The sequence below is a fragment of the Streptomyces sp. NPDC004435 genome, assembly GCF_042873895.1.
In the GTDB taxonomy this organism is placed as follows: Bacteria; Actinomycetota; Actinomycetes; order Streptomycetales; family Streptomycetaceae; genus Streptomyces.
Window position 1 is genome coordinate 222,908 of record NZ_JBIAMB010000012.1, and the last position, 49,355, is coordinate 272,262.

At 73.0% G+C, this 49,355-nt stretch carries 39 protein-coding genes and 1 tRNA gene (1 of these 40 cut by a window edge); 22 read left to right on the forward strand and 18 right to left on the reverse strand.

What is annotated here, in order from left to right; all coding sequences use genetic code 11:
• The 7 genes from ACFYT9_RS23015 to ACFYT9_RS23045 all read left to right on the forward strand — a co-directional run.
• Positions 1-562, forward strand: the final stretch of a protein-coding gene (locus tag ACFYT9_RS23015) for a PQQ-binding-like beta-propeller repeat protein (protein WP_389166676.1). It extends 1,313 nt beyond the left edge of the window; the window shows 562 of its 1,875 coding nt (coding positions 1,314-1,875); its start codon lies beyond the left edge, outside the window; its stop codon occupies positions 560-562.
• Positions 563-575: 13 nt separating this feature from the next.
• Positions 576-2,432, forward strand: a complete 1,857-nt coding sequence (locus ACFYT9_RS23020) for a PQQ-binding-like beta-propeller repeat protein (protein ID WP_389166679.1) — start codon at positions 576-578, stop codon at positions 2,430-2,432.
• A 173-nt stretch (positions 2,433-2,605) separates the two neighbouring features.
• Positions 2,606-3,289: a LuxR C-terminal-related transcriptional regulator gene (locus ACFYT9_RS23025; RefSeq protein WP_387271438.1), complete on the forward strand. Its 684-nt coding sequence runs from the start codon at positions 2,606-2,608 to the stop codon at positions 3,287-3,289.
• Positions 3,290-3,387: 98 nt separating this feature from the next.
• Entirely contained in the window at positions 3,388-4,431 is a 1,044-nt protein-coding gene (gene galT, locus ACFYT9_RS23030) for a galactose-1-phosphate uridylyltransferase (RefSeq protein WP_387271440.1), read from the forward strand.
• A complete protein-coding gene (gene galE, locus ACFYT9_RS23035; RefSeq protein ID WP_389166681.1) occupies positions 4,428-5,420 on the forward strand; it encodes a UDP-glucose 4-epimerase GalE in 993 nt (330 codons plus the stop codon). The genes galT and galE overlap by 4 nt, the downstream gene beginning before the upstream one ends.
• Complete coding sequence (gene galK, locus ACFYT9_RS23040) at positions 5,417-6,556, forward strand: galactokinase (protein ID WP_389166684.1); 1,140 nt, start codon at positions 5,417-5,419, stop codon at positions 6,554-6,556. Before galE ends, galK begins: the two co-directional genes overlap by 4 nt.
• 241 nt (positions 6,557-6,797) lie before the next feature.
• On the forward strand, positions 6,798-7,568 hold the full coding sequence (locus ACFYT9_RS23045; RefSeq protein WP_389166686.1) for a LuxR C-terminal-related transcriptional regulator: 771 nt from the start codon (positions 6,798-6,800) through the stop codon (positions 7,566-7,568).
• On the opposite strand, the gene ACFYT9_RS23050 is transcribed toward ACFYT9_RS23045, so the two are convergent.
• The gene (locus ACFYT9_RS23050) at positions 7,527-8,024 is read right to left on the reverse strand and encodes a MarR family winged helix-turn-helix transcriptional regulator (RefSeq protein ID WP_030494707.1); all 498 of its coding nucleotides are present in this window, start codon (positions 8,022-8,024) and stop codon (positions 7,527-7,529) included. The genes ACFYT9_RS23045 and ACFYT9_RS23050 overlap by 42 nt on opposite strands.
• Positions 8,025-8,186: 162 nt before the next feature.
• Here ACFYT9_RS23050 and ACFYT9_RS23055 point away from each other — a divergent pair, with 162 nt between their 5' ends.
• Positions 8,187-9,023, forward strand: coding sequence for a trans-aconitate 2-methyltransferase (locus ACFYT9_RS23055; protein ID WP_387271448.1), 837 nt, complete (start codon positions 8,187-8,189; stop codon positions 9,021-9,023).
• Positions 9,024-9,096: 73 nt separating this feature from the next.
• Here ACFYT9_RS23055 and ACFYT9_RS23060 read toward each other — a convergent pair whose 3' ends face one another.
• The 4 genes from ACFYT9_RS23060 to ACFYT9_RS23075 form a co-directional block, all read right to left on the reverse strand.
• Positions 9,097-10,782, reverse strand: coding sequence for an FG-GAP repeat domain-containing protein (locus ACFYT9_RS23060; protein WP_389166688.1), 1,686 nt, complete (start codon positions 10,780-10,782; stop codon positions 9,097-9,099).
• A gap of 214 nt (positions 10,783-10,996) precedes the next feature.
• Complete coding sequence (locus ACFYT9_RS23065; protein WP_389166691.1) at positions 10,997-12,694, reverse strand: FG-GAP repeat domain-containing protein; 1,698 nt, start codon at positions 12,692-12,694, stop codon at positions 10,997-10,999.
• A 221-nt stretch (positions 12,695-12,915) separates the two neighbouring features.
• Positions 12,916-13,605 (reverse strand): TetR/AcrR family transcriptional regulator, encoded by a 690-nt coding sequence (locus ACFYT9_RS23070; RefSeq protein ID WP_376604561.1) that lies wholly within the window; start codon positions 13,603-13,605, stop codon positions 12,916-12,918.
• Positions 13,605-14,588, reverse strand: coding sequence for an acyl-CoA desaturase (locus ACFYT9_RS23075; protein ID WP_376604559.1), 984 nt, complete (start codon positions 14,586-14,588; stop codon positions 13,605-13,607). Before ACFYT9_RS23075 ends, ACFYT9_RS23070 begins: the two co-directional genes overlap by 1 nt.
• A 238-nt stretch (positions 14,589-14,826) precedes the next feature.
• Here ACFYT9_RS23075 and ppc point away from each other — a divergent pair, with 238 nt between their 5' ends.
• Positions 14,827-17,556: a phosphoenolpyruvate carboxylase gene (gene ppc, locus ACFYT9_RS23080; protein WP_387271455.1), complete on the forward strand. Its 2,730-nt coding sequence runs from the start codon at positions 14,827-14,829 to the stop codon at positions 17,554-17,556.
• Positions 17,557-17,630: 74 nt separating this feature from the next.
• On the opposite strand, the gene ACFYT9_RS23085 is transcribed toward ppc, so the two are convergent.
• The 8 genes from ACFYT9_RS23085 to ACFYT9_RS23120 all read right to left on the reverse strand — a co-directional run bounded on the left by ACFYT9_RS23085 (position 17,631) and on the right by ACFYT9_RS23120 (position 24,440).
• Complete coding sequence (locus ACFYT9_RS23085) at positions 17,631-18,506, reverse strand: LPXTG cell wall anchor domain-containing protein (RefSeq protein WP_389166694.1); 876 nt, start codon at positions 18,504-18,506, stop codon at positions 17,631-17,633.
• Between the two features lie 185 nt (positions 18,507-18,691).
• A complete protein-coding gene (locus ACFYT9_RS23090; protein WP_389166697.1) occupies positions 18,692-19,135 on the reverse strand; it encodes a hypothetical protein in 444 nt (147 codons plus the stop codon).
• Positions 19,136-19,196: 61 nt separating this feature from the next.
• Complete coding sequence (pth, locus tag ACFYT9_RS23095; RefSeq protein ID WP_376605798.1) at positions 19,197-19,793, reverse strand: aminoacyl-tRNA hydrolase; 597 nt, start codon at positions 19,791-19,793, stop codon at positions 19,197-19,199.
• A 141-nt stretch (positions 19,794-19,934) separates the two neighbouring features.
• On the reverse strand, positions 19,935-20,531 hold the full coding sequence (locus ACFYT9_RS23100; protein ID WP_387271457.1) for a 50S ribosomal protein L25/general stress protein Ctc: 597 nt from the start codon (positions 20,529-20,531) through the stop codon (positions 19,935-19,937).
• Between the two features lie 255 nt (positions 20,532-20,786).
• Positions 20,787-21,761: a ribose-phosphate diphosphokinase gene (locus ACFYT9_RS23105; protein WP_030494695.1), complete on the reverse strand. Its 975-nt coding sequence runs from the start codon at positions 21,759-21,761 to the stop codon at positions 20,787-20,789.
• Between the two features lie 121 nt (positions 21,762-21,882).
• On the reverse strand, positions 21,883-23,370 hold the full coding sequence (gene glmU / locus ACFYT9_RS23110; RefSeq protein WP_376599637.1) for a bifunctional UDP-N-acetylglucosamine diphosphorylase/glucosamine-1-phosphate N-acetyltransferase GlmU: 1,488 nt from the start codon (positions 23,368-23,370) through the stop codon (positions 21,883-21,885).
• A gap of 111 nt (positions 23,371-23,481) precedes the next feature.
• Positions 23,482-23,553, reverse strand: a tRNA-Gln gene (locus tag ACFYT9_RS23115).
• A gap of 29 nt (positions 23,554-23,582) precedes the next feature.
• Positions 23,583-24,440, reverse strand: coding sequence for a hypothetical protein (locus ACFYT9_RS23120; protein WP_389166701.1), 858 nt, complete (start codon positions 24,438-24,440; stop codon positions 23,583-23,585).
• A gap of 128 nt (positions 24,441-24,568) precedes the next feature.
• On the opposite strand from ACFYT9_RS23120, the gene ACFYT9_RS23125 reads away from it, so the two are divergent.
• Positions 24,569-25,879, forward strand: coding sequence for a sensor histidine kinase (locus ACFYT9_RS23125; RefSeq protein WP_387271464.1), 1,311 nt, complete (start codon positions 24,569-24,571; stop codon positions 25,877-25,879).
• Positions 25,880-25,915: 36 nt separating this feature from the next.
• On the opposite strand, the gene ACFYT9_RS23130 is transcribed toward ACFYT9_RS23125, so the two are convergent.
• A complete protein-coding gene (locus tag ACFYT9_RS23130) occupies positions 25,916-26,398 on the reverse strand; it encodes an SUKH-3 domain-containing protein (RefSeq protein ID WP_387271466.1) in 483 nt (160 codons plus the stop codon).
• Positions 26,399-26,407: 9 nt separating this feature from the next.
• The gene (locus ACFYT9_RS23135; protein ID WP_376599631.1) at positions 26,408-26,926 is read right to left on the reverse strand and encodes a YwqJ-related putative deaminase; all 519 of its coding nucleotides are present in this window, start codon (positions 26,924-26,926) and stop codon (positions 26,408-26,410) included.
• A 328-nt stretch (positions 26,927-27,254) separates the two neighbouring features.
• Here ACFYT9_RS23135 and ACFYT9_RS23140 point away from each other — a divergent pair, with 328 nt between their 5' ends.
• The 3 genes from ACFYT9_RS23140 (at position 27,255) to ACFYT9_RS23150 (ending at position 31,900) form a co-directional block, all read left to right on the forward strand.
• The gene (locus tag ACFYT9_RS23140; RefSeq protein ID WP_389166706.1) at positions 27,255-28,253 is read left to right on the forward strand and encodes an SMI1/KNR4 family protein; all 999 of its coding nucleotides are present in this window, start codon (positions 27,255-27,257) and stop codon (positions 28,251-28,253) included.
• A gap of 7 nt (positions 28,254-28,260) precedes the next feature.
• Positions 28,261-30,762, forward strand: a complete 2,502-nt coding sequence (locus ACFYT9_RS23145) for an SUKH-4 family immunity protein (RefSeq protein ID WP_389166709.1) — start codon at positions 28,261-28,263, stop codon at positions 30,760-30,762.
• A gap of 184 nt (positions 30,763-30,946) precedes the next feature.
• Positions 30,947-31,900, forward strand: coding sequence for a cellulose-binding protein (locus tag ACFYT9_RS23150; protein WP_389166712.1), 954 nt, complete (start codon positions 30,947-30,949; stop codon positions 31,898-31,900).
• A gap of 152 nt (positions 31,901-32,052) precedes the next feature.
• On the opposite strand, the gene ACFYT9_RS23155 is transcribed toward ACFYT9_RS23150, so the two are convergent.
• Complete coding sequence (locus ACFYT9_RS23155) at positions 32,053-33,558, reverse strand: MFS transporter (RefSeq protein WP_389166714.1); 1,506 nt, start codon at positions 33,556-33,558, stop codon at positions 32,053-32,055.
• A 229-nt stretch (positions 33,559-33,787) separates the two neighbouring features.
• On the opposite strand from ACFYT9_RS23155, the gene ACFYT9_RS23160 reads away from it, so the two are divergent.
• The 3 genes from ACFYT9_RS23160 (at position 33,788) to mfd (ending at position 40,954) form a co-directional block, all read left to right on the forward strand.
• Positions 33,788-34,576 (forward strand): ABC transporter ATP-binding protein, encoded by a 789-nt coding sequence (locus ACFYT9_RS23160; RefSeq protein WP_376596631.1) that lies wholly within the window; start codon positions 33,788-33,790, stop codon positions 34,574-34,576.
• The gene (locus tag ACFYT9_RS23165; RefSeq protein WP_389166717.1) at positions 34,573-37,146 is read left to right on the forward strand and encodes an ABC transporter permease; all 2,574 of its coding nucleotides are present in this window, start codon (positions 34,573-34,575) and stop codon (positions 37,144-37,146) included. The genes ACFYT9_RS23160 and ACFYT9_RS23165 overlap by 4 nt, the downstream gene beginning before the upstream one ends.
• Before the next feature lie 280 nt (positions 37,147-37,426).
• Positions 37,427-40,954 (forward strand): transcription-repair coupling factor, encoded by a 3,528-nt coding sequence (mfd, locus tag ACFYT9_RS23170; RefSeq protein ID WP_387271482.1) that lies wholly within the window; start codon positions 37,427-37,429, stop codon positions 40,952-40,954.
• 39 nt (positions 40,955-40,993) lie between these two features.
• Here the strand turns inward: mfd and ACFYT9_RS23175 are convergent, their stop codons facing one another.
• Positions 40,994-41,563: a TetR/AcrR family transcriptional regulator gene (locus tag ACFYT9_RS23175; RefSeq protein ID WP_389166721.1), complete on the reverse strand. Its 570-nt coding sequence runs from the start codon at positions 41,561-41,563 to the stop codon at positions 40,994-40,996.
• A gap of 100 nt (positions 41,564-41,663) precedes the next feature.
• Here ACFYT9_RS23175 and ACFYT9_RS23180 point away from each other — a divergent pair, with 100 nt between their 5' ends.
• Together ACFYT9_RS23180 and ACFYT9_RS23185 are read left to right on the forward strand one after the other, a co-directional pair.
• Positions 41,664-42,512, forward strand: coding sequence for a hypothetical protein (locus tag ACFYT9_RS23180; RefSeq protein ID WP_389166724.1), 849 nt, complete (start codon positions 41,664-41,666; stop codon positions 42,510-42,512).
• 42 nt (positions 42,513-42,554) lie between these two features.
• Entirely contained in the window at positions 42,555-43,319 is a 765-nt protein-coding gene (locus ACFYT9_RS23185; RefSeq protein WP_389166727.1) for an HNH endonuclease family protein, read from the forward strand.
• Between the two features lie 35 nt (positions 43,320-43,354).
• Here ACFYT9_RS23185 and ACFYT9_RS23190 read toward each other — a convergent pair whose 3' ends face one another.
• Positions 43,355-44,071 (reverse strand): hypothetical protein, encoded by a 717-nt coding sequence (locus tag ACFYT9_RS23190; protein ID WP_389166730.1) that lies wholly within the window; start codon positions 44,069-44,071, stop codon positions 43,355-43,357.
• A gap of 213 nt (positions 44,072-44,284) precedes the next feature.
• Here ACFYT9_RS23190 and ACFYT9_RS23195 point away from each other — a divergent pair, with 213 nt between their 5' ends.
• The 4 genes from ACFYT9_RS23195 to ACFYT9_RS23210 are packed head-to-tail and all read left to right on the forward strand — an operon-like array spanning position 44,285 to position 49,054.
• Positions 44,285-46,354 carry an N-6 DNA methylase gene (locus ACFYT9_RS23195; protein WP_389166732.1) on the forward strand — a complete coding sequence of 690 codons (2,070 nt, stop codon included), beginning with the start codon at positions 44,285-44,287 and terminating at the stop codon, positions 46,352-46,354.
• Positions 46,355-46,392: 38 nt separating this feature from the next.
• Entirely contained in the window at positions 46,393-47,037 is a 645-nt protein-coding gene (locus ACFYT9_RS23200) for a hypothetical protein (protein ID WP_389166735.1), read from the forward strand.
• A complete protein-coding gene (locus tag ACFYT9_RS23205) occupies positions 47,034-48,605 on the forward strand; it encodes a protein kinase (RefSeq protein ID WP_389166738.1) in 1,572 nt (523 codons plus the stop codon). Before ACFYT9_RS23200 ends, ACFYT9_RS23205 begins: the two co-directional genes overlap by 4 nt.
• 56 nt (positions 48,606-48,661) lie before the next feature.
• Entirely contained in the window at positions 48,662-49,054 is a 393-nt protein-coding gene (locus tag ACFYT9_RS23210; protein WP_389166741.1) for a VOC family protein, read from the forward strand.
• The last annotated feature ends 301 nt before the right edge of the window (positions 49,055-49,355 follow it).

A 49,355-nucleotide genomic window follows, 5' to 3' on the forward strand; every position in this document is an offset into this window, starting at 1 on the left:
CGTCTCCGCCTTCCAGCGCGAGCAGAAGAAATGGTCGGTCGTCGCGCTCAACCCGAACGGCTCCGTGCGCTCCCAGATCCAGGGCGGCAAGGACAAGTTCGCACCGAGCTGCGGCGGCGGCTTCGTCATCTTCGGCCGCAACCTCCAGGGCTGCACGGGTGTCGCCGCCGCCGGTGACACCTTCTACATGGCGACCGACGCCGCCTACGGCACCTCCAACGAGGTCGTCGCCTTCGACCTCAAGAACGGCAAGCCCAAGTGGCGTTCGAAGGCGCCCGAGGAGCAGCAGATGACGCCGCTGCGCATGGAGGGCGGCGAGGTCCTGGTCTACGTCGCGCCCAAGTACGACAAGGGCGGCGCGGTCGCGACGATCGCCCCGGCCGGCGGCGCGCCGAAGATCCTCCTCAAGCACCCGGTGTCGGTCTCGCAGATCGAGAGCGGCTTCTTCAGCGCCGGCTACGCCTACGGCGGCGGCACGTTCGTGGTGGCGGCGGGGCGCGTCTCGGCGTCCAGCGACGCCGAGGAGAAGGAGATCAAGACGATGATGGGCTTCAGCAAGTGAGGTACGCGGACCGATGACCCAGCCACCCCCTCCGCCGCCGAACCAGCCGCCCGGCGGGTTCCCGCCGCCGAACCAGCCCCCGAACCAGCCGCCCGGCGGTTACCCGCCGCCGCCGGCGGGCGGCTTCGGCGCCCCGCAGGACCCGGCCCAGGGCCACGGCCAGGGCCAGGCCCACGGCGGCTTCGGCGCGCCGACGCCCCCGCCGCAGGGGCAGCCGGGCTACGGCTACCCCCAGGCCCCGCAGGCCGCCCCGCAGCCCGGCTACGGCTACCCGGAGCAGCAGCACCAGCAGCCGGTGCCGCCGCCGTACGGCTACCCGACCCAGCCCCAGCAGCCGTACGGCTACCCGACCGCGCCCCAGCAGCACCTGCCGGCCCCGCCGCCGGGCGGCCGGAAGAAGCTGTCGGCGCAGGCGATCATCATCGTCGCGGCGGTCGTGGCCGTCGCGCTGATCGTCGGCGGCGGCATCTGGTACTCCCAGTCCGGCGCGGACGAGCCGACGGACGCCAAGCCCGTGGGCGGCACCAGCCAGAACCCGAACGGCGGTGGCGGCGAGGCCACCACCGGCGGCAGCGGGCTCGGCGGCAACGGCAAGGAGAAGCCGGGCGCGGACACCGGCGCGAGCCTGGCCTTCCGCATCGACGTGCCGACGGTGCCCGACACCACGCCCGTCGACGGCTCCTGGCTCACCGACAAGACGTACGTGAAGACGGGCGTCAACTCGGTGGTCGGCTACGACATCGCCAAGGGCACCGTCGCCTGGACGATCCCGCTGGCCGGCCAGGTCTGCGGCGCGTCCCGGCACATGACCGCCGACCACAAGGTGCCGATCCTCTTCGAGGAGTCCAAGCGCGTCGCGCCCCGCTACTACCAGAGCTGCAACCAGGTCGGCATGCTCGACCTGAACACCGGCAAGCTGCTCTGGTCCGCCTCGGTCAGCGGCGGCGGCGACCAGAAGGCCCGCTTCAGCGAGGTGACGCTCAGCGGCGGCACCGTCGCGGCCGGCGGCACCGACGGCGGCGCGGCCTTCGACGCCGCCACCGGCAAGGTCCGCTGGAAGCCGCAGTCCGACGACCAGAACTGCTTCGACATGGGCTACGGCGGCGGCGCCGGGCTCGTCGCGGTCCGCAAGTGCGGCAGGTACGGCGCCCAGACCATCCTCGTGCAGAACCTGGACCCGGTCTCGGGCAAGCCGCTCTCGCAGTACAAGATGCCGTCCGGTGTGCAGTACGCGTCGATCGTCTCGACCAAGCCGCTGGTCGTCGCGGCCAACGTCGGCGACGCCGCCGACGACGGCAGCAGCATCTCGGACTTCTTCTCCATCGACGAGAAGACCGGGAAGCTCCGCACCAAGATCACGGCCAACGCCGACCGCTACGCGGCCGAGTGCGGCGCCACCTCGGTGGAGGAGTGCCGGCAGGTCCTCGTCGGCGACGACCGGCTCTACCTGCCGACCGAGGAGCACGACGGCTCGACCGGCGAGTACAGCGACGAGACCAACGAGATCATCGCGTTCGACCTCGCCACCGGCCGGACCGCGCCCGAGAAGGCCGACGCGGGCGACGGGTACACGCTGATGCCGCTGCGCATGGACGGCGGCGACATCATCGCGTACAAGGTGGGCCCGTACGACAAGGGCGGGCAGATCGTCTCCGTCAACGCGGGCACGATGAAGGAGACCCTGCTCCTGGAGACCCCGTCGGACAAGGGGAACCGGGACATCGTGACCAGCTTCTCCATCACCGGCGCCGAACTCCTCTACGCCGACGGCCGGTTCTTCATCTCGGCCACCTACGCCAACAAGGCGCGGGAGTCCGAGAGCTCCTTCGGGAAGAAGTACCACGCGGTGTCGTTCAGCACGAAGAACTGAACGCCGCGACCACTCGCGCGAAGGGCCTCCCCGCTTGTCCCGGGGAGGCCCTTCGTCCGTCCGTCCCCCGTTCGTGTGCCGGTGGTTGACGGGCCGTGGGGCGGGGGAGCGTGTAGCTTGCCGGGTCAGGGGTGCCGGGGGACGGCGCGCCCGGGGGGATGGGGGATGACGGGATGGGCGTACGGCTCGTGGTCGTGGACGACCACCGCCTGCTCGCGGAGGCGCTCGCCTCGGCACTGAAGCTGCGCGGGCACCGGGTGCTCGCGGCGGCCGCGCCGACGGTGGGGGCGGCGGAGGTCGTGGTGGGCCGGGCGCCGGAGGTCTGCCTCTTCGGCACGGCCGCGCCGGCCGCGCCCGGCGCCTTCGAACCGGTCGCGCGGATCAAGCGGGAGCGCCCGCAGGTGGCCGTGGTGGTGCTGGGGCCCGTCCCGTCGCCGCGCGGGATCGCGGCGGCCTTCGCGGCCGGGGCGTGCGGGTACGTCCGGCACGACGAGCGGATCGAGGGCGTCGAGCGGGCGCTGATGAAGGCCCGGGCGGGGGAGGCGGCGGTGGCGCCGCAGCTCCTCGCGGGGGCCTTCGCCGAGCTGCTGAACCCGGTGGCGCAGCCGGACGACGAGGCGCAGCGGCTGCTGCGGCTGCTGACCCACCGGGAGGTGGAGGTGCTGGTGCGGGTCGCGGAGGGCGAGGACACCCGGCTGATCGCGGCGGGCATGGGGATCGCGCCGAGCACCGCGCGGACGCACGTGCAGCGGGTGCTGATGAAGCTGGGGGTCGGTTCCCGTCTCGAGGCGGCGGCGCTGGCGGCCCGGACGGGGCTGCTGGAGCGGGCGGTGCCGGGGCAGCGCAGGCCGTACTGAGGTCCCGTCCGGGCGGGCGGGGGCCGCACCATTGACTCCGATGTTTGGTTATGGTTCTTTGTGCGTGGTTCTGTTTGTTCGTGCCCGGAGGGCCACCCGTGAAGAAGACCGTCACCACGCTCGCCGACGGGCGTGAGCTCATCTACTACGACACGCGCGACGACGCCGTGCGCACCGCCGTCGACCCGCGCCCGCTCACCCCTGTCAGCTCCCGCTCGGAGATCCGGTACGACGAGCTGACCGGCGACCACGTCGCCGTCGCCTCCCACCGGCAGAGCCGCACCTACCTCCCGCCGGCCGACGCCTGCCCGCTCTGCCCCGCCCGCGCCGGGCGCGAGAGCGAGATCCCCGAGGAGGACTACGAGGTCGTGGTCTTCGAGAACCGCTTCCCCTCCCTCTCGGGCGGCGTCGGGCGCTGCGAGGTCGTCTGCTTCACCGACGACCACACCGCCTCCTTCGCCGACCTCACCGAGGAGCGGGCCCGTCTCGTCCTCGACGCCTGGACCGACCGCACCGCCGAACTCTCCGCCCTCCCCGGCGTCGAGCAGGTCTACTGCTTCGAGAACCGGGGGCGGGAGATCGGCGTGACGCTGCCCCACGCGCACGGCCAGATCTACGCCTTCCCGTACGTCACGCCCCGCACCGCCCTGACGCGCCGCCGCGTCGACGAGCACCGCCGGGCCACCGGCCGCAACCTCTTCGACGACCTCGTCGCCCGCGAACGCGCCGACGCCGAACGGGTGGTCCTGGAGACCGAGCACTGGATCGCCTTCGTCCCCTACGCCGCCCACTGGCCGTACGAGATCCACCTACACCCCACCCGGCGGGTGCCCGACCTGCTCGCCCTCGACGAGGCCGCGCGGACAGAGTTCCCACAGGTCTATCTGGAACTCTTGAGGCGCTTCGACCGGATCTTCGGCCCGGCGGAGCCGCCCACGCCCTACATCGCCGCCTGGCACCAGGCGCCGTTCACGGACGAGCGGCGGGAGGACTTCGGACTGCACCTGGAGCTGTTCACCGTCCGGCGCGCCTCCGGGAAGCTGAAGTTCCTCGCCGGAACCGAGTCCGGCATGGGCGCGTTCATGAACGACATCCGGCCGGAGGACGCGGCCCGGCGCATCCGAGAGGTGGCAAGCGCATGACGACTTCCAGGAAGTACCTGGTCACGGGCGGGGCGGGCTACGTGGGCAGCGTGGTCGCCGCCCACCTCCTGGAGCGGGGCCACCGGGTCACCGTCCTCGACGACCTCTCCACCGGCTTCCGGGAGGGCGTCCCCGAGGGCGCCGAGTTCATCGAGGGCCGGATCCAGGACGCCGCCCGATGGCTCGACGGCTCCTACGACGGCGTCCTGCACTTCGCCGCGTTCTCGCAGGTCGGCGAGTCCGTCGCGAAGCCGGAGAAGTACTGGGAGAACAACGTCGGCGGCACCCTCGCCCTCCTCGCCGCCATGCGCGCGGCCGGCGTCCGCAAGCTGGTCTTCTCCTCCACCGCCGCCACCTACGGCGAACCGGAGACCGTGCCGATCACCGAGTCCGCGCCGACCGCCCCCACCAGCCCCTACGGGGCGAGCAAGCTGGCCGTCGACCACATGATCACCGGCGAGTGCGCCGCCCACGGCCTCGCCGCCGCCTCCCTGCGCTACTTCAACGTCGCCGGGGCGTACGGAGAGCTCGGCGAGCGCCACGAGCCCGAGTCGCACCTCGTCCCGCTCGTCCTCCAGGTCGCCCTCGGCCGCCGCGAGGCCATCTCCGTCTACGGCGACGACTACCCCACCGCCGACGGCACCTGCGTCCGCGACTACATCCACGTCGCCGACCTCGCCGAGGCCCACCTCCTCGCCCTGGACGCCATGACGGAGGGCACCGTGCCCGCCGGCGAGCACCTGATCTGCAACCTCGGCAACGGCAACGGCTTCTCCGTCCGCGAGGTCGTCGAGACCGTCCGCAAGGTCACCGGCCACGCCGTCCCGGAGCTCGCCGCCGGCCGCCGCCCCGGCGACCCCGCCGTCCTCGTCGCCTCCGCCGACACCGCCCGCGAGCGGCTCGGCTGGATCCCGTCCCGCCCCGACCTGGCGGACGTCGTCGCCGACGCCTGGGCCTTCGCCCGGCAGAGGGAAGGAGCCCGCCCGTGAACGTCGCCGCCGACTTCGAGGCGCTGTACGGCACCGCGCCCGACGGTGTCTGGGCCGCCCCCGGGCGGGTCAACCTCATCGGGGAGTACACCGACTTCAACGACGGCTTCGTGCTGCCGCTCGCCCTGCCGCACACCACCGTCGCCGCCGTCTCCCGCCGCGACGACGGCGTCCTGCGCCTGCACTCCGGCGACGTCGACGGCGGGATCGTCCAGCTCGACACCGCCGCCCTCGAACCGCTCTCCGGCGGCGGCTGGGCCGCCTACCCGGCCGGTGTGGTCTGGGCGCTGCGCGCGGCCGGGCATCCGGTGACCGGCGCCGACGTCCACCTCACCTCCACCGTGCCGACCGGCGCCGGGCTCTCCTCCTCGGCCGCCCTGGAGGTCGTCACCGCCCTCGCCCTGAACGACCTCTTCGCCCTCGGTCTGACCCGCCCCGAACTGGCCAGGACCGCACAGCTCGCCGAGAACGCCTTCGTCGGCGTGCCCTGCGGGGTGATGGACCAGATGGCCTCCGCCTGCGCCGAGGAGGGCCACGCCCTCCACCTGGACACCCGGGACCTGGCGTACCGGCAGGTGCCCTTCGACCTCGCCGCAGAGGGGCTGGCGCTGCTGGTCGTCGACACCCGCGTGAAGCACGCGCTCGGCGACGGCGCGTACGCCGAGCGGCGCGCCGGTTGTGAAGCGGGCGCGCGGGCGCTCGGGGTGCGCACCCTGCGCGAGGTGGACGCCGCGCACCTGCCCGCCGCGCTCGACCGTCTGAGCGACGGGACCGTACGGCGGTACGTCCGGCACGTGGTCTCGGACAACGACCGGGTGGTCCGGGTGATCGGCCTGCTCGACGCCGGCGAGACCCGCGCGATCGGTCCGGTCCTCACCGAGGGCCACGCCTCGCTCCGGGACGACCTGCGGGTCTCCTGCCCGGAGCTGGATCTGGTGGTCGAGGCGGCGAACGCGGCCGGCGCGCTCGGCGCCCGGATGACCGGCGGCGGTTTCGGCGGCTCCGCGGTGGTCCTGGTCGAGGCGGACCGGGTGGAGGAGACCGGCGCGGCGGTCCGGAAGGCGTTCGCCGGCGCCGGGTACGCGGAGCCGGGGATCTTCCCCGCGGTCCCCTCGGCGGGCGCCCGCCGACTCTGACCCCGTTCGGCCACACGTACGGACGACTTCGGACACTTCCGCCAATCGGCCCCCACCGTGCCGCCCCGCCCCTACTCTGTGGGCAGCGCCGGTGGGGGCCGGTGCCGCTCAGGGGGCGAGACCCGTCGGGTACGGCGCCGGGAGCGGGGTACCGATCAGGGCACGGCGGCGGCCGTACGCCCGACGGACCCGCCCCCGGCGCCGAACCGCGCCGGTCTCTCCTCGACACTTGGGGGTGTCCGTGGCACGAATCCGGGTCCTGGTGGTGGACGACCACCGCGTCTTCGCCGAGTCGCTGGCGGCCGCGCTCGCGGCGGAGCCGGACGTCGACGTCGCCGCCGCCGGCAGCGGTCCCGCGGCTCTGCGCTGCCTGGACCGGGGCGTCGCGGAGGGGCGCCGCTTCGACGTGCTGCTCGTCGACGCCGACCTGGGTGTGGCGCCCGCGGCCCCGGTGAGCGCCTCGACCGGGCCGGAGGACGAGCCCGTCGTGGACGGGATCTCGCTGGTCGCGGGGGTGCGCAAGGCGCAGCCCGCGGTGCGCGCGGTGGTGCTGGCCGAGCGGGACGACGCCCGCAGGGCCGCTCTCGCGCTCCAGGCGGGGGCGTCCGGCTGGGTGGCGAAGGACTGCTCGCTCCAGCGGCTGCTCGCCGTGGTCCGCGGGGTGCTGCGGGACGAGACGCATCTGCCGCCGGCGCTGCTGACGGGAGTGCTGCGGGAGCTGACGGCCGCCCGGAAGCACCGGACGGAGAGCGAGCGCCTGGTGGAGTCGCTGACCCCGCGCGAGCGGGAGGTGCTGCGCTGCATGGTGGCGGGCCTGGGCCGGAAGGCGGTGGCGGAGCGGCTCTTCCTCTCCCCGCACACGGTCCGCACGCACATGCAGAACGTGCTGGGGAAGCTGGGCGTCCACTCGACCCTGGCCGCGGTGGCCCTGGCCCGCCGCGCGGGCGTGGGCCCCGCGCCGCTGCCTGAACTAGCCGGGAACGTTGTCGAACGGGGCGGTCAGCCGGCGTAGCAGGGCGGCGAGTTCGGCGCGCTGCGGGCGGGAGAGCTGGGCGAGGATGGCCCGCTCCTGGGCGAGCAGTCCGGCCAGCGCCTCGTCGGCGCGGTCGCGCCCCTCGGGGGTGAGCCGGACCAGGACTCCGCGCCGGTCGCTGGGGTCGGGCAGCCGCTCGACCAGGCCCTTCTTGGTGAGCCGGTCGATGCGGTTGGTCATGGTGCCCGAGGTGACCAGGGTCTGGGTGAGGAGCTGGCCGGGGGAGAGCTGGTACGGGGCTCCGGCGCGGCGCAGCGAGGTGAGGACGTCGAACTCCCAGGGCTCCAGCTGGTGCTCCGAGAAGGCGAGCCGGCGGGCGCGGTCGAGGTGCCGGGCCAGCCGGGAGACGCGGCTGAGGACCTCCAACGGTTCCACGTCGAGGTCCGGGCGCTCGCGGCGCCATGCAGCGACCAGACGGTCGACCTCGTCCTCCATGTCGATCAGTGTAGTGGGTCTGTTGACATAAAGTCTCTTGTCTTCAAGTTTCTTGGTATCGTGTATCTCGACATCAAGATATATTCCGCCGGGCAACGGGGAAGGGACCCGGCCGGAACCGGTTCCGTTTGGCCGACTCTCGCCTGCAAGGGAGCTTCGAACATGCATTCCGTGGACTCCGTCGCCGCACCGGTATGGGACCCGGCGCAGTACCTCCGCCACGCCGCCCACCGCGCCCGCCCCTTCCTCGACCTCCTCCAGCGAATACCCCGTCTCCCCGACCACGGCCGCCCCGCCCGCATCGCCGACCTCGGCTGCGGCCCCGGCAACGTCACGGCCCTCCTCGCCGACCGCTGGCCCGACGCCCACATCACCGGCTTCGACCTCTCGCCCGAGATGCTCGAACAGGCCGAGAAGGACTGGGCCGGCACCACCTCCGGAGGCGGCTGGCTCGACTTCCGCCCCGCCGACGCCGCCCACTGGACCCCCGGCGAGCCCTACGACCTGATCGTCTCCAACGCCGCCCTCCAGTGGGTCCCCAACCACCCCGAGTCCTTCGCCCGCTGGATCGGCGGCCTCCGCCCCGGCGGCACCCTCGCCTTCCAGGTCCCCGGCAACTTCACCTCCCCCAGCCACGCCCTCCTCGGTGAGCTCTGCGCCCTCCCCGAGTGGCGCGCCCGCCTCGCCGACCAGGGCCGCCGCTTCGTCCACATCCTCGAACCCGCCGACTACCTCGCCCGCCTCACCGCCCTCGGCTGCGAGACGGACGTCTGGGAGACCGTCTACTGCCAGCTCCTCCAGGGCGAGGACGCCGTCCTCGACTGGGTCAAGGGCACGGCCCTGCGTCCGGTCCTGACGGCCCTCGGAGACGACCGGGAAGCCGTCGACGCCTTCCTCGCCCAGTACCGCGACCTGCTGCGCGAGGCGTACCCCGCAGGCCCGCACGGCACCGTCTTCCCCTTCCGCCGCGTCTTCGCGGTCGCCCGCAGGCCGGGCTGACGCCCCGCCGGAAACACGCCCGCCCCGCACCGGAAGGGTCCGGTGCGGGGCGGGCGCCGAGCGCCGTGGGGCGTCAGGAGAAGGTGTTGTAGATCTGGTAGCCGGGGCCGACCCGCGTCGCCGTGGAGAACGTGTTCGGCTTGGTGCCGAGGTAGCGGAACAGGTCGCCGTTGCCGGCGATGGCCAGCAGGTCGCCCTTGCCGTCGGCGTTCAGGTCGCCGGGCGCCGCCAGGCGCTTGTACGTGTTCCAGCCGCCCCCGATCCTGTACCGGGCCTTGAACGGGGACGCGGCGTTGCCGGTGCCCGGGTACAGGTACAGGTCGCCGCCGGTCGTGCGGGCGAGCAGGTCGTTGCGCCCGTCGCCGGTGTAGTCGCCCGCGCCGAGGATCGTGTTGTACACACCCCACCCGGAGCCGACCCGGATGCGCGAGGAGAGCTTCGTGCCCGTGCCGTCGCCCTTGTACAGGTACAGGACGCCGGAGCGGTCCCGGGCCAGCAGGTCGCCCTTGCCGTCGCCGCTCAGGTCACCGGGGCCGACGATGCTGTTGTAGACCTGCCAGCCGCGGCCGATGTCCTCGCCCTCGATCGACAGGACGCCGTCGTACACCACGGAGACGTCCGAGAGGCCGTCCGGGGTCATCGAGGAGAGGTGGGCGTAGTTGATGCCCTTGAACAGGCCCGGGGCCCCGAACAGGTCCTGGCGCGGGTACAGGCCGCCCTTGGTGTTGTTGCCGTACCACCACAGCGTGCCGGCCGAGTCGCGCCCGATGACGCCTTCCTTGCCGGTGGACGGGTTGTTGCCGGCGTTGGCGAACTGGGCGATGCCCGCGAAGGCGCCCGCGGGCCCGAACTGCTGGCGGCCGGCCAGGGTGCCGTTGCCCCTGGGCGCGTAGTAGTACATCGTGTCGGTCTTGCTGTCCCGGGCGAACAGCGAGCCGTCGTCGCCGGGCATGATCTGGTTGTAGACCCCCCAGCCACCGCCGATCACCTTGCGGGCGGCGAACGGCCTGGCACTGACGCCCGTACCGGCGTACCACCACAGGGTGCCGGAGGTGTCACGGGCGTACAGGTCCGCCCGGCCGTCGCCGTTGCCGTCGCCGAGGCCGACCAGCTGGTCGTACACGTGCCAGCCGGGGCCGACGGAGATGCGGCCGCCGAGCGGCCTGGCCAGGTTGCCGGTGGCCAGGTACAGGTACAGATGCCCGTCCATGGTGCGGGCGAGCACGTCGGCGCGGCCGTCGGCGTTCACGTCACCGGGCGAGGTGATCTTGTTGTAGACCTGCCAGCCGCCGCCCACGCGGTACTCGTACGGCGTGCCGGTCGGGTCGGCGTCCTGGTACAGCGTGAGCGTGCCGTCCTCGGAGACGACGAGAACCTCGGGCTCGGTGCCGCCGCCCTGGTCGCCGATCGCGATGACGTCCTTCGCGATGCCCTTCTCGGCGCGGTACAGCTCGAACGGCTCGTCGGAGACGTCCGTGTACAGCTCGCCGTCGATCGCACGGAAGAGGAAGTCGCCGATGCTGTCCCCGTTCAGGTCCGACAGCGGCGGGGACACGGAGTCGGCCGCGGCGGCACCCGCCCGGGCACCCTCCTGGCCGGGGCGCGGCAGCTGCTTCGGAGGCGTGAAGGACGGGGCGTGCTTCTCGGCGGACGGACGCGGCGACGGCTCGCCGGCCGAGGCCGGGGTCGCCAGCAGCATGCCGGCGGAGAGGGCGAGAGCGGTGCACGCGGCGACGCGGCGGCCACGCCCGGAGAACACGGAACGCAAGAGATCCCCCCCTGGGGAACGAAGAGAAAGGTACACGGGCAGGTTCGCGACGCCTGCGCACACGACATCGCGTGCGCGGGGCGAACATCCACCCGGATATGAGCGTGAGTGTAACGCGCCCCACCGACATCGAGGCGAACGGATTTCGAACGGCGCCCCGCACCGTGATTCCGGTGCGGGGCGCCGCTGTTCGGGACCGCGAGGGTCAGGAGAAGGTGTCGTAGACGCCGAATCCCGTGGCGAGCTGCGCGCGCGGCGCGAACGTGCCCGGCACGGTGTTCAGGTAGCGGTACAGCGTGCCGCCGGACGTGACGGCCAGCAGGTCCGCCTTGCCGTCGGCGTTCAGGTCGCCGGGGGCGGCGATCTGCCGGTAGACACCCCAGCCGCCGCCGACCCGCTTCCGGGCGGTGAACGGCGCGCTCGCCCTGCCCGTACCCGCGTACAGGTACAGGTCGCCGGAGGCGGTGCGGGCCAGCAGGTCCGCCCGGCCGTCACCGGTGTGGTCGCCGGCGCCGACCAGCTTGTCGTACGCGCCCCACCCGCCGCCGACCCGGACCCGGGACGCGAACGCCGTGCCGTAGCCGTTGCCCCGGTACAGGTACAGGACACCGGAGCGGTCCCGGGCGAGCAGGTCGCCCCTGCCGTCGCCGCTCAGGTCGCCGGGGCCGACCAGCGCGTCGTAGACGCCCCAGCCCGAACCGATGGTGCTGCGGCCGAAGTAGAGGACGCCGTCGTGGACCAGCCCGAGGCTGGAGAAGCCGTCCGGCGTCAGCGAGGACGAGTGCAGCAGGTGCAGACCGGCCCACGAGCCGTCGTCCGTCAGCTGGTCCCGGGCGGTCAGGACACCCCGGGTGGTGGCGCCGTACCAGTACAGGTTCCCGGCGCGGGTACGCGCGACGACGCCGCCCTTGCCCGTGTGCGGGATGCTGCCGGAGTTCGCGAACTGCGCGACGCCCGCCCAGCCGCCCGTCTCGCTCGCCTTGCGGCGCGGCGACAGGGTGCCGTCGCCCCGGGGGTCGTACAGGTACACCGTGCCGGTGTTGTCGCGGGCGACGACGGCGCCGCTGCCCGCCCACGCGATCTGGTTGTACGTGTTCCAGCCCCGGCCGATCGCCCGCCGGGTGGCGAACGGACGGCTCGGGTCGCCGGTGGCGGCGTAGAACCAGAGACGGCCCGCGGTGTCGCGGGCGTACAGGTCGCCCCTGCCGTCGCCGTCGGCGTCGCCGACGCCGACCAGCTGGTCGTAGACGCCCCAGCCGCCGCCGACCCGCTTCCGGGTGGAGAGCGGGCCGGACATCCGGCCGGTGCCCAGGTAGGCGTACAGCTCACCGGCGTGGGTGCGGGCGAGGACGTCGGCGCGGCCGTCGCCGTCGAAGTCACCCGGGGAGAAGACCTTGTTGTAGATCTGCCAGCCGCCGCCCACCCGCCGCTCCGCGCCGTAGCCGCCGGGATGGGCGTCCTGGTACATCGTCAGGACACCCGTACCGGAGAGCACGAGCACCTCCGGCCTGACGCCGCCGCCACCCTGGTCACCGACCGGCACGACGTCCTTCGCGACCTCGGTACGGGCCGGCAGGAACGCCGCGCCCCCGCCGTCGGACAGCGACGAGTACAGCTTGCCGTCCATGGCGCGGAAGACGACGTCCTCCCAGCCGTCGCCGTTCAGGTCCGCGAGCGGCAGGGTGTCACCCCTGACCCCGGCCGCGGACGCGCGGCCGGTGCCCCGCGGCACCGTGTAGGACCGGTCGGGCAGCTCGGCGGAGCCGGCGGCCGGCTGCCCGGCCGAAGGCAGCGGCACGGGCGCACCGGCCGAAGCGGGGGTCGCCAGCAGCATGCCGGCGGCGAGAACGAGCGCGGTGCACACGGAGACGCGGCGGGCGCGCCCGGAGGAAGCGGTACGCAAGGAGATCCCCCTGGGGAACGTGAGAACAGGTTCCAGGGCAGGCGCCGCACCACCTCCGCACAGCACACGAGGGCCACGTGCGGAGGGCGAAACTCCCCCCGGATGAAGGGGATCGTAGCGTCGGCGACGAGACGGAAACGAGGCTTTCCGTGATCCGTCACCCGATGTCCGGACGAAAACCGGCCGGGTCCGGCGGACATCCGCCGGACCCGGCCGCACGCTCAGTTCTTCCGGTGCCCTATCAACCGCGGCTTCTGCTCCAGGCCGTCCAGGCCGTGCCACGCCAGGTTCACCAGATGCGCCGCCACCTCGGCCTTCTTCGGCTTGCGCACGTCAAGCCACCACTGGCCCGTCAGCGCCACACTGCCGACCAGCGCCTGCGCGTACAGCGGCGCAAGCTTCGGGTCGAAGCCGCGCGCCTTGAACTCCAGGCCCAGGATGTCCTCGACCTGCGTCGCGATGTCGCTGATCAGCGAGGCGAACGTACCCGTCGACTGCGCCACCGGCGAGTCCCGGACCAGAATCCGGAAACCGTCCGTGTAGTTCTCGATGTAGTCGAGGAGCGCGAAGGCCGCCTGTTCGAGCAGCTCCCGCGGATGGCCGGCGGTCAGCGCCCCCGTCACCCCGTCCAGCAGCTGCCGCATCTCCCGGTCGACCACGACCGCGTACAGCCCCTCCTTGCCGCCGAAGTGCTCGTACACCACCGGCTTCGACACCCCGGCCTTCGCCGCGATCTCCTCCACCGACGTGCCCTCGAAACCCTTCTCGGCGAAGAGCGTGCGTCCGATGTCCAGCAGCTGCTCCCGGCGCTCCGCGCCGGTCATCCTCACCCGCCGGCTCCGCCGGGGCTTCGCTCCGGTACCCGTACCGCTGGTGCTGCTGGAACTGCCGTCGATCGCCACGTCCTCCATCATGCCGCGTTCGCGGCCTTGTCCTGGCGCCGGGCGTCGATACGGGACTGCGCCGGCCACCGCACGTCGTACGCCCAGCCCGCCTGCTCGAACCAGCGGATCAGCCGCGCGCTGGAGTCGACCTGCCCCTTCAGCACACCGTGCCGCGCCGACGTCGGATCCGCGTGGTGCAGGTTGTGCCAGGACTCGCCGCACGACAGCACCGCCAGCCACCACACGTTCCCCGACCGGTCACGCGACTTGAACGGACGCTTGCCCACCGCGTGACAGATCGAGTTGATCGACCACGTCACGTGGTGCAGCAGCGCCACCCGCACCAGGGAGCCCCAGAAGAACGCGGTGAACGCGCCCCACCACGACCACGTCACCAGACCGCCGATCACCGGCGGGATCGCCAGCGAGACGATCGTCCACGGGATGAAGTTGCGCGAGATCCGCCGGATCGCCGGGTCCTTGATCAGATCCGGCGCGTACTTGTGCTGCGGCGTCCGCTCCTCGTCGAACATCCAGCCGATGTGCGCCCACCACAGGCCCTTCATCAGCGCCGGGACCGTCTCCCCGAACCGCCACGGCGAATGCGGGTCGCCCTCCGCGTCCGAGAACTTGTGGTGCTTGCGGTGGTCCGCCACCCAGCGCACCAACGGCCCCTCGACCGCCAGCGACCCCATGATCGCCAGCGCGATCCGCAGCGGACGCTTCGCCTTGAACGAACCGTGCGTGAAGTAGCGGTGGAAGCCGATCGTGATGCCGTGGCAGCCGATGTAGTACATCGCCGTCATCAGCCCCAGATCCAGCCAGCTCACCCCCCATCCCCAGGCCAGCGGCACCGCCGCCACCAGGGCCACGAAGGGCACCACGATGAACAGCGCCAGCGCGAGCTGCTCGACGGAACCCTTGCTGTCGCCGCCCAGCGTGGCGGACGGCAGGGTCTGGACCGGATCGGTCGCCTCGGACGCCGAGGTGACCTCGGGGCTGATGGTCATGCGTGTCCCCTGGGGGGTGAGGGTGAGGGTATGTACGGTGCGGAACAGGCCGAGGCTACGGCTGCGTAACCTACGGCGACGTAAGTATGTCAGCGTGACGGCACCCGGCAAGAGGGCACAAGCGGGGGGCTGCCCGACGTCCAGGGAATGGACACCTATCCTGGGTGCGTCGGACAGCGCGGTCCGCAAGCCTCCAGAACCCTCCAGACGTGCTTGAACACTGCAAGGAGCCGCACCTGTGAGCAGTGCCGACCAGACTCCCACCACCAACGCCGAGCTGCGCGCCGACATCCGCCGACTGGGCGATCTCCTCGGCGAGACCCTCGTGCGCCAGGAGGGCCACGACCTCCTCGACCTCGTCGAGCGAGTCCGCAGCCTGACCCGAGAGGACGGCGACGCCGCCGCCGAGCTGCTGCGCGGCGTCGAGCTGGAGACGGCCGCCAAGCTCGTCCGCGCCTTCTCCACCTACTTCCACCTCGCCAACGTCACCGAGCAGGTCCACCGCGGCCGCGAGCTCCGGGAGAAGCGCGCCGCCGAGGGCGGCCTCCTGGCCCGCACCGCCGACATGCTCAAGGACGGCGACCCCGCCCACGTCCGCGAGACGGTCAAGAACCTCAACGTGCGCCCCGTCTTCACCGCGCACCCCACCGAGGCCGCCCGCCGCTCCGTCCTCAACAAGCTCCGCCGCATCGGCGCCCTCCTGGAGACGCCGGTCATCGAGGCCGACCGCCGCCGCCACGACCTCCGGCTCGCCGAGAACATCGACCTCATCTGGCAGACCGACGAACTCCGCGTCGTCCGCCCGGAGCCCGCCGACGAGGCCCGCAACGCCATCTACTACCTCGACGAGCTCCACGCCGACGCCGTCGGCGACGTCCTGGAGGACCTCGCCGCCGAACTCGAGCGCGTCGGCTACGAGCTCCCCTCAGGCACCCGCCCGCTCACCTTCGGCACCTGGATCGGCGGCGACCGCGACGGCAACCCCAACGTCACGCCCCAGGTCACCTGGGACGTCCTGATCCTCCAGCACGAGCACGGCATCACCGACGCCCTGGAGCTCATCGACTTCCTCCGCGGCCTGCTCTCCAACTCCATCCGCTACACCGGAGCCACCCAGGAACTCCTGGACTCCCTCCAGCGCGACCTGGACCTCCTCCCGGAGATCAGCCCCCGCTACAAGCGGCTCAACGCCGAGGAGCCCTACCGCCTCAAGGCCACCTGCATCCGCCAGAAGCTCCTCAACACCCGCGAACGCCTCGCCCAGGGCACCCCCCACCAGGAAGGCCGCGACTACCTCGGCACCGCCGAGCTGCTCCACGACCTCACCCTCGTCCAGACCTCCCTGCGCGAGCACCGCGGCGGCCTCTTCGCCGACGGGCGCATGGCACGCACCATCCGCACCCTCGCCGCCTTCGGCCTCCAGCTCGCCACCATGGACGTCCGCGAACACGCCGACGCCCACCACCACGCCCTCGGCCAGCTCTTCGACCGCCTCGGCGAGGAGTCCTGGCGCTACGCCGACATGCCCCGCGACTACCGGCAGCGGCTCCTCGCCAAGGAGCTGCGCTCCCGCCGCCCCCTCGCCCCCACCCCGGCACCGCTCGACGCCGCCGGCGAGAAGACCCTCGGCGTCTTCCACACCGTCAAGGAGGCCTTCGAGCGCTTCGGCCCCGAGGTCATCGAGTCCTACATCATCTCGATGTGCCAGGGCGCCGACGACGTCTTCGCCGCCACCGTCCTCGCCCGTGAGGCCGGCCTCGTCGACCTCCACGCCGGCTGGGCCAAGATCGGCATCGTCCCGCTCCTGGAGACCACCGACGAGCTCCGCGCCGCCGACGTCATCCTCAACGACATGCTCGCCGACCCCTCCTACCGACGCCTCGTCGCGCTCCGCGGCGACGTCCAGGAGGTCATGCTCGGCTACTCGGACTCCTCCAAGTTCGGCGGCATCACCACCTCCCAGTGGGAGATCCACCGCGCCCAGCGCCGCCTGCGCGACGTCGCCCACCGCTACGGCGTCCGCCTCCGCCTCTTCCACGGCCGCGGCGGCACCGTCGGCCGCGGCGGCGGCCCCTCGCACGACGCGATCCTCGCCCAGCCCTGGGGCACCCTGGAGGGCGAGATCAAGGTCACCGAGCAGGGCGAGGTCATCTCCGACAAGTACCTCATCCCGTCGCTGGCCCGCGAGAACCTGGAACTGACCGTCGCGGCCACCCTCCAGGCCTCCGCCCTGCACACCGCGCCCCGCCAGTCCGACGAGGCCCTGGCCCGCTGGGACGCCGCGATGGACGTCGTCTCCGAAGCCGCCCACGCCGCCTACCGCGCCTTCGTCGAGGACCCCGACCTCCCGACGTACTTCCTCGCCTCCACGCCCGTCGACCAGCTCGCCGACCTGCACCTGGGCTCGCGGCCCGCCCGCCGCCCCGGCTCCGGCGTCTCGCTCGACGGCCTGCGCGCCATCCCGTGGGTCTTCGGCTGGACCCAGTCCCGCCAGATCGTCCCCGGCTGGTTCGGCGTCGGCTCCGGCCTCAAGGCGCTGCGCGAGGCCGGCCTCGACGCGGTCCTCGGCGAGATGCACGAGCGGTGGCACTTCTTCCGCAACTTCCTCTCCAACGTCGAGATGACGCTCGCGAAGACGGACCTGCGGATCGCCCGCCACTACGTCGACACCCTCGTCCCGGACGAGCTCAAGCACGTCTTCGACACCATCGAGGCCGAGCACGCGCTCACCGTGGAGGAGGTCCTCAAGGTCACCGGCGGCGAGAAGCTGCTCGACTCCCACCCGGCCCTCCAGCAGACCTTCGCCATCCGCGACGCCTACCTGGACCCGATCTCCTACCTCCAGGTCGCCCTCCTCGCCCGCCAGCGCGCCGCCGCCGAGGCCGGCGAGAACCCGGACCCGCTGCTCGCCCGGGCCCTGCTGCTCACGGTCAACGGCGTCGCCGCGGGCCTGCGCAACACCGGCTGACCCCCCCCCGCGACACCGAAGTGCCCCCACGGGACTCCCGTGGGGGCACTTCGCGTCCTGAACCCAGGGGTACGTCAGCCCTGCGCGGCCTTGCGGCGGCGCAGCACCAGGAACGCACCGGCCGCGGCGAGCGCGGCGGCGACACCGGCCAGCGCGCCGACCGGCGCGCTCGAACCGGTCTCCGCGAGGTTGCCCTCCTCGGAACCGCCCTTCGTGTCGGTCTCGCTGCCCGCGGCGGTCTCGCCGGTGGCGGCGTCGCCGCCGGTGGCGGTGGCGGTGGCCGTGCCTTCGCCGGTGGTCTCACCGGTCGTGGTGGTCCCGCCGGTGGTCGTCTCGCCGGTGGTGGTCTCACCCGTGGTGGTTTCGCCGGTGGTCGTCTCGCCGGTGGTGGTCTCGCCGGTGGTGGTCTCACCCGTGGTGGTTTCGCCGGTGGTGGTCTCACCCGTGGTGGTCTCGCCGGTGGTCGTCTCACCGGTGGTCGTTTCACCCGTGGTGGTCTCGCCGGTCGTCTCGCCGGTGGTGGTCTCGCCAGTGGTCTCACCGGTCGTCGTCTCGCCGGTCGTCTCGCCGGTCGTGCCGCCGGTCTCCTCCGCCGCGCACGTGTGCGACAGGTTGAAGAAGCCCTGCTTCACCTTGCCGTCGACGATCGCGACGGCGGAGGTCAGCTCGGCGCCGGCCGCGGACGCCACGTACGCGTGGTCGTCCTTCGGCGGGCCGAAGGAGGTGACCTCGATCGGGGCGCCGTTGTCGAACGTGACCGTCAGCTTCACGAAGTCGACGCCGCCGCCGGGGATCACGAAGTGCCACCCGTCCTGGTCGGCCGGGATCGTCTCGGGGCACTCGCCCTGCTGGAAGTCGGCCGCCTTGATCGGCGTCGACTGGTGCAGGGGAAGCTCGTACTCGCCGCCGGTCGCGAAGGCCGTCGGGGCCAGAGCAAGAGAACCCGCCATGGCCGCGACAAGCGTGGCAGCGGAAATCAGGGAGCGTCGCATGTGCAGTCGTCCATCTGTGGATGAGGGATGCCGTGGGGGGTGGCAGCGGATGGAGCCTATCCGTCGCTTTAAGCCACGCTTAACCCAGAGGTCCATAACAATCCCGCCAGGAACTGGTGGAATCCGGCCAGTCCCGGGTCACCTCACAGCGTCAGGAACGCCGCCACCCACAGCGCCGCACCCGCACCCGCCAGCGACCACGCCGTCCGCCGCAGCCGCAGACCCCCCGCCAGCAGCGGCGCGGCCAGCACCAGCGCACCGCCCAGCGGCAGCCACGCGTGCAGCCCGCCGCCCCAGCCGGTCCGCACCCCCTCGTCCGTACCCGGCTTCACCACCACCGGGATCACCGCCCCCGGCCCCGCCGCCACCGACCGCTCGATCGACAGCGTCCGGCGCGGAGCCCCGGCGTCGTCCGGCGCGTACGCACCGCTGCACCGCTCCTCCGTGCACCCCGCCACCGTCAGCGTCCCGTGCTCACGCCCCTTCGCCAGCAGGACGTGCTGCGCCGAACCCCACGACGCCCACACCCCCGCCACGACGAGCAGGACGGCGACGAGGGCCATGGCGGCGTTCCGGACGTGCGTCATGACCCGCGATCGTACAGTCGTACGGCCGAAACCCGACGGCCAGGAGCCGCCGGGAGCGACCTCAGGAGTTGTACGCCGACTGCGCCCGCTCCAGGCCCTCGGTCACCAGGCACTCCACCGCGTCCGCCGACCGGTCCACGAACCAGTCGAGCTCCTTGCGCTCCGTCGAGGAGAAGTCCTTCAGCACGAAGTCCGCCACCTGCATCCGGCCCGGCGGACGCCCGATCCCGCACCGCACCCGGTGGTAGTCGGGACCCATCGACTTCGTCATCGACTTCAGACCGTTGTGCCCGTTGTCCCCGCCGCCCAGCTTCAGCCGCAGCGTCGCGTAGTCGATGTCCAGCTCGTCGTGGATCGCCAGCACGTGCGCCGTCGGCACCTTGTAGAAGTCCCGCAGCGACGTCACCGGACCGCCGGACAGGTTCATGTACGACATCGGCTTCGCCAGCACCACCCGACGGTTCGCCGGACCCACCGGCCCCAGCCGGCCCTCGACGACCTGCGCCTGCGCCTTCTGCGCCCGCTTGAACTTCCCGCCGATCCGCTCCGCCAGCAGATCCACCACCATGAAGCCGATGTTGTGGCGGTTGCCCGCGTACTCCGGCCCCGGATTGCCCAGGCCGACGATCAGCCAGGGCGCGTTCGCGTCGTCGGTCATCGCCAACTCCTTGATCACAGGAAAGAGAAACACCGGAAAAGAGAGCCCCGGAAAGAGCCCCGGAAAGAACTCCGGAAAAGAGAAACGGGGTGACGGGCCGTACGGCCCGTCACCCCGTCACGTCGGACAAGAGCCTACGGCTCAGGCCTCGGCGGCAGCCTCGTCGCCCTCGGCGGACTCCGCGGCCGGCTCCTCGGCCTGGGCGGCCAGGACCTGGAGGACGACGGCGTCGGCGTCGGTCACCAGGGTGACGCCCTTCGGCAGCTCGATGGCGCCGGCGAGCACGGACGAACCGGCCTCCAGGCCCTCGACGGAGACCGTCACGGACTCGGGGAGGTGGGTGGCCTCGGCCTCGACGGAGAGGGTGTTGAGGACGTGCTCCAGCAGGTTGCCACCGGCGGCGAGCTCGCCCTCGGCGACGACCGGAACCTCGACGGTGACCTTCTCGCCGCGCTTCACGAGGAGGAGGTCGACGTGCTCCAGGCTGCCCTTCAGCGGGTCGCGCTGGGCGGCCTTCGGGATGGCCAGCTCGGAGCCCTTGCCCTCGATGTCCAGGGACAGCAGGACGTTCGGGGTGCGCAGCGCCAGCGTGGTCTCGTGGGCCGGCAGCGTCAGGTGGACCGGGTCCGTGCCGTGACCGTAGAGAACGGCCGGAACGGCGGCGGCGCGGCGGATCTTGCGGGCGGCGCCCTTGCCGAACTCGGTGCGGACGGCGGCGGCGAGCTTCACCTCGGACATGTGCACTCCTCGTAGTGGTGGTGACGGTTGTGACTGTCACCCGGCCGCCGACTGGCGATGGCCTGCTACGAAGAGCGCGTCGATAACGGAGCGCCGACCCTGAACGGGCACAGCCTCCCTCGCCGAGCAACCTCAGCAGTCTACCCGGCCGCCCCCGGCCCCCCAAATGGATCACCCCGGGAGAGGAACGGGGGAAACGCCCGAGGGTCGCCTCCCCCGAACGGGGAAGACGGCCCTCGGAACGAACCCTGCGGCTCAGTGCTCCTCGAAGAGGCTCGTCACCGAACCGTCCTCGAACACCTCGCGCACCGCGCGCGCGATCGTCGGCGCGATCGACAGCACCGTGATCTTGTCCAGCTCCAGCGAACCCGGCACCGGCAGCGTGTCCGTGAACACGAACTCGCTCACCTTGGAGTTCTTCAGACGGTCGGCCGCCGGACCCGACAGGATGCCGTGCGTCGCCGTCACGATGACGTCCTCGGCACCGTGCGCGAAGAGCGCCTCGGCCGCCGCGCAGATCGTGCCGCCCGTGTCGACCATGTCGTCCACCAGGACACAGACGCGGCCCTTCACGTCACCGACGACCTCGTGGACGGTCACCTGGTTGGCGACGTCCTTGTCACGGCGCTTGTGCACGATCGCGAGCGGCGCGTCCAGACGGTCGCACCAGCGGTCGGCGACCCGCACGCGGCCCGCGTCCGGGGAGACGATCGTCAGCTTCGAACGGTCGACCTTGCCGCCCACGTAGTCCGCCAGCACCGGCAGCGCCGACAGGTGGTCCACCGGACCGTCGAAGAAGCCCTGGATCTGGTCCGTGTGCAGGTCCACGGTCAGGATCCGGTCCGCACCGGCCGTCTTCATCAGGTCCGCCACCAGACGGGCCGAGATCGGCTCGCGGCCGCGGTGCTTCTTGTCCTGACGGGCGTAGCCGTACGACGGCACGATCACGGTGATGCTCCGGGCCGAGGCCCGCTTCAGAGCATCGATCATGATCAGCTGCTCCATGATCCACTTGTTGATCGGAGCCGTGTGGCTCTGGATCAGGAAGCAGTCCGCGCCGCGCGCCGACTCCTGGAAGCGGACGTAGATCTCACCGTTGGCGAAGTCGAACGCCTTGGTCGGAACGAGACCGACACCCAGCTGGTGCGCGACCTCCTCGGCCAGCTCGGGGTGGGCGCGGCCGGAGAAGAGCATCAGCTTCTTCTCGCCGGTCGTCTTGATCCCGGTCACAGCACTGTCTCCTCAGACGTGTTCTCTGGCCGCAAGACCCGCGCTCCCGAGCGCGTGTGCGAACCAGCCGAATTTGTGTGCACGTATCACGGTACGCCTCGTTCGACGTACCTGTTTCCGGTCAGCTTTCGCCGGCGGACCCTTCCGAAGCCGCCTCGGCGGCCTGCGCCGCGGCGCTGCCGGGCCGCTTCCGGGCGACCCAACCCTCGATATTCCGCTGCTGGCCCCGCGCCACGGCCAGCGCGCCCGCCGGCACGTCCTTCGTGATCACGGACCCGGCGGCCGTGTAGACGCCGTCCCCGATGGTGATGGGCGCCACAAACATGTTGTCCGACCCGGTCCGGCAGTGCGACCCGATCGTGGTGTGGTGCTTCGCCTCGCCGTCGTAGTTCACGAAGACGCTCGCCGCGCCGATGTTCGTGTACTCGCCGATCGTCGCGTCACCCACGTAGGACAGGTGGGGGACCTTCGTCCCCTCGCCGAGCGTCGCGTTCTTCATCTCGACGTACGTGCCGGCCTTCGCCTTCGCGCCCAGCCTCGTCCCCGGACGCAGGTACGCGAACGGACCCACCGAGGCCCCGTCGCCGATCACGGCCGACACCGCCACCGCGTTGTCCACCCGCGCGCCCCGGCCCACCGTGGTGTCCGTCAGCCGCGTGTTCGGACCCACCTCGGCGTCCTCGCCGACGTGCGTCGCGCCCAGCAGCTGCGTACCCGGGTGGATCACGGCGTCCCGCTCGAACGTCACGGTCACGTCCACCAGCACGGACGACGGGTCGACCACGGTCACACCCGCCGTCATCGCCGCTTCGAGCAGCCGCCGGTTCAGCAGCGTGCGGGCCTCGGCCAGCTGCACCCGGTTGTTGATCCCGAGGATCTCGCGGTGGTCGGCCGCCACGGACGCGCCGACCCGGTGCCCCGCCTCGCGCAGGATCGACAGCACGTCGGTGAGGTACTCCTCGCCCTGGCTGTTGTCCGTCCGCAGCTGCTTGATCGCCTCCGCGAGCAGCGCCCCGTCGAACGCGAACACCCCGGAGTTGATCTCCTTGATGTCCAGCTGCCCCGGCGAGGCGTCCTTGTGCTCGACGATCGCGGTCACGGCCCCGGTCGCCAGGTCCCGCACGATCCGCCCGTACCCGGTCGAGTCCGGCACCTCGGCGGTCAGCACGGTCACCGCGTTCCCGTCACCGGCGTGCGTCTCCGCCAGCGAGCTCAGCGTCGCGCCGGACAGCAGCGGGGTGTCACCGCACACCACGACCACGGTCCCCTCGGGCACCGCGCCCAGCTCCTCCAGAGCCATCCGCACCGCGTGCCCGGTGCCGTTCTGCTCCTCCTGCACGGCGGTACGGGTCCCCGGGTACACCTCCTCCAGGTGTCCCCGCACCTGCTCCCGCGCGTGCCCCACGACCACGACGAGGTGCTCGGGCTCCAGCTCGCGCGCGGCGGACACGACGTGCCCGACGAGCGAACGCCCGGCGATCTCGTGCAGCACCTTGGGGGTCTTGGACTTCATGCGGGTGCCCTCACCCGCGGCGAGGACGACGACGGCTGCCAAGGGGGTCCCCCCTGTTGGAGCGGAGCCGACAACTTGGGGGCGGTTGGCGCTCACGGATATGCCCTTCGGCTTTAGGTGGTGGACGCACGAAGGATACCGGGGGGTCGGGGGGCGGACATGAGGAAGGGCCCTGACCTGTGCGGTCAAGGCCCATTGGGCAAGAAGCTCCCCTGCCAGGACTCGAACCTGGAACATATCATCCAAAGTGACATGTGTTGCCGATTACACCACAGGGGATGGCATTGCCGGTCAAAACGGACAAATTGCTAGCCCGCTGACGCGACGGCCCCCACTATGCCGTACCAGGACCCCTCGATGCGACGGTACAAGTCGGAGGCTGTCGAGACGCGAACGACGAGGCATCCCCGGTAGTTCGCGCCGGTGTTCTTGCGCACCGTCTTGGGGTTGTGCTTTTTGAGCGTGGTCTTCTGCAGGTCGGAGGGCGGGATCCCCGCCAGGTCCGCCCAATACCGCTCCGCGCCGCCGACGTCGGCGGACTCGTGGATCATGACGCGGAAGCGGAGGCGGCTCCGGGCGATGCCCAGGAGGTCCAGCCAGGCAAGGTAGACCCTGATGACGTCCGGGTCGCTGTTGATGAAGGTGACACTCTCGTCTCGCCGGTGGGGCTTGCTCTTGGAGCCTTCGGCCCAGTACAGGGCCACCCCCGCGATGAACAGTTCCCTCGCGCTCAGCTCGCCCACCGCCGTCGTGGCTTCCCGGACCGCTGCGGTGCGGGCCGCCTCGCGCAGGGGGCGCTCGTGTGCCCAGCGTTTGCGGGCAGCCTCCCTCCCCTGTTCGGTGGGGGTTCGGCGGTCGACCTTGGGCAGGTCTCGTACCCACAGGCTGATCGAGCTCTTCGAGCAGCCCAGCTCGACCTGGATCTGGTCGTAGGTCATGCCTTGGAGGCGGAGCTCGCGGGCGCGGTCGCGGAGGTCGTCCTTGGCGCGGGGGCGCTTGGTCCAGGCCGGCGGGGGTTCGCCCTTGACCAGGCGCTGGAGGAGGTCGTTGTTGAAGATCTTCAGGCGGTCGCGGATCTGGCGGAGGCTGAGGCCCTCGCGGCGGAGCGACACCGCTTGCTCGCGCAGGCTCTCGAAGTCCGCGTAGCGGTTCAATTCCGAGGTCATGGGACGAGCGTCGTCCGGAATGCGGACTCTCGTGTCGAAAATCCAACCGATTCAACAGTTCGAGGGACTGGCGTGCGGGGCGTTGACGCTCCTCGGATTTCGTCGGGGGGCGACCGTAGGGTGGGGGCATGACCACAACGGGGGCAGATCGGGACGCGCCGGGCGCGGGGGTTTGGTGGTGGGGGCGGCGGCGGAGTGCCGTGCTCGATGTCGGGCTGGCGCTGGTGTCGGCGGTGGAGTGTGCCGTGGAGGGCACGCAGTTCGCGGGGAGGGCGGGCTCTCCGGAGGCGCTGGGGGCGTTGTTCGGCCTGCTGGTGGGGTCGGTGCTGCTGGTCCGGCGGCGGTGGCCGATCGCCGTGGTGCTGGTGTCGGTCGCGGTGGCGCCGGCCGAGATGGGCTACCTGATGGGGGTCGTCGGGCTGTACACGCTCGCCGCCTCGGAGGTGCCGCGGCGGTTCACCGCGGTGCTGGCGGGCATGGCGACGGTGGCCGTGTTCGTGGTGACGGCCGTGGAGCTGCGGCGGGACATCGCGGCGCAGGCGGACGACTTCGATCCGAGTGCCTGGTACGTGCCGCTCATGGCGCTGCTGATCACGCTGGGGCTGAACGCGCCTCCGGTGCTGTTCGGGCTCTATATAGGGGCGCGGCGCCGGCTGATGGAGAGCCTGCGGGAGCGGGCGGATTCGCTGGAGCAGGAGTTGTCGCTGCTCGCGGACCGGGCGGAGCAGCGGGCGCAGTGGGCGCGGCAGGAGGAGCGGCGGCGGATCGCGCGGGAGATGCACGACGTGGTGGCGCACCGGGTGTCGTTGATGGTGGTGCACGCGGCGGCGTTGCAGGCGGTGGCGCTGAAGGATCCGCAGAAGGCGGTGAGGAACGCCGCGCTGGTGGGTGACATGGGGCGGCAGGCGTTGACGGAGCTGCGGGAGATGCTGGGGGTGCTGCGGGAGGAGGCCGTTCCGGTGGGGGCCGAGGCGGTGCCGCTGGCGGCGGTGGGGCGGGCCGCGGCGGCGGCCGCGGAGGCGGCGGGGTCGGAGGAGGGTCCGGGTCTGGGCGCGGTGGAGGACCTGTGTCAGCAGTCGCGGCTGGCGGGGGCGGTGGTGGAGCTGGTGGAGCTGGGGGAGTCGGGGGCGTATCCGCCGGAGGTGGAGCGGACGGCGTACCGGGTGGTGCAGGAGGCGTTGACGAACGTGCACAAGCACGCGCCGGGCGCGGAGGTGGTGGTGCGGGTGGCGCACCGGGGTGCCGAGGTGGCGATGCAGGTGGAGAACGGTCCGTCGGACGAGGGGGCGGCGGACGCGGGTCTGCCGAGCGGGGGGAACGGGCTGGTGGGGATGAGGGAGCGGGTCGTGCGGTTGGGCGGGGCGTTCGTGTCGGGGCCGACGGAGGCGGGTGGTTTCAAGGTGTCGGCGGTGATCCCGGTGCCGGGGCGGGTGTCCTAGGGCCTGTCGTCGAACTCCCGTCTGCCCCGCGACGCCCTAGCCGGCGGTGAGGCGGGTGGGCTGGGTGCCGGTGACGAGGGTGGAGAGGGCGGTGTCGATGTCGCGGCCGAGGTACCAGTCGCCGGCGTGGTCGAGGCTGTAGACGCGGCCTTCGGTGTCCATGGCGAGGACGGCCTGGTGGTCGCCTTCCTCGCCGAGGGGGGCGAGTTCGGTGCCGAGGGCGCGGCCGAGGTCGGCGAGGGTGCGGGCGAGGTGGAGTCCGGCGAGCGGGTCGAAGCGGAGGGTGGCGGGCGCTATCTGGCGGCCGTGGCCGGGGGCGGTGAGGTGGAGGCCGCCGAATTCGGCCCAGGCTTCGACGACGGCGGGGAAGACGCTGTGGCGGTGGCCGGCGGGGGAGACGTGGGCGCGGAGGGTGTCGGCCCATTCCTCGGCGAGTTTGATGTCCCAGCGTCCGGGCTGCCAGCCGGCGTCGCGGAGGGCGGCGTCGACATTGACGGGGAAGCGGGTGGTGTCGGACATGGGGTGGGGTCAGCCGTTCCGGTCGGGCGTGGGGGGTGTGGGGTCGACGGTGCGGACGCCGAAGTGGTCGAGGAGCGCGGCGCAGGAGCGGCAGGGCGCGGCGTAGCTGCCGTGCAGGGGGTCGCCGTCCTCGCGGATGCGGCGGGCGGTGATCTTGGCGTGTTTGAGGCTGCGGCGGGCCTCGCCGGGGGTGAGGGGTTTGCGCTGGGCGCGCCGGGAGCGGTTGGTCTCGGTGGCGGTGAGGTGCCGGGAGAGCAGGATGGCTTCGGGACATCGTCCGGTGAAGCGTTCCCGCTGGCCGCTGGTGAGCGTGTCGAGGAAGTCCTGCACGAGGGCGTGGAGGACGGGCGGGACGTCTCCGCGTCCGGCGGTGCAGGTGAGGGTCTCGCCGCGGACGGAGAGGGCGGCGCCGACGGCGGGAAGGATGCCGTCGCGACGGTGCAGCAGTAAGGGGGCGCGACCGTTGTCGGTGTCGCTGCTCCAGTTGAGGCGTGGGTCACCCTGCGTGGGCGTGGTGCTGGCGTACATGGTGCTGGTCTTCCCCTCCTGCAATCCCCCGAGTTGCGGTGCACAGCCTGCCAAATAGGGAGCCATATGGGGAAGCTGGGTGCGGGTTTCGGCGTGGTGGTGTGTCGGAGCCGTGGTCGGCCTGTCATGAGTTCGTGACGGTTGGTGACGGTGCGTGTGTGGGGTGGCCGGGTGGGGGCGCGGGCCGGTTCGTCGTCTTGTGGCAGCGCATAGGCTGTGCGGGATCGGTCGGGCGTGGCTGCGTGCGGTGGCGTCCGGCGGCAGGATCAGGCAGTGCAAGCAGTAGTAAGCAGTAGCAGCCAGTGACGCCATGCAGGGGGCAACCGCCATGACGACAGGTCGGCTCGGGCAGTCCACCGCGCCTCCGAACGCGGCCTATGCCGGGCAGGTCGTGCGTTTCCCGGATCCGGTGCGCGCTTCGCGGCATCCGCGCGGGCTGCGGGTGGACGAGCGTGGGTTCCCGGATTTCTCGCCGTACGCGCGTGCGGCGGCGGAGATCGCGGAGCCTCCTGAGGGTTTCGGTGTCGATGAGCTGCGGTTGACGGACTACGTGTCGGCGAACGCGGCGATGGCGGCGACCGGTCATGAGCTGTGGGACACGATTCCGTCGGTGGCGACGCCGCACGGGTGGACGTGGCATCACGTGATGGGTTCGCGTCGGCTGGAGCTGGTGCCGGTCGAGGTGAAGGCGCTGCTGCGGCATCACGGTGGTGTGGCGACGGCGGCGGTGGACCACGCGAAGCGGGGTACGCGGCCGTTGCAGGAGACGCGGCCGGTGCACTTCGGGTTGCCGAAGGGCCGGGTGGCGGTGTCGGAGCAGCAGCTCCAGGGGGTCGAGGAGGATCTCGGCTACCGGCTGCCGGGGGCGTACCGCTCGTTCCTGAAGGCGGCGGGCGGTTGCGCTCCGGTGGGTGCGGCGCTCGACGCGGAGCTGGGTCTGCTGGTGGACCAGCCGTTCTTCACGGTGCGCGAGGAGGCGGGGATCAATGACCTCGTCTACGTGAACAAGTGTCTGCGGGACCATCTGACGAAGGACTACCTGGGGGTGGCGTTCGTGCAGGGTGGTCTGGTGGCGGTGAAGGTGCGGGGTGCCGGGGTCGGTTCGGTGTGGTTCTGTGCGTACGACGACGTGCGGGACTCCGGTGAGGAGGCCGCGGGGTGGTCGGTGAACGAGCGGGCGGAGCGGTTGCTGCTGCCCTGTGGTGTGGATTTCGACGCGTTTCTGCTGCGTCTCGCGGGTAACCCGCCGGAGTTGGAGACGGTCGCGAACCTGATGGTGGACGGCGGCTTCGCGCGCGCCGTTCCCGTGGCCCCGGTGGGAGGGTGAGCCGGCTGTGGTGACGTTCGCGCAGGCGCAGGAGCGCGCCGAGGAGTGGATCAACGGTGATCTGCCTCCGTATCAGCACCAGGAGGTGCGGGTGCGGGAGTTCGGTCTCGGTTTCGTGGTGTGGGCGGAGGACCGCGAGGGCGGTCCGACGGCCGACACGGGCCGGCAGCGGTTGGTGATCGCCCGGGATTCGGGCGAGGCCACGTTGTGGCCGGGGTTGCCGGTGGGTGAGGTGATCCGGCGGTACGAGGAGGAGTACGGGGCCGTCGAGGAGGCGGTCGTGCCGGCTCCGGCCGCGCCGCCGGCGCGGATCGATCTGAACCAGACGTCGTTCCTGCTGAGTCCGCCGGAGTGGTTGCAGGACGCGGCGGACAAGGTCGGTCTGCCGCAGCGGCCGAACGCGTCGCAGGAGGAGCGGGGCGAGGCGGACGCGGGGGCCGACGTCGGCGGGGACGCGTCGCAGGGTTCGGGTGTCGGCGGGGTGCCGGGGCCGGGGGCTTCGGTGTCGTCGGCGGAGTCCGGTGCGTCGGAGGGGCGGTCGGTGTCGTCCGCGGGGTCGCGGACCCCGGCGGCGGCGACTCCGCTGTCCGATGTCCCTTCGTCGTCCTCCTCCTCGTCCTCGTCTTCCGCTTCGGGTCCTTCGCCGGCGTCCGAGGAGTCGGACGCGGAGTACGAGCCGACGGCGATGGACGGTGTTCCGGCGTCGTCGTCGACGAGCAGTCCGTGGGCGGACGCCAACGCGAGCTCCGGTGGGGTGGAGGGCGTGCCGCTGCCGGCGACGGTGTTCGCGCCGCCGCTGTCGGGGGCCGATGACGAGGACACGCCGGAGCCGGTGGTGGGCGCGGACGCGCCGACGGCGCTGATGCACGGCGGGAGCGCGCTGCCGAAGACGGCTGTGGCGCCGCGTCTGGACCCGGCCGCGTCCCCGCCGCCGGGTGCGACGCCTCCGCCCGTCGTCCCGGGTGCGACGCCGCCGCCTCCGGTGGCTCCGCCGACCGTGGCGGGGGCCGGGGACATCGCGGACGCGGCGACGAGCAAGGCGACGCTGCCGCCGAAGAAGACGGCCCGCGGGCCGGTGGCACCGCCGCCTCCGCCGGGTGTGCCCGGTGCGACGTCCGGTGGTCCGGCGCCCGCGCCCGCGTACGTACCGACGCAGCTGGTGGCGCAGACGCCGCCGCCGGTGCCGGGGCAGCCGGGGACGCCTCCGCCGCCCGCGCCGCCGGGTCCGGTGACGCCTCCGCGGCCGGTGCACCACGCGGCGACGATGCTGGCGCACCCGGGGCCGGCCGGTCCCGGTGGCGGGCCCGCCGCGCCGCCGCCTCCGCCTCCGCCGCCGAGTGCTCCCGGTGGTCCGGGTGCTCCGGGGACGCCGGCGCACGGGATCGAGCACGCGCCGACGATGCTGGCCCAGCCGGGTCCGTCGGGTCCGGGCGCGCCGCCGCCTCCGCCGGGCCCCGCGCCCGCTCCCGCCTCGGTGCCGGCTCCGGTTCCCGCTCCGGCGCCCGCGTACGGGTATCCGCAGCAGCCGCCGGCCGGGGTGCCGACGGTCGGTCCGGGGTACCAGGCGGTGCTGCGGTACCGGGCTCCGGACGGTTCGGAGCAGCAGATCATCCGGCGTTCGGCGCCGGGCACCCCGCACCCGGAGTGGCAGATCCTGCACGAGCTGCGCGGGCTCGGTGTGCCGCCGCAGCACGTGCTGGAGCTCCACACGGAGCTGGGTTCCTGTGAGCTGCCCGGTGGTTACTGCGCGCGGATGATCCGTGAGACGTGGCCGCAGGCGCGGATCACCAGCATCGCCCCGTACGGCGGGGACCACGCGGCCCGTCAGCAGGGGATGCGTCAGCTCCTCACGCACCAGGGTGAGTTGCACCAGGTGGCGGACGGTCCGGCGCGTCCGGCGCCGGTGCGGGCGCCGCTGCCGCAGGTGCAGCCGGCGCCGCCGGTTCCGCCGGAGGGCGTGGCGCAGGAGCTGGCGGGTGCGTTCGGGCCGGGGATCCTGCGGTTCGACCAGCGGGCGGTGTCCCGTCAGGGGGTGCCGGAGCTGGTGGCGGTGACGCTCATGTGGGCGGGGCTGCCGGCGGACTTCGGGCCGTTCTTCTGGGCGCAGCCGGCGATGCCGGTGGTGCCGACGCTGGCGGAGCTGGCACAGCAGCGGCAGGTGCAGGCGGCCGCGGACGCGAGTTCGTACCTGGTGCTGGGGTCGGACTTCGGGCGGGCGATCTGTGTCCAGTACGGGACCGCGCACATCGTGGCGGTGCCGGTGGAGGCCGGTCCTGGCGGGGCTTCGGTGCCGCCGCAGTTCGTGAACACGGGGCTGCCGGAGTTCACCCGGTCGATGGCGCTGCTCGGCCGGATGTGGCGGCTGCGGTTCGGGCTGACGCCGGAGCAGGCGGGCCGGTGGACGGTCGACTTCCAGGCGCAGCTGGCGATGCTGGATCCGGCGGCTCTGTCGGCGCCGGAGAACTGGTGGTCGGTGGTGCTGGAGCAGATGTGGGACGGGCTGCTCTGAGGCGGCCCCGGGGTGTCCTCCGGGGTGCCCGGTGGGGTGCCTGACGGGGTGCCTGACGGGGTGTTTTCTGACGCCCGCTTAGGCGGAATGTGACGAAGGGCGCTCGGTGTGTGATCACACCGGGCGCCTTTTGTCCGTTCTTATGGCGCATCCTGGAGGGGACCGTAGGAGAGGGGCGCCAGGGATGAGTTTTGCCGTCGGACGGGGTCGGGGGTACCGCCCGGAGCAGGTCGACCACCACCTCGCGGTGCTGTCGGGGGAGCGCGACGAGGCGTGGGAGCGGGCCGCGCGGCTCACCGCCCTCGCCGAGGAGACGGAGGCGGAGCTGGCCTCGCTGAGGGAGACCGTCGCGGCGCTGAAGCCGCAGCGGTACGAGTCGCTGAGCGAGGACGCCCGGCAGATCCTGAAGCTGGCGGAGCGGGAGGACGAGCGGCTGGTGCGGGCGGCGGAGGCCGAGGCCCAGGCGCTCGCGGAGGCCGCCGAGGCGGCCGGCCGGGAGGCGCGGGAGGCGGCCGGCGCCTACGCGGAGGGGGTACGGTCCGCGGCCGAGGCGCAGTCCCGCACGACCCTGGAGGCCGCCCGTGAGCGGGCCGCCGAGCTCGGCACGGTCGCCCGCCGCGACGCCGAGGGGGCCAGGGCGGCGGCGACGGAGGCGTACGAGGAGACCCAGCACCGCGCGGCCGAACTCCGCTCCCGCCAGGCCGAGGAGCACCGCACCGGCCGCGCCGAGGCGGACCGCGCCGCGGAGACGGCTGCCGCAGCGCTCGACGCCCGCCACGACGAGCAGATCACGGCGGCCGAGGCCCGCCTGGAGGAGGCCCGCCGCGCCCGCGCCCGTACGGAGGAGGCGGCGCGGCACGGCCAGGAGGACGCCGACGCGAAGGCCGGGGAGCTTCTGGCCCAGGCCCGGATGAGGGCCGAGCGCGTCGAGCGGGAGACGGAGCGGCTGCTGCGCGAGCACGACGAGGCGCGCGACGAGATCCACTCCCACATGGAGCACATCCGCAACTCCCTGGCGGCTCTGACGGGCCGCCCGGTGGCATCGGCCCAGGAACCTGACAAGGACAAGGACAAGGACGAGGACGAGGCGGCCGGGCCGGGGAAGAATCCCGAGTCCGGGAAGAGCCCCGGCGCCTAGCCTCGGGCCCGTGGTGCGGGCAACTGGAAGGCGCCCCTCAAGCCCGGCGCGAAGACCGACATCACCGGGTCCACCCGGTTCGACACCGCGTTCTGACGGCACGACGGGCCGGCCGCCCCGCACACCCGGGGCGGCCGGCCCTCCCGCGCGCCCTACTCCTCCCTCAGCTCCTTCAGCACCGGGAACCGGCGGGGCGCCAGCGTGAGGAGGGCCAGCAGCGCGAGGGCTGCCGCGCCCGCCGCGCCCAGGTAGACCCAGTCGACGGCCGCGTCCACCGCGCGGCGGATCTCGTCGGAGGCGCCCAGCGAGCCGGCCAGGGAGTCGAGGTCGGTGTCGCCGCCGAGGCGGGCGGCGAGGACGCCGTTGGCGACCGCGCCGAAGGCCGCCGCGCCGACGCTCTGGCCGACCTGGCGGCAGAAGAGGACGGACGCCGTGGTGGTGCCGCGCTCCTCGTACGGGACGGTGGACTGGACGCCGACCATCAGCGGGAGCTGGAAGAAGCCGAGGCAGCCGCCGAGCAGCAGCATGACGAGGGCGGGCTGCCAGGGTTCTCCCGGATAGGGGAGGAACGGGAAGGCGAGGAGGCAGGCGAGGGCGCCGGAGATGCCGAGGACGGCGGTGAGACGGAAGCCGATGCGGGTGTAGACGCGGCTGGAGAACGCGGCCGTGATCGGCCAGCTCAGCGTCCACGCCGAGAGGACGAAGCCCGCCGCGATGGGGCCGAGGCCGAGGACCGACTGGGCGTACGTCGGCAGGAAGACGGTCGGGGCGACCATGACGAGACCGAGGGCGCCCAGGGCCAGGTTCACGGCCGCGATCGTGCGCCGGCGCCACACCCAGCCGGGGAGCATCGGCTCCGCCGCCCGGCGCTCGACGGCCACGGTGAAGGCCGCGAGGAGCGCCGCCCCGCCCAGCAGGCCCAGCGACGGGGCCGACAGCCAGGGCCAGGCGACGCCGCCCTGCACGAGGGCGGTGAGGAGCAGCGCGCCGGTCGCGAAGACGCCGAGCGCGCCCGGCCAGTCGATGCGGACCGGGGTCGTACGGGGGGTCCGTGCGGGTTCCCTGAGGTGGCGGAGGATCAGCCAGAGGGCGAGGCCGCCGAGCGGCAGGTTGACGAGGAAGATCCAGCGCCAGTCCGCGTACCCGGCGAGGAGGCCGCCGACCGCCGGGCCGGCGACGGCGGAGGTGGCCCAGACCGAGGAGAGCTTCGCCTGGATCCTGGGGCGTTCCTTGAGCGGGTACAGGTCGGCGGCGATCGTCTGGACGGTGCCCTGGAGGGCGCCGCCGCCGAGGCCCTGGACGACGCGGAAGGCGATGAGGGCGGCCATGTTCCAGGCGGCGGCGCAGAGCAGCGAGCCGACGAGGAAGAGGATCGTGCCGGCGACCAGGACGGGCTTGCGGCCGAAGGTGTCGCTGAGCTTGCCGTAGACCGGGAGGGTGACGGTGACGGCGAGGAGGTAGCCGGAGAAGAGCCAGGAGAAGACGGAGAGTCCGCCGAGGTCGCCGACGATCTGGGGGACGGCGGTGGCGATGATCGTGCCGTCGAGGGCGGCCAGCGCCATGCAGAGCATGAGGGCGGCGACGACGGCACCGCGGCGGCGGTCCGGGGACGCGGCTTCGGTGGTGGCTCCCGCGGGGGCCGTTCTGCCGTCCGTCACCCTGCTGTCCCGCCCTTCTCTTTCTTCGTACACCTAAATGTGTGGGGTCAGACTCTCACTCCGACCGGGGGTGGAGGAACCCCTAGGGGGAGCTCCCCCATGCGAGCCAGGGGACGGTCGTCCCGGCGGAGGACGAGAAGGGGCGTGGCTGGTTCTTAGCTTGTTCTTATACGGCGGTCCTCGTTCACGGGTGCCGCCCCCCTGTCCTCACCATCCCTAGGAGAAGACCGTGACCACGGCTGTGACCATCCCCAGGCACGGGGGTACTGGAGGGCGTACGGCCGTCGCCGCGCGGGCGCGACAGGTCGTCAAGGCGTACGGCTCGGGGGAGACCCGGGTCGTCGCGCTGGACCACGTCGACGTGGACATCGCCCGCGGGCGGTTCACCGCGATCATGGGCCCCTCGGGGTCCGGCAAGTCGACCCTGATGCACTGCCTCGCCGGTCTCGACACCGTCAGCGGCGGGCAGATCTACCTCGACGAGACCGAGATCACCGGGCTCAAGGACAAGAAGCTCACCCAGCTGCGCCGGGACCGGATCGGCTTCATCTTCCAGGCGTTCAACCTGCTGCCGACGCTGAGCGCCCTGGAGAACATCACGCTGCCGATGGACATCGCCGGCCGCAAGCCCGACCGGGCGTGGCTGGACCGGGTGGTGGACACCGTCGGGCTCGCCGGGCGGCTGAAGCACCGCCCGACCGAGCTGTCCGGCGGCCAGCAGCAGCGGGTCGCCGTCGCGCGGGCGCTCGCCGCCCGGCCGGAGATCATCTTCGGGGACGAGCCGACCGGAAACCTCGACTCGCGGGCCGGCGCCGAAGTCCTCGGCTTCCTGCGGCAGTCGGTGGACGAGCTGGGGCAGACGATCGTCATGGTCACCCACGACCCGGTCGCCGCCTCGTACGCGGACCGGGTGCTGTACCTGGCGGACGGGCGGATCGTGGACGAGATGGAGCGGCCGACGGCCGACGCCGTCCTCGACCGGATGAAGGACTTCGACGCGCGCGGGCGGACGTCGTGACCGTCTTCCGCACCTCGCTGAGAAACCTCCTCGCGCACAAGGGCCGGATGGCGCTCTCCGCCGTCGCCGTGCTCCTCTCGGTCGCGTTCGTGTCGGGCACGCTGGTCTTCACCGACACGATGAACACCACCTTCGACAAGCTCTTCGCCGTCACCGCCTCCGACGTCACGGTCTCCCCGAAGGCGGCCGACCCGGAGGACGAGACCCCGGACACCGGCCGCCCCGAGTCCTTCCCCGCCTCCGTCGTCGCGGACGTGCGCGGGGTGAAGGGCGTCGCGGAGGCGCAGGGTTCGGTCACCTCGATGGGCGTCACGGTCGTCGACGAGAAGAACAAGAACGTCGGCCCGACCAGCGGCGCCCCGACGATCGCCGTCAACTGGAGCCCGTACGAGCTCCGTTCGGTACGGCTCGCCGAGGGCCACGAGCCGCGCGGCCCCACCGACGTCGTCGTGGACCGCGGCACCGCCGACAAGCACGGCCTGAAGGTCGGCGCCCCGCTCCGCACGGTCTCCGCCACCGGCGACCACACGGCGAAGATCTCCGGCATCGTCGAGTTCAAGGTCACCAACCCGGGCGCCACCGTCGTCTACTTCGACACCGCCACCGCGCAGCGTCAGCTGCTCGGCGAGGAGGGCCTGTTCACGCAGGTGATGGTGGAGGGCGAGCCGGGCGTCGCCGACACCACGCTGAAGGCGGACGTCGCCGCGGCCCTCGGGGACGGCTACAAGCTCCAGACCGCCGCCGAGGCGGCCGACGCGGGCCGCGAGGACGTCGCCGGCTTCCTCGACGTCATGAAGTACGCGATGCTCGGCTTCGCCGGTATCGCCTTCCTCGTCGGCATCTTCCTCATCGTCAACACCTTCTCCATGCTGGTCGCCCAGCGCACCCGCGAGATCGGCCTGCTGCGGGCCATCGGATCCAGTCGCAGGCAGATCAACCGCTCGGTCCTCGTCGAGGCCGTCCTGCTCGGTGTGATCGGCTCCGTCGCCGGCGTCGCGGCCGGTGTCGGCCTCGCCGTCGGACTGATGAAGCTCATGTCCTCGATGGGCATGGACCTGTCCACCCGCGACCTCACCGTCGCCTGGACCACCCCCGTCGTGGGCCTCGCCCTCGGCGTGTTCGTCACCGTCCTCGCCGCCTACGTCCCGGCCCGCCGGGCCGGCAAGGTCTCCCCGATGGCCGCCCTCCGCGACTCCGGCACCCCGGCCGACGGGCGCGCCGGGCGGGTCCGCGGCGCCCTCGGTCTGCTGCTGACGCTCGCCGGCGGCGGCGCGCTGTGGGCGGCGACGCAGGCGGAGAAGGCCGGTACGGGCTCCCTGTGGCTCGGTCTCGGCGTCGTCCTGTCGCTGCTCGGTTTCGTCGTGATCGGCCCGCTCCTCGCGGGCGGGGTCGTCCGGGTCCTCGGCGTCGTCGTCCTGCGGATCTTCGGCCCGGTCGGCCGGATGGCCGAGCGGAACGCGCTCCGCAACCCGCGCCGCACCGGCGCGACCGGCGCGGCCCTGATGATCGGCCTGGCGCTCGTCGCCTGCCTCTCCGTCGTCAGCTCCTCCATGGTGGCCTCGGCCACCGACGAGCTGGACCGGTCCGTCGGCGCCGACTACATCGTGCAGAACCAGGTGGGCGCGCCGATCGTGCCGCAGGCGCAGGCCGCGGTGGAGAAGGTCGCGGGCCTCGACCACGTCACCGAGTACCGGCCCGTCGACGTGCGGATCACCGACCCGCGCGGCAAGGTCTCCAAGGAGTGGCTGGCCGCGACCGAGCCCTCCTACCCGGGGGACCTGAAGCGCGAGGTCGCCTCCGGTGACCTGGCCGCCGCCTACGCCCCGGGCGCGATGTCCGTCGGCAGCGACTACGCGACGGCGCACGGCGTGAAGGTCGGCGACACCCTCGCGGTCGCCTTCGACCACGGCTCCACGGCGAAGCTGAAGGTCGCGGCGATCACGAAGGACGGCGGGAACGTCGACAACGGCGCCCTGTACACGAACGTCACCACCGTCCGCGCCCATGTGCCGGCCGAGCGGATGCCGGGCAGCTCGCTGCTCCTCGCGAGCGCGAAGGACGGGCAGGAGGAGGCGGCGTACGAGGCGCTGAAGAAGGCGCTGGAGCCGTACCCGCAGTACAAGGTCTCGAACCAGGCCGACTACAAGGAGGCCCTCCAGAAGCAGGTGGGCCAGCTCCTGAACATCGTCTACGGCCTGCTGGCGCTGGCTATCGTCGTCGCGATCCTGGGCGTGGTGAACACGCTGGCCCTGTCGGTGGTCGAGCGCACCCGGGAGATCGGCCTCATGCGGGCCATCGGGCTCTCCCGCCGCCAGCTGCGGAGGATGATCCGGCTGGAGTCGGTCGTGATCGCCCTGTTCGGCGCCCTGCTCGGCCTCGGCCTGGGCATGGGCTGGGGCACGGCGGCGCAGAAGCTCCTCGCGCTGGAGGGCTTCGGCGTCCTGGAGATCCCGTGGCCGACGATCCTCACGGTCTTCGTGGGCTCGGCCTTCGTGGGCCTCTTCGCGGCCCTGGTCCCCGCCTTCCGCGCGGGCCGCATGAACGTCCTGAACGCCATCGCGAGCGACTGACCCGCCCGCAGCACGCGTACGGCCCCGGAGCGCATCCCGCCCGGGGCCGTACGGCTGCCCGGGGCCCGTCCGGACGGGCCGTGGGACCGCCGATCGAGGGAGTGCGTGCGTCCCCGGGTGAGCGGATCCCCCGTGCCGGTGTCGGAGGGGCGTCGTAGGGTGGAGGCCCCGGCCCGTGCGACGTGTCGGGCCGTTCGCGTTGCCTGTCGCCCGGACGTCCGGTGGCGGCGCGTCCGGTGTCGTCTCTGCCCACCCTCGTACGTACCGGGATGGAAGCTCCATGAGCCTGCACGGTCTGCTCGACCTCGTCGTCAAGGACGCGGCCCTCGCGGAGGCGGTGGCGGCCGCGTCCGACGGGAAGCGTCCGCACGTGGATCTGGTCGGGCCCGCGGCGGCCCGGCCCTTCGCCGTGGCCGCGCTGGCACGGGACTCGGGGCGGCCGGTGCTCGCGGTGACGGCGACCGGCCGGGAGGCCGAGGACCTGGCGGCGGCGCTGCGGTCGCTCCTCGACCCGGACACGGTGGCCGAGTACCCGTCCTGGGAGACCCTGCCGCACGAGCGCCTCTCGCCCCGCTCGGACACCGTCGGCCGCCGCCTCGCCGTGCTGCGGCGGCTCGCCCACCCCCGCCCGGACGACCCGGCCGCGGGGCCGGTCAGCGTGGTCGTCGCGCCGATCCGGTCGGTGCTCCAGCCGCAGGTGAAGGGCTTGGGCGACCTGGAGCCGGTGGCGCTGCGGTCCGGGGGGACGGCCGATCTCGGCGAGGTCGTCGCGGGGCTCGCGGCCGCCGCGTACTCCCGGGTGGAGCTGGTCGAGAAGCGCGGCGAGTTCGCCGTCCGCGGCGGCATCCTGGACGTCTTCCCGCCGACCGAGGAACACCCGCTCCGGATCGAGTTCTGGGGTGACGACGTCGAGGAGATCCGTTACTTCAAGGTCGCCGACCAGCGCTCCCTCGAAGTCGCCGAGCACGGACTGTGGGCGCCGCCCTGCCGTGAGCTGCTGCTGACCGACGAGGTGCGGGCGAGGGCCGCGGCCCTCGCCGAGGAGCACCCGGAGCTCGGCGAGATGCTGAACAAGATCGCCGAGGGGATCGCGGTCGAGGGCATGGAGTCCCTGGCCCCGGTCCTCGTGGACGACATGGAGCTGCTGCTCGACGTCCTCCCGGCCGGCGCGATGGCCGTCGTCTGCGATCCGGAGCGGGTCAGGACCCGCGCCGCCGACCTCGTCGCCACCAGCCAGGAGTTTCTCCAGGCGTCGTGGGCCGCGACGGCCGGCGGCGGCGAGGCGCCCATCGACGTCGGCGCGGCCTCCCTGTGGGGGATCGCGGACGTACGGGACCGGGCGCGGGAGCTCGGGATGACGTGGTGGTCGGTGTCGCCCTTCGCGGCCGGTCTCGACCAGGAGGCCGACACCCTCACGCTGGGCATGCACGCCCCGGAGACGTACCGCGGCGACACGGCCCGCGCGCTCGCCGACACCAAGGGGTGGCTGGCCGAGGGCTGGCGGACGGTGTACGTGACGGAGGCCCACGGTCCCGCCTCCCGCACCGTCGAGGTGCTGGGCGGCGAGGGCATCGCGGCCCGGCTGACCGCCGACCTGACCGACGTGGACCCGGCCGTCGTGCACGTGGCCTGCGGCTCGATCGACTTCGGCTTCGTGGACCCGGCGCTGAAGCTCGCCGTGCTGACGGAGACCGACCTGTCCGGCCAGAAGGCGGCCGGCAAGGACGGCCAGCGGATGCCGGCCAAGCGGCGCAAGACGATCGACCCGCTGACCCTGGAGGCCGGCGACCACATCGTGCACGAGCAGCACGGCGTGGGCCGCTACCTGGAGATGGTCCAGCGCACGGTGCAGGGCGCGACCCGCGAGTACCTGCTCGTCGAGTACGCCCCCGCCAAGCGCGGCCAGCCCGGCGACCGGCTCTACATCCCGACCGACCAGCTGGAGCAGGTCACCAAGTACGTCGGCGGCGAGGCGCCCACCCTGCACCGGCTCGGCGGCGCCGACTGGACGAAGACGAAGCAGCGGGCGAAGAAGGCGGTCAAGGAGATCGCGGCCGACCTCATCAAGCTGTACAGCGCCCGGATGGCCGCCCCCGGCCACGCCTTCGGAGCCGACACCCCGTGGCAGCGCGAGCTGGAGGACGCCTTCCCGTACGCGGAGACCCCCGACCAGCTCTCCACGATCGCCGAGGTCAAGGAGGACATGGAGAAGACGGTCCCGATGGACCGGCTGATCTGCGGCGACGTCGGCTACGGCAAGACGGAGATCGCGGTGCGCGCCGCCTTCAAGGCGGTCCAGGACGGCAAGCAGGTCGCGGTCCTGGTGCCGACCACGCTGCTCGTGCAGCAGCACTACGGCACCTTCTCCGAGCGGTACGGCCAGTTCCCCGTCAACGTCCGCGCCCTCTCCCGCTTCCAGACGGACACCGAGGCGAAGGCGACCCTGGAGGGGCTGCGGGAGGGCTCCGTCGACGTCGTCATCGGCACCCACCGCCTCTTCGCCTCCGAGACGAAGTTCAAGGACCTCGGCCTGGTCATCGTCGACGAGGAGCAGCGCTTCGGCGTCGAGCACAAGGAGCAGCTGAAGAAGCTCCGCGCCAACGTCGACGTCCTCACCATGTCCGCCACCCCGATCCCCCGGACCCTGGAGATGGCGGTCACGGGCATCCGCGAGATGTCCACCATCACCACCCCGCCGGAGGAGCGGCACCCGGTCCTCACCTTCGTCGGCCCGTACGAGGAGAAGCAGATCGGCGCGGCGATCCGCCGCGAACTCCTCCGCGAGGGCCAGGTCTTCTACATCCACAACCGGGTCGACTCCATCGACCGCGCGGCGGCCCGGCTGCGCGAGATCGTCCCCGAGGCGCGGATCGCGACGGCCCACGGCCAGATGACCGAGAGCGCCCTGGAGCAGGTCGTCGTCGACTTCTGGGAGAAGAAGTTCGACGTGCTCGTCTCGACGACGATCGTCGAGTCCGGCATCGACATCTCCAACGCCAACACGCTGATCGTGGAGCGCGGCGACAACTTCGGCCTGTCCCAGCTGCACCAGCTGCGCGGCCGGGTCGGCCGGGGCCGCGAGCGCGGCTACGCCTACTTCCTCTACCCGCCGGAGAAGCCGCTCACGGAGACCGCGCACGAGCGCCTCGCGACCATCGCCCAGCACACCGAGATGGGCGCGGGCATGTACGTGGCCATGAAGGACCTGGAGATCCGCGGCGCGGGCAACCTGCTCGGCGGCGAGCAGTCCGGCCACATCGCGGGCGTCGGCTTCGACCTGTACGTGCGGATGGTCGGCGAGGCGGTGGCGGACTACCGCGCCTCCCTGGAGGGAGGCGTGGAGGAGGAGCCGCCGCTGGAGGTCAAGATCGAGCTGCCGGTCGACGCGCACGTGCCGCACGACTACGCGCCGGGCGAGCGGCTGCGCCTCCAGGCGTACCGGGCGATCGCCTCGGCGAACTCGGAGGAGGACGTCAAGGCGGTACGGGAGGAGCTGACCGACCGCTACGGCAAGCTGCCCGAGCCGGTGGAGAACCTGCTGCTCGTGGCCGGGCTGCGGATGCTGGCCCGGGCCTGCGGGGTCGCCGAGATCGTCCTCCAGGGCCCGAACATCCGCTTCGCCCCGGTGGAGCTCCGGGAGTCGCAGGAGCTGCGTCTGAAGCGCCTCCACCCGAAGTCCGTGATCAAGCCGGCCGTCCACCAGATCCTGGTGCCGCGCCCGGCCACCCGTCCGATCGGCGGCAAGCCGCTCGTCGGGCGCGAACTGCTGGCCTGGACCGGGGAGTTCCTGACGACGATCCTGGACTGACCTTCCTCCCGGACCCGTTCGCCGTCCCCCCTCGGGGGTTCACTTCCCCGGGTCGGTGAGGAAGCCGGTCAGCGAGGCGAAGTACTCCTCCGGGGCCAGGCCGCCCACCGCCTCGTCCACGTTGTGCGTGAGGTACAGCGTGGCGAAGCCGTGGGCCAGGGACCAGGCGGCGATGCCGGTGGCGCGGGCGTCCCGGCCGGGCAGGGCGGCGACGCCCGCCCGGAGTTCGGCGCCCGCCCGCTCGCGGGCCGCCGCCAGCTCCGGGTCGTCCGCGCGCAGCAGCGCCGGGGCGAACATGACCTGGAAGTGGGCCGGGTGGGCGGCGGCGAAGCGGACGTAGCGGCGGCCCCGGTCCGCCAGGTCGGCGCCGCCCGCGAGCGCGTCGGCGAGGAGGCCGAAGCCCTGGGCGGCGATGGCGGTGAGCAGCCCCGTCCGGTCGCCGAAGTGGTGGGCGGGGGCGGCGTGGGAGACGCCGGCCCTGCGGGCCAGGTCGCGCAGGCTCAGGGCGCCGGGGCCGTCCGCCGCGATCACCTCCAGGGCCGCCGCCAGGACCGCCTGGCGCAGGTCGCCGTGGTGGTAGCTGCTCCGCTCCGTGCTCCGAGGTGTCATGGCAGCAGCCTAGCCCTCATCTAGTCATTGACAAGTTCCTCCGGCCGGGCGCAATCTAGTCAGTGGATAGATGAGAGTGTCCGCCGTCCCGGAGGTCCCCATGGACACCGCACGCGTACGACAGATGTGGCACCTGCTCGAACCGCTCCACGCCCTGCACTACTACGCCCCCGAGTCCTTCGAGGAGGCCGCCGCGCTCGGGTACGGCACCGGCGAGCGCTGGCCCTCCTACTTCGCCTGGCGGGCCGCGCCGCTGGGGGCCGCCGGTCCCGGCCGGGTCGCCTCCGCCTTCTACAGCTTCAGCCCCGCCATGGTCGCGCGGTACGTCCCCGCCGCCTGGGAGACCGCCGCGCCCGGCGACGTGCTCGCCGCGCGGCTGCGGGCGGTGGACCGGACGTACCGGGCGCTGTTCGACGTCACGGAGGTGCGGGAGGCCGCCGTGCTCGCGCGCCGGGCCGCCGAGGCCGCGGACACCGCCGGGCGGCCGCTCGCCGCCGCCCACGCCGAACTGCCCTGGGCCGACGCGCCCCACCTCGTCCTCTGGCAGGCCGCGACCCTGCTCCGCGAGCACCGGGGCGACGGCCACGTCGCCGCCCTCCTCGCGGCCGGCCTCGACCCGGTCGAGGCGCTGGTGTCCTTCGCCGCTGTCGGGGCCGCGCCCGAGGGCGTCTTCGCGAGCCGGGGCTGGAGCGCGGGGGAGTGGGCCGCCGGCCGGGAGCGGCTGGCCGCGCGGGGGCTGGTCGACGTGGCCGGGGTCGCCACTCCGGCCGGGCGGGAGCTGCGGGCCGAGGTCGAGCGGCGTACCGACGAACTCGCCGCCGCGCCCTGGGCCGCGCTCGGCCCCGACGCCGCCGGGCGTCTCGCGGAGCTTCTGGGCGGGCCCTGGCTCGCCGCGATCGGCTCGGGGCTGCTGCCTTCGGACAACACGCTCGGGATCGGCAAGATCTGATGAAATGATCACTATCGGCGGCTTTACCCCTAGGATTCCCGGGTGCTGATACGCCGAAGGCTCCACCCCGCCGCCGTGCCCGCCGCCCTGCTGTCCGGGCTCGTCCTCCTCTCCGGGTGCACCCTGCCCGGCGACGGCGGGCAGGAGTCCTCCGGCGGCTCGGCGCCGGACGCCCGCGTCGCGAGCCCGTTCGGGAACCCGGACGGTACGCGGCCGGGACTCGCGCCGGTGACGGCGCGGGACGAGCGGGCCCGGGCCCGGACGCTCATCGGCGGACTCGCCACCAAGGGGCGCGGTCCGCGCACCGGATACGCACGGGACGCGTTCGGGCACGCCTGGCTGGACAAGGCCGACGGCGTGCCGTTCGCCCGGAACGGCTGCGACACCCGCAACGATTTGCTCCGCCGCGACGGGCGCGAGCTCCGCCTCCGGGACGGCTCGGACTGTGTGGTCGTGGCGATGACGCTGGACGACCCGTACACCGGCACCACCATCGACTGGCGCAAGCAGAAGGCCGCCGAGGTCCAGATCGACCACGTCGTCCCACTCTCCTACGCCTGGCAGATGGGCGCCTCCCGCTGGCCGGCCGCACAGCGCGAGCGGCTCGCCAACGACCCGCTCAACCTCCTGCCGGTGCAGGGCCGCGCCAACTCGGCCAAGGGCGACTCGGGCCCGGCGTCCTGGCTGCCGCCGGCCAGGCCGATCCGCTGCGCCTACGCGGTCCGCTTCGCGCAGGTGGCGGAGAAGTACGAGCTGCCGGTCACCGCCGCGGACCGGACGGCGATGCTCCGCCAGTGCGGTGGCTGAGCGGACGGCCGGCCCGGTGAGCGGTCGGCCGGTCGTCAGGACGTCTTGGTCCAGTCGCCGCAGCCGACGGACTTGAAGTAGCCGTCCTTGGCGGAGATCTTGACGATGGCCGTCCCGGTCACGTTGTCGTTCGCGAGGATGCCGTTCATGCCGTGGCCGGCGTCCTTCGAGCGCTCCCAGTAGCACCCGGCGTCCTTGTTGCCCGTGGACTTGTAGGTGCCGGGCGCCACGTCGACGCCGACCTTGAACATGCCGCCGTCGCCCTTGAGCGTGCTCCCGGGGGTGCCGGTGGCCTTCGCGTTCACGGCCTCCCAGGTCGAGCAGCCCGTGGACTTGAAGAACTTGTCGCTCTTCTTGAGCTCGACGTAGGCCGTGCCCGTCACGTTGTCGTTCGCGAGGATCGAGTCGAGCTCGCCGGTGGCGTCCTTCGAGCGCTCCCAGTAGCACATCGCGTCCTCGTTGCCCGCCGAGCGGTAGAGGCCGGGCTGGACGTCGGAGCCGACCTCGAAGTCGCCGTCCCCGTCGATCGTGACGGCCTTCTTCTCCGGCGCCTTCGACTCCGGCGCCTTCGAGCCGGAGCCCGTCGCCTTCCCGCCCGCGGAGGCCGACGCGGAGGGCTTCGCCTCGGCGCCGCCCTCGTCCCCGCCCCCGCCCATCGCCGCGCCGACGGCGACGACGACCACGACCGCTCCGGCGGCGGTGAGGACCTTGTGGCGGGCGAACCAGCTGCGCTGCGTCTGAGACTTCGACATGGCTGTGAACACCTTTCAGGTGTCTAGGGATTCTCGGGGACTCCGTGTTTCGATGTCGTAATCACAACAGAGGCTGTGAACCGAGTCAACCATGTTCACGAAGTTCGGATCGACTCACGCCGTGAACGCGTCCGGTCGGTATGCTCGACGCTCACACGACGCGTGCGCAGGACGCGGTCATGAGACACACGAGCGGGAGGACGGAGGGTGCAGGTGCCCGAGGACAGCGCTACAGAGGTCACCGCCGCCGGGATCGCCCGGCTCGCGGGCGTCGGCAGAGCCGCCGTCAGCAACTGGCGCCGCCGCCACACCGACTTCCCCAAACCCGTGGGCGGCACCGAGACCAGCCCCTCCTTCTCCCTCGCCGAGATCGAGCGGTGGCTCCGCGACCAGGGCAAGCTCGCCGAGGTCCCGCTCCGCGAGCGCGTCTGGCAGCAGCTCGCCGGCCACCCCGCCGGCACCCTCACCGGCCTCGCCCACACCGGCTGCGTCCTGCTGCTCCTGCGCGAACGGCCCCCCGCCGTCGCCGCCCTCGCCGCCCTCCCCGACCCGCGCTTCGCCGAGGCCCTGCCCGGCGCCCTCGAAGAGGTCCTGACCACCCGCTTCGGCACCCCCAGGGCGGTCCCCACCCCCACCGCGGGCCAGCTCGCCCCCGCCGCCCCGCTGCTCCGCGCCGCCGTCGAGCTCGCCGCCGAACTGGGCGGCCCCCGGCAGGCGTTCGAGTTCCTCCTCGGCCGCCACCTGGACGCCAACCCCCGCCAGTACACGCTCACCCCGCCGCCGCTCGCCGAGCTGATGGCCGCCCTCGCGGCCGCCGCCACCGCGAGCGCCGGCGACCCGCCCGCCGGCGTCCTCCTCGACCCGGCCTCCGGCACCGGCGGCCTCCTCCGCGCCGCAGCCCACCCCGCCACCCTCGCCGTCCAGGACGCCGACCCCGGTCTCGCCGCGCTCTCCGCGCTCCGCCTCGCCCTCCACGGCGACGCCGACATCCGCTCCGCCGCCGGCGACACCCTCCGCGCCGACGCCTTCCCCGAGCTGCGCGCCGACACCGTCCTCGCCCACCCGCCGTTCAACGAGCGCGCCTGGGGCCACGACGAACTCGCCTACGACCCCCGCTGGGAGTACGGCTTCCCCGCCCGCACCGAGTCCGAGCTCGCCTGGGTCCAGCACGCCCTGGCCCGGCTCCGCGACGGCGGCACCGCCGTCCTCCTCATGCCCCCCGCCGTCGCCTCCCGCCGCTCCGGCCGCCGCATCCGCGCCGACCTGCTGCGCCGGGGCGCCCTGCGGGCCGTCATCGCCCTCCCGGCCGGCGCCGCGCCCCCGTACGGCATCCCGCTCCACCTCTGGGTCCTGGTCCGGCCCGCCGCCGACCGCCGCCCCCCGGCCGAGGCCCTCTTCGTCGACACCGCCGGGCTCGTGCCCGACGCGGGCCGCGACAAGCTCCCCTGGACGGTTCTGCAGAACGCGGTCCTCGACGCCTGGGCCGGACGCGACGGCGACGACACCCTCGCCCGCGCGGTCCCCGTCATCGAACTCCTCGACGACGAGGTCGACCTCGCCCCCGCCCGCTACCTCACCGCCCCCGACGCGGGCGGCTCCGCCGCCGAACTCGCCGCCGTCCGCGAGCGCCTGGACGCCACCCTGCGCAGCACCCTCGCCCTCGCCCCGACCCCCGAGCCGGCCCGCCCCGCCCCCCGCCCGCTCACCACCGTCGGCGAACTCGCCCGCACCGGAGCCCTCCAGCTCCGCACCGGCGGCCAGGGCACCGCCCCCGCCGGCCGCGAGGTCCCCGTCCTCACCGAGCACGACGTCCTCACCGGCGCCGCCCCCTCCGGCACCCTCCCCGAGGCGGCCGACGGCCAGAGCGAGGAACCTGTCCTCGTCCGCGAGGGCGACGTCGTCGTCCCCGTCCTCGGCGGCGGCCCGTCCGCCCGGGTCGTCGACGCCTCCACCGCCGGCGCCGCCCTCGGCCGCAGCCTCCAGCTGCTCCGCCCCGACCCGGACGCCCTCGACCCCTGGTTCCTCGCCGGATTCCTGCGCGGCACCGCCAACAACCGGCAGGCCAGCAGCTTCGCCTCGACGGCCACCCGGCTCGACGTCCGCCGCCTCCAGCTGCCCCGGCTGCCTCTCGCCGACCAGCGCCGGCACGGCGAGCGCTACCGCTCCCTCGCCGCTTTCGAGGAGGCCCTGCGGCTCACCGCCCGACTCGGCGAGCAACTGGTCCAGGGCCTCTACGACGGGCTCGCGGACGGAAGCGTTCAGCCGGGGGGAGGTCGGGGCTAATCTCGTAGCCTGAACAGCCGTCCCAGGGGGGAATTCGCATGTACGGACAGATGCCTGCCGCTCCCGCGCCGAGACCCGGCGGTCCGTCCGCCGGGACCGTCGCCGTCCGCGTGCTCGTGGCGGCGGCCGCCGTGCTCTCCCTCGGCTTCCTCGCCTGGGTGGCGATGCTCCGCCTCGCCATCATGCGCAGGACCGTCCTCGACTGGGTCCTCTTCTGGGTCCAGGTGGCCGCCACCATCGGCTGCTTCGTCCTCCTCAACGAGGAGGACCAGAACTCCTGGCAGGTCAACGTCGGCGCGGCCCTGATCATCGTCATGGCCGCGGCCGTGACCTGGTACTACCTGGCCACCGACATCAAGCACCACCGCGCGCTCGCGGCGGCGGCAGCGGCGGCGAACCCGTACGCCCCGCCCCACGCGCACGCGCACGCGCAAACGCCCCCGCCCGGCCGCGCGCCCGCGTACGGCTACCCGCCCGTGAACCCGGCGACGGCCGCCACCGTCCCGAGCCCCTACGCCCCGCAGCCCCCGGCCCCCAACCCGTACGCGAGCACCCCGCCGGCCCCCGCCGACCCGGCGGCCCCCGTGAACACCCCCACGCCCCCGCCCTCCCCCCGCATCGACCAGGTCCGCGCCGAACTGGACGAGCTCAGCGACCTCCTCCGCAAGGAGGGCGGCCAGTGAACGGAAGGGTCGTCGGCGGCCGGTACGAGCTCTCCACCGTCATCGGCCAGGGTGGCATGGGCCAGGTGTGGACCGCGTACGACACCCGCCTCGACCGCCGGGTCGCCGTGAAGCTCCTCAGCCCCACCGTCCTCACCGGTCCCGCCACCGCCGCCGACGAACTGCGCCGCCGCTTCGTCCGCGAGTGCCGGGTCACCGCCCACGTCGACCACCCCGGCCTCGTCACCGTCCACGACGCCGGCAGCGACGAGGACGACCTGTACCTCGTCATGCAGTACCTCGACGGCGCCGACCTCGCCGACCACCTCGCCGAGCACGACCCCTACCCGTGGGAGTGGGCCGTCTGCGTCGCCGCCCAGCTGTGCGCCGTGCTCGCCGCCGTCCACGCGGTCCCGATCGTCCACCGCGACCTCAAGCCGCGGAACGTGATGGTCCGCCCCGACGGCACCGTCACCGTCCTCGACCTCGGCGTCGCCTCCGTCCTCGACACCGACACCACCCGCCTCACCCACACCGGCGAACCCATCGGCAGCCCCGCCTACATGGCGCCCGAGCAGGCCATGGGCGGCGCCGTCGGCCCCCGGACCGACCTGTACGCGCTCGGCGTCCTCCTCCACGAACTCCTCTCCGGGAACGTGCCCTTCGCCGGCTCCACCGCCCTCGGCGTCCTCCACCGCCACCTCCACGAGCCGCCCCTCCCGCTCCGCCAGGTGCGCCCCGAGGTCCCCTCCCTCCTGGAGGCCCTCGTCCTGCGCCTCCTCGCCAAGGACCCGGCCGCCCGCCCCTCCGGCGCCCACGAGGTGTACGAGGCGCTGCTCCCCCTGCTCCCCGCGCGCGGCACCCCCTCCGGCCCCATGGACCCCACCCGCCCCTTCCTCCGCCCGCACGCCCCCTGGCCCGCCGCGCCCCGTCCGGCCGCCGCTCCCGCCGCCCGCCCGGCCGTCGCGGACCCCCGGGTCTCGGTTCCCTCCCAGCCGCAGTCGCAGCCTCAGCCCTACCCCCCGGCCCCGGCCCACGCGCCCCGGCGCGCGGACGTGGCGGGCGCCGTCGAGGAGGTGAAGCGGCTCCTGAGCGAGGGCGCCCTCACCCAGGCCGTCGACATGCTCGGCGGGATCCTCCCGGCCGCCGCCGCCGAACACGGCGAGGCGTCCCCGGTCGTCCGCATCCTGCGCAAGCAGTACGCCTCCACGCTCCTGGACGACGGGCAGTACCGGCGCGCCCTGCCCGAGCTGCGCCGGCTCTCCGCCGACGACCCCGGCAACGCCCAGTTCCGCTACGACATCGCGCTCTGCCTGGAGCAGCTCGGCGAGACCGCCGACGCCCTCGCCGCCTTCCGCGCGGTCCTCCCCGCCTTCGAGCACGGCCCCGCGCAGGACCCCGGCCGGGCCTTCGACATCCGCCGCCGCACCGGCCTCCTGCTGGTCGCGACCGGACAGCACGCGGCGGGCCAGGCCGAGCTGAACAGGCTCCTCCTCGACACGGAGCGGCTCTACGGCCCCTACCACCCGCTCGCGGCGGAGCTGCGCCGCGCCCTGGAGCACCAGCGCCAACTCGGTCGCCGAGCCTGATCGTTCGGGCCGAAACGCGGTGGTCGTCCGCGGAAGGGGTGACGTACGGTCGGAAGGTGACAGATCCTCAGGTCCAGCTCAACCACACCGTCATTTACTCCTCCGACCGCTCCGCCTCCGCCGCCTTCCTCGCCGGGATCCTCGGCCTCCGGGTGGGCGCCCCCTTCGGCCCCTTCCTCCCCGTCGACCTCGCCAACGGCGTGACGCTCGACTTCTACCAGGCCGCCGAAGGGCCCATCCAGGACCAGCACTACGCCTTCCTCGTCTGCGACGAGGACTTCGACGCCATGATCGACCGCCTGGAGGCGGCCGGGGTCACCTACTACGCGGACCCGGCCCACCGGCAGCCGCACCAGGTGAACACCCTCTTCGGCGGCCGGGGCGCGTACTTCGACGATCCGGACGGCCACAACATGGAGATCATGACGGTGCCGTACGCGCGCCCGTGAGCAAGTGGTTCCGCGTGAGCGTGCGTTGACCCCCCGGTCCGGGTGCGGGAAGGCCGCGTCGCGGTCGCCCGCGAAGCGGCGTTCCACGAGGTAACCAGGGGGTTATCAAGGGGGGGGAGGGGGAGGGGTGGTTTGGCCCCCCCCCCCCCCCCCCACCCCCCCCCCCCCCCCACCCCCCCCCCGCCCCCCCCCCCCCCCCCCCCGGCCCCCCCCGCCCCTCCCGCGCGCCCTACTCCTCCCTCAGCTCCTTCAGCACCGGGAACCGGCGGGGCGCCAGCGTGAGGAGGGCCAGCAGCGCGAG

Coding starts and splice junctions, on each gene's coding strand:
- ACFYT9_RS23020 (WP_389166679.1), top strand. CDS start 576: ATGACCCAGCCACCCCCTCCGCCGCCGAACCAGCCGCCCGGCGGGTTC.
- ACFYT9_RS23025 (WP_387271438.1), top strand. CDS start 2,606: ATGGGCGTACGGCTCGTGGTCGTGGACGACCACCGCCTGCTCGCGGAG.
- galE (WP_389166681.1), top strand. CDS start 4,428: ATGACGACTTCCAGGAAGTACCTGGTCACGGGCGGGGCGGGCTACGTG.
- ACFYT9_RS23050 (WP_030494707.1), bottom strand. CDS start 8,024: ATGGAGGACGAGGTCGACCGTCTGGTCGCTGCATGGCGCCGCGAGCGC.
- ACFYT9_RS23055 (WP_387271448.1), top strand. CDS start 8,187: ATGCATTCCGTGGACTCCGTCGCCGCACCGGTATGGGACCCGGCGCAG.
- ACFYT9_RS23070 (WP_376604561.1), bottom strand. CDS start 13,605: ATGGAGGACGTGGCGATCGACGGCAGTTCCAGCAGCACCAGCGGTACG.
- ACFYT9_RS23075 (WP_376604559.1), bottom strand. CDS start 14,588: ATGACCATCAGCCCCGAGGTCACCTCGGCGTCCGAGGCGACCGATCCG.
- ACFYT9_RS23085 (WP_389166694.1), bottom strand. CDS start 18,506: ATGGCGGGTTCTCTTGCTCTGGCCCCGACGGCCTTCGCGACCGGCGGC.
- ACFYT9_RS23090 (WP_389166697.1), bottom strand. CDS start 19,135: ATGACGCACGTCCGGAACGCCGCCATGGCCCTCGTCGCCGTCCTGCTC.
- pth (WP_376605798.1), bottom strand. CDS start 19,793: ATGACCGACGACGCGAACGCGCCCTGGCTGATCGTCGGCCTGGGCAAT.
- ACFYT9_RS23100 (WP_387271457.1), bottom strand. CDS start 20,531: ATGTCCGAGGTGAAGCTCGCCGCCGCCGTCCGCACCGAGTTCGGCAAG.
- ACFYT9_RS23120 (WP_389166701.1), bottom strand. CDS start 24,440: ATGACCTCGGAATTGAACCGCTACGCGGACTTCGAGAGCCTGCGCGAG.
- ACFYT9_RS23125 (WP_387271464.1), top strand. CDS start 24,569: ATGACCACAACGGGGGCAGATCGGGACGCGCCGGGCGCGGGGGTTTGG.
- ACFYT9_RS23130 (WP_387271466.1), bottom strand. CDS start 26,398: ATGTCCGACACCACCCGCTTCCCCGTCAATGTCGACGCCGCCCTCCGC.
- ACFYT9_RS23135 (WP_376599631.1), bottom strand. CDS start 26,926: ATGTACGCCAGCACCACGCCCACGCAGGGTGACCCACGCCTCAACTGG.
- ACFYT9_RS23140 (WP_389166706.1), top strand. CDS start 27,255: ATGACGACAGGTCGGCTCGGGCAGTCCACCGCGCCTCCGAACGCGGCC.
- ACFYT9_RS23150 (WP_389166712.1), top strand. CDS start 30,947: ATGAGTTTTGCCGTCGGACGGGGTCGGGGGTACCGCCCGGAGCAGGTC.
- mfd (WP_387271482.1), top strand. CDS start 37,427: ATGAGCCTGCACGGTCTGCTCGACCTCGTCGTCAAGGACGCGGCCCTC.
- ACFYT9_RS23175 (WP_389166721.1), bottom strand. CDS start 41,563: ATGACACCTCGGAGCACGGAGCGGAGCAGCTACCACCACGGCGACCTG.
- ACFYT9_RS23180 (WP_389166724.1), top strand. CDS start 41,664: ATGGACACCGCACGCGTACGACAGATGTGGCACCTGCTCGAACCGCTC.
- ACFYT9_RS23190 (WP_389166730.1), bottom strand. CDS start 44,071: ATGTCGAAGTCTCAGACGCAGCGCAGCTGGTTCGCCCGCCACAAGGTC.
- ACFYT9_RS23200 (WP_389166735.1), top strand. CDS start 46,393: ATGTACGGACAGATGCCTGCCGCTCCCGCGCCGAGACCCGGCGGTCCG.